Origin of the sequence: Paenibacillus sp. LC231 (genome assembly GCF_001860525.1) — a bacterium.
Taxonomy (GTDB): Bacteria; Bacillota; Bacilli; order Paenibacillales; family Paenibacillaceae; genus Paenibacillus_AQ.
In genome coordinates this window covers 1-46,077 of the sequence record NZ_JFOM01000030.1, presented here as the reverse complement: position 1 = coordinate 46,077, position 46,077 = coordinate 1, and the positions used below count along the sequence as shown (strand labels likewise).

33 protein-coding genes and 1 pseudogene are annotated in these 46,077 nt (G+C 49.9%); 26 read left to right on the top strand and 8 right to left on the bottom strand.

Features of this window, described 5'->3' with window-relative positions:
- The first annotated feature begins 236 nt into the window (after window positions 1-236).
- The 4 genes from AK95_RS20550 to AK95_RS20535 all read left to right on the top strand — a co-directional run bounded on the left by AK95_RS20550 (window position 237) and on the right by AK95_RS20535 (window position 7,207).
- Window positions 237-1,922 carry an extracellular solute-binding protein gene (locus AK95_RS20550; RefSeq protein WP_083397694.1) on the top strand — a complete coding sequence of 562 codons (1,686 nt, stop codon included), beginning with the start codon at window positions 237-239 and terminating at the stop codon, window positions 1,920-1,922.
- A gap of 85 nt (window positions 1,923-2,007) precedes the next feature.
- The gene (locus tag AK95_RS20545) at window positions 2,008-3,759 is read left to right on the top strand and encodes a sensor histidine kinase (protein WP_071221773.1); all 1,752 of its coding nucleotides are present in this window, start codon (window positions 2,008-2,010) and stop codon (window positions 3,757-3,759) included.
- Window positions 3,752-5,374 (top strand): response regulator transcription factor, encoded by a 1,623-nt coding sequence (locus tag AK95_RS20540; RefSeq protein WP_071221772.1) that lies wholly within the window; start codon window positions 3,752-3,754, stop codon window positions 5,372-5,374. Before AK95_RS20545 ends, AK95_RS20540 begins: the two co-directional genes overlap by 8 nt.
- A 171-nt stretch (window positions 5,375-5,545) precedes the next feature.
- Window positions 5,546-7,207, top strand: coding sequence for a glycoside hydrolase family 43 protein (locus AK95_RS20535; protein ID WP_071221771.1), 1,662 nt, complete (start codon window positions 5,546-5,548; stop codon window positions 7,205-7,207).
- A 111-nt stretch (window positions 7,208-7,318) separates the two neighbouring features.
- Here the strand turns inward: AK95_RS20535 and AK95_RS20530 are convergent, their stop codons facing one another.
- Window positions 7,319-8,092 carry a helix-turn-helix domain-containing protein gene (locus AK95_RS20530; protein WP_071221770.1) on the bottom strand — a complete coding sequence of 258 codons (774 nt, stop codon included), beginning with the start codon at window positions 8,090-8,092 and terminating at the stop codon, window positions 7,319-7,321.
- A gap of 305 nt (window positions 8,093-8,397) precedes the next feature.
- Here AK95_RS20530 and AK95_RS20525 point away from each other — a divergent pair, with 305 nt between their 5' ends.
- The 10 genes from AK95_RS20525 (at window position 8,398) to AK95_RS20480 (ending at window position 23,164) form a co-directional block, all read left to right on the top strand.
- A complete protein-coding gene (locus AK95_RS20525; protein WP_071221769.1) occupies window positions 8,398-9,705 on the top strand; it encodes an endo-1,4-beta-xylanase in 1,308 nt (435 codons plus the stop codon).
- A 94-nt stretch (window positions 9,706-9,799) separates the two neighbouring features.
- The gene (locus AK95_RS20520) at window positions 9,800-10,840 is read left to right on the top strand and encodes an endo-1,4-beta-xylanase (RefSeq protein WP_071221768.1); all 1,041 of its coding nucleotides are present in this window, start codon (window positions 9,800-9,802) and stop codon (window positions 10,838-10,840) included.
- Window positions 10,841-10,885: 45 nt separating this feature from the next.
- Complete coding sequence (locus AK95_RS20515; protein WP_071221767.1) at window positions 10,886-12,409, top strand: glycoside hydrolase family 43 protein; 1,524 nt, start codon at window positions 10,886-10,888, stop codon at window positions 12,407-12,409.
- A 36-nt stretch (window positions 12,410-12,445) separates the two neighbouring features.
- Window positions 12,446-14,149 (top strand): RICIN domain-containing protein, encoded by a 1,704-nt coding sequence (locus AK95_RS20510; protein WP_071221766.1) that lies wholly within the window; start codon window positions 12,446-12,448, stop codon window positions 14,147-14,149.
- A 47-nt stretch (window positions 14,150-14,196) separates the two neighbouring features.
- Window positions 14,197-15,939: an SGNH/GDSL hydrolase family protein gene (locus AK95_RS20505; protein ID WP_071221765.1), complete on the top strand. Its 1,743-nt coding sequence runs from the start codon at window positions 14,197-14,199 to the stop codon at window positions 15,937-15,939.
- Window positions 15,940-16,026: 87 nt separating this feature from the next.
- On the top strand, window positions 16,027-16,794 hold the full coding sequence (locus AK95_RS20500; RefSeq protein ID WP_071221764.1) for an alpha/beta hydrolase: 768 nt from the start codon (window positions 16,027-16,029) through the stop codon (window positions 16,792-16,794).
- 69 nt (window positions 16,795-16,863) lie between these two features.
- Window positions 16,864-17,604: a hypothetical protein gene (locus AK95_RS20495; protein WP_235613184.1), complete on the top strand. Its 741-nt coding sequence runs from the start codon at window positions 16,864-16,866 to the stop codon at window positions 17,602-17,604.
- The gene (locus AK95_RS20490; protein WP_071221762.1) at window positions 17,492-19,360 is read left to right on the top strand and encodes a beta-L-arabinofuranosidase domain-containing protein; all 1,869 of its coding nucleotides are present in this window, start codon (window positions 17,492-17,494) and stop codon (window positions 19,358-19,360) included. Before AK95_RS20495 ends, AK95_RS20490 begins: the two co-directional genes overlap by 113 nt.
- Before the next feature lie 169 nt (window positions 19,361-19,529).
- Window positions 19,530-21,416, top strand: coding sequence for a family 43 glycosylhydrolase (locus AK95_RS20485; protein ID WP_235613183.1), 1,887 nt, complete (start codon window positions 19,530-19,532; stop codon window positions 21,414-21,416).
- A gap of 353 nt (window positions 21,417-21,769) precedes the next feature.
- A complete protein-coding gene (locus AK95_RS20480) occupies window positions 21,770-23,164 on the top strand; it encodes an ABC transporter substrate-binding protein (protein WP_071221761.1) in 1,395 nt (464 codons plus the stop codon).
- Between the two features lie 89 nt (window positions 23,165-23,253).
- On the opposite strand, the gene AK95_RS20475 is transcribed toward AK95_RS20480, so the two are convergent.
- Window positions 23,254-24,036, bottom strand: coding sequence for a helix-turn-helix transcriptional regulator (locus AK95_RS20475; RefSeq protein ID WP_083397693.1), 783 nt, complete (start codon window positions 24,034-24,036; stop codon window positions 23,254-23,256).
- A gap of 132 nt (window positions 24,037-24,168) precedes the next feature.
- Between AK95_RS20475 and AK95_RS20470 the strand changes: the two genes are divergently transcribed.
- The 7 genes from AK95_RS20470 to AK95_RS20440 all read left to right on the top strand — a co-directional run bounded on the left by AK95_RS20470 (window position 24,169) and on the right by AK95_RS20440 (window position 34,058).
- A complete protein-coding gene (locus AK95_RS20470; RefSeq protein ID WP_071221760.1) occupies window positions 24,169-24,993 on the top strand; it encodes a sugar phosphate isomerase/epimerase family protein in 825 nt (274 codons plus the stop codon).
- A gap of 68 nt (window positions 24,994-25,061) precedes the next feature.
- Window positions 25,062-26,330 carry a glucuronoarabinoxylan endo-1,4-beta-xylanase XynC gene (gene xynC, locus AK95_RS20465; protein WP_071221759.1) on the top strand — a complete coding sequence of 423 codons (1,269 nt, stop codon included), beginning with the start codon at window positions 25,062-25,064 and terminating at the stop codon, window positions 26,328-26,330.
- A gap of 374 nt (window positions 26,331-26,704) precedes the next feature.
- Window positions 26,705-29,020: a helix-turn-helix domain-containing protein gene (locus AK95_RS20460; protein WP_071221758.1), complete on the top strand. Its 2,316-nt coding sequence runs from the start codon at window positions 26,705-26,707 to the stop codon at window positions 29,018-29,020.
- 275 nt (window positions 29,021-29,295) lie between these two features.
- Complete coding sequence (locus AK95_RS20455) at window positions 29,296-30,270, top strand: ABC transporter permease (RefSeq protein WP_201259415.1); 975 nt, start codon at window positions 29,296-29,298, stop codon at window positions 30,268-30,270.
- A 24-nt stretch (window positions 30,271-30,294) separates the two neighbouring features.
- Window positions 30,295-31,215 (top strand): carbohydrate ABC transporter permease, encoded by a 921-nt coding sequence (locus AK95_RS20450; RefSeq protein WP_071221757.1) that lies wholly within the window; start codon window positions 30,295-30,297, stop codon window positions 31,213-31,215.
- A 53-nt stretch (window positions 31,216-31,268) separates the two neighbouring features.
- Window positions 31,269-32,927, top strand: a complete 1,659-nt coding sequence (locus tag AK95_RS20445; protein WP_071221756.1) for an ABC transporter substrate-binding protein — start codon at window positions 31,269-31,271, stop codon at window positions 32,925-32,927.
- 243 nt (window positions 32,928-33,170) lie between these two features.
- The gene (locus AK95_RS20440; protein ID WP_071221755.1) at window positions 33,171-34,058 is read left to right on the top strand and encodes a sugar phosphate isomerase/epimerase family protein; all 888 of its coding nucleotides are present in this window, start codon (window positions 33,171-33,173) and stop codon (window positions 34,056-34,058) included.
- Between the two features lie 278 nt (window positions 34,059-34,336).
- Here the strand turns inward: AK95_RS20440 and AK95_RS20435 are convergent, their stop codons facing one another.
- From AK95_RS20435 to AK95_RS20420, 4 genes are all read right to left on the bottom strand, one after another.
- On the bottom strand, window positions 34,337-34,738 hold the full coding sequence (locus tag AK95_RS20435) for an ester cyclase (protein ID WP_071221754.1): 402 nt from the start codon (window positions 34,736-34,738) through the stop codon (window positions 34,337-34,339).
- A 70-nt stretch (window positions 34,739-34,808) separates the two neighbouring features.
- Window positions 34,809-35,156 (bottom strand): ester cyclase, encoded by a 348-nt coding sequence (locus AK95_RS20430; protein ID WP_071221753.1) that lies wholly within the window; start codon window positions 35,154-35,156, stop codon window positions 34,809-34,811.
- 47 nt (window positions 35,157-35,203) lie between these two features.
- Window positions 35,204-36,382, bottom strand: coding sequence for an SGNH/GDSL hydrolase family protein (locus tag AK95_RS20425; RefSeq protein ID WP_235613182.1), 1,179 nt, complete (start codon window positions 36,380-36,382; stop codon window positions 35,204-35,206).
- Window positions 36,383-36,563: 181 nt separating this feature from the next.
- Window positions 36,564-37,115, bottom strand: coding sequence for an NADPH-dependent FMN reductase (locus tag AK95_RS20420; RefSeq protein ID WP_071221752.1), 552 nt, complete (start codon window positions 37,113-37,115; stop codon window positions 36,564-36,566).
- 725 nt (window positions 37,116-37,840) lie between these two features.
- Here AK95_RS20420 and AK95_RS20415 point away from each other — a divergent pair.
- The 3 genes from AK95_RS20415 to AK95_RS20405 are packed head-to-tail and all read left to right on the top strand — an operon-like array spanning window position 37,841 to window position 40,012.
- The gene (locus tag AK95_RS20415; protein ID WP_343225169.1) at window positions 37,841-38,932 is read left to right on the top strand and encodes an alpha/beta fold hydrolase; all 1,092 of its coding nucleotides are present in this window, start codon (window positions 37,841-37,843) and stop codon (window positions 38,930-38,932) included.
- Complete coding sequence (locus AK95_RS20410) at window positions 38,929-39,360, top strand: hypothetical protein (protein ID WP_071221751.1); 432 nt, start codon at window positions 38,929-38,931, stop codon at window positions 39,358-39,360. The genes AK95_RS20415 and AK95_RS20410 overlap by 4 nt, the downstream gene beginning before the upstream one ends.
- Complete coding sequence (locus tag AK95_RS20405; RefSeq protein WP_071221750.1) at window positions 39,353-40,012, top strand: DUF998 domain-containing protein; 660 nt, start codon at window positions 39,353-39,355, stop codon at window positions 40,010-40,012. The genes AK95_RS20410 and AK95_RS20405 overlap by 8 nt, the downstream gene beginning before the upstream one ends.
- Before the next feature lie 332 nt (window positions 40,013-40,344).
- On the opposite strand, the gene AK95_RS20400 is transcribed toward AK95_RS20405, so the two are convergent.
- Window positions 40,345-42,321, bottom strand: a complete 1,977-nt coding sequence (locus tag AK95_RS20400) for an ATP-dependent DNA helicase (RefSeq protein WP_071221749.1) — start codon at window positions 42,319-42,321, stop codon at window positions 40,345-40,347.
- Between the two features lie 214 nt (window positions 42,322-42,535).
- On the opposite strand from AK95_RS20400, the gene AK95_RS20395 reads away from it, so the two are divergent.
- Together AK95_RS20395 and AK95_RS20385 are read left to right on the top strand one after the other, a co-directional pair.
- On the top strand, window positions 42,536-43,411 hold the full coding sequence (locus tag AK95_RS20395; RefSeq protein ID WP_235613181.1) for a S1C family serine protease: 876 nt from the start codon (window positions 42,536-42,538) through the stop codon (window positions 43,409-43,411).
- Between the two features lie 866 nt (window positions 43,412-44,277).
- A complete protein-coding gene (locus AK95_RS20385) occupies window positions 44,278-44,805 on the top strand; it encodes a hypothetical protein (protein WP_162487618.1) in 528 nt (175 codons plus the stop codon).
- 680 nt (window positions 44,806-45,485) lie between these two features.
- Here AK95_RS20385 and AK95_RS34930 read toward each other — a convergent pair.
- Window positions 45,486-45,774: pseudogene (locus AK95_RS34930) on the bottom strand (MFS transporter); the annotation flags it as partial.
- Window positions 45,775-46,077: the final 303 nt, after the last annotated feature.

Below are 46,077 nucleotides of genomic sequence, written 5' to 3'. Positions count from 1 at the left end.
AGGCCCCTTAAGGGGTAGCCGAAAAAGTAGTGCGGTTGGCGAACGATTCAATGCCCTTTAGGGCTGGCCAGTAACAAAGGCTTTCAGCCGCAGAGCAAACCACCCGTTCACACGGGTGGTTTTGATTTGCATACGAGCAACACGTAAATAACGGGATAGGAAGTAAAAAAATGTTTATTGTGGGCCGGGGCCTTTAAAGTATAATAATACAATTAATCGATAGGAGAGGGTGTTATCTGTTGCTGATTGTAAAGAACTTGTCCAAGGTCATGTTAAGCGCGTTACTGTTAAGCTCAACGCTGGCGTCCTGCCACCAAAACAGCGGTATCGACCCCAATCGGGATCGGAAAACACTGGGAGAGGGCATATACAGCGATAAGTCTTTAAGCGCCTATCATCCGCCGATCGATGTCACGCTGGTGAGGGAAATCGGCGACGGCCTGGAAGATATTCTGAAGGCATTGCCTGATGAAACGTTGGAGGACAATCGCTGGAGTCAGTTGTACGAACAAGTTCTGGGCATTCAAATCAAATACAAATGGGCTGTGAGAAGCGAACAATACCACAAAAAGCTGGATATTATGCTGGCTTCAGGGGACATTCCGGATATCGTCAAGGTCAATGCCCAGCAGCTCAGGCAGCTGAGCCACGCCGGTTTGATTCAAGATCTGACGCAGGTTTACAAGGAATATGCTTCACCGTTGACACAGCAAGTTCACCGCCAAGAAGGGAGCGGTACCTTGGAATCCGGCATGATCGACGGCAAGCTGATGGGCATCCCGGAGACCGATTCCTCCATTGAAAAGGCGATGTTTCTGTGGATTCGAACGGATTGGCTGGACCGATTGGAGCTGTTGCCACCGAAAACGATGGATGACGTCCTGGCAATTTCGAAAGCGTTTACAGAGGGGGATCCTGACGGAAATGGCCAACAAGACACCTATGGGATAGCGGCTACCCAATATTTGTGGGACCCCGTCATGGGCTTAACCGGATTCATGGCCGGTTATGGAGCTTACCCGAACATATGGCTTGAAGACGAGAGCGGCAAGCTCGTATACGGAGGCATTCAGCCTGAAGTGAAACAGGCGCTCAAGGCGCTTCAGGATATGTATCGCCATCATGAAATCGACAGTGAATTCATTTTTAAAAACGGAAGCAAAGCCAAACAGCTTGTTGCCGATGGGAAGATCGGCATGGTCTATGGCGAGCAATGGGGAGCATTCTTGCTTCAGTCCAGCCGCAGCGGCGATCCGGATGCGGAGTGGCAAGCTTTTCCCATTGTTACTGACTCGGGCATAGCGCCAAAGGTTCCGCTTAAATTTACCACAAGTTCTTTTTACGCCGTAAGAAAGGATTTTGCTTACCCGGAAGCAATTCTGAAGATGTTCAATCTGCATCTTGAAAAAAATTGGGGCGAAACGGCAGAGTACGAAACTTACTACAACAATGTCATGCCTGTGTGGGGACTGTCTCCCGTGACTCCTTTCCCGGCTGATAAGAACCTCAAGGCTTACCGGCAAATCACCGAAGCGCGTCGTCAGGGCACGACGTCTCAGTTACAGGGCGAGCCCGGATTCATACAAGGGCGAATCGATCGATATTTGGATAAGAAAGAAGACGGCGAATCCGGCTGGGGTTGGGAGAAGATCTACGGGCCTTCCGGTGCGATGAGTATTCTCGACCAATACGAGGATAACCATCAGTTGTTGTTCGATGCTTTTGCCGGCGCGCCGACTGAAACGATGATTGAAAAACAAACGATTCTGGACAATCTTCAGCATGATTATTTTGTCAATATCATCCTCGGCGAATCCGTAGAACAATTCGACCGGTTCGTGGAGGAATGGGATCGGCTTGGCGGTGCTGACATTACGGCTGAAGTGAATCAGTGGCATGAGGACAAAAAAAGCCGTCCATAAAAATGTGCCGCACCCGCACGGTTGGCTTTAAAGGCCGGCAGGCGGCCGATTAACACGCATATTCACACACATCGGAGGAGTTTAATTGCTTAAGTTACCCGTGAATTCCATTCGTAATACTATCTTTATTCGACTGGTCGCTACTTATCTCTTCGTCATTCTTCCGCTTATCATTCTCGGTGTTTATCTGTATAACTGGAGTTACCAATACGCTAGCCAGGAAGTATCCAAAAATACGCAAGCGCAGCTTTCGGCATACCTGGACGGGTTGAACCGGGAAATCGAATGGCTGGAAATTCAGCAATACGATATTTTGCAGGATGGGGAACTGAACAAAATGGTGCTGACATGGGATATGATGAGCACGGTCGAAAGAAAAGCAAGCCTGCATTATTTGCTGCCTCGGCTGGTCTCCATCAAAAACAGCAGTGTCTACATAAAAGACGTATTCATTCATATCCGCAGCATGGATAAAACGATTTCGGCCATGACCGCCATGAATGCATTCGACTCGAGACGGTATAACCATGTTTATGCAGGAGAGGCGAGCGGCAATCAAAGACTGTTGCAGATCGACGATACTTTCCATCTTGTGGCGGCCAAATACGGAGCTCGAAAAGGGGAAGAGCCGCTTCTGATCGTTCAGATCGAACTGGATGCGAGCAAACTCAGGGAATCCCTGATGCAAATCAGCGTATATCCGGAAAGCGGGGCTTTTATCGTCTCCGAGCCGTCCGGCTTTGCCCTGGCTAGCCATGAGGAGGCGGATCGTTTAATGAAAGAGGCCATGCAGGCCATCCAACATGCGAATCGTCAAATTCTGAATATCGGCACAGGCAGGTATTTGATCGACAAGGCGTATTCCGACAAGCTGGACCTATCCGTGTTTACGTACTTGCCAACTGAGGCGGTGAAACGGCCGTTAAGTAAATTTTATGTCTGGGCATGGCTGTTTGCAGGCACGACCCTCTTAGCGATTGCCATCTATGCGGTTTCGACGTACAAATTGGTTCATAAGCCGCTGCTTCTGCTTGTCCAAAGCTTCAGAAAAATGGAGGATGGCATGTTTAATATCCGGATCAGGCACGGACAGAGGGACGAGTTCGGCTATTTGTACGATCGATTCAATCAGATGCTCATCAAGCTGCAGCATCTGATTGACCAGGATTTCAGGCACAAGCTCATGATGCAAAGGGCGGAGCTGAAACAGCTCCAATCCCAGATCAATCCCCACTTTTTATATAACAGCTTCTTCATCCTGAGCTCCCTGGCCAAAACGGGGGATGTCACGCAAATCGAGTTGTTCACGAACATGCTGGGAGAATATTTTCGATTCATTACCCGCAATGATGCGGACAACGTTCCATTGCTGGAAGAAACGAGGCATTCCCGCATTTATACGGAGATTCAAAAGCTCAGATTTTCAAGGCGAATTCGCGTAGAATTCGGCGAGCTGCCGAAGGAAATGGAGGCCATCAAGGTGCCGCGATTGATCATTCAGCCCATTATCGAAAATGCCTATGAGCACAGCCTCGAAAAGATGCAGGATGAAGGCTTGCTGCGTGTGTCGTTTCGTCTGGATGACCAAGAAGCTTCCATCGTGATTGAAGAGAACGGGAACGGGCTGACGGATAACGATATCGAAATGCTGAATAAGCGGCTTGAACGCACTGCCGAATCCGCCGAATCCCCTGAAGTGACGGGACTTATCAACATCCATCGGCGAATTGCCCTGACGTACGGGGAAAGCAGCGGATTAGTCCTTTCAAGGAGTCCATTGAACGGACTGCGGGTCCAAATTCGAATCAGGCTGACGGAGGGGAATGAACATGTATAGACTGCTGGTCGTCGACGATGAAGAGATTATTACGAACAGTTTGTATGAAGTATTTCATCAGTGGATGCCCGAGAAGCTCGATGTCTGCCGGGCATACTCCGGTAAGGAAGCGCTGAACTGGATGTCGCGCACGAGAATCGACGTCGTCCTGACGGACATACGCATGCCGGGCATGAGCGGATTGGAATTGACGGAGAGCATCCGGGCTCTCTGGCCAAGGTGCAGAATAATCTTTCTGACCGGCTACAGCGATTTCGATTACGCCTATCAAGCGATTCAGATGCCCAATGTCCGCTATTTGTTGAAGACGGAAGGCTTCGATAAGGTCATGGAGGTCGTGAAAGAAGTCATTCATGAAATCGAGAGCGGCAACCGCATGAATGAATGGCTCAAGCAGTCCCGCGTGCAGATCGAAGCGCTGGAATGGATGGAGCAGGGAGAATACTTCCGGCAATTCGTCGCGGACAGCAGCCTGCTTGGACAGGACAAGGAAGCCATGCTGAGCGATTTCCGGACCTTGAACATCGGATTGGATCCGAAACTCCCTGTGCTGCTGGCTCTTGGCCGCGTAGCTTATTCAGCAGGCAAAGCGTATGCAGAAAAGAAAAACAGTCATCGCTCGGTGAGGCTGATTTGGAATTCTTTTATGGATGAGCATGTCCGAAGCATCGGAGTCCTTGACAAACACGGGGATTTATTATGGATGCTTCAGGCGCGGTCCGAGAATCCATCCGATGATCGCCTTGTTCTTTATTTGGAAGGGACGCTTGAACTTATCCAGGAAGCCTGCCTGGATTCTCTGGGACTTGCCGTATCGTTCACCATAAGCGGCTTCCCCTGCCGGTGGGAGGATGTAACCCCTCAATATGAACGGCTGCGAAGACTCCAGCAGTTAAAGATGGGCGACGGCATTCCGATGATCCTAAAGGATCAAGTCGACTCTTCCCAGGCGCCATCCTGCAAGGAAGGAGTGGAGACGAGCCATAAGGCGGGCATCTTGGAAGCCCACTTGGAGGCCGGAAGGGAGAACGAATTCATGAATGAATTGGAGCAATTGTCGGAATTCGTGCTGAACGGAGACGATCATCATCAGCATGCTGCACAAGCCTATTACTCTATCGCTCTTGTGCTGTATGCGAAGCTGACCCGGCTTGGGCTTCAGGACCCCACCGGTGAACGGGGGAAACTGCTGGACTTGGAAGGTCATGATTCCATGAAGGAAGCTTTTCGGTATTTGAGGCGAACGGTCGAAGATATATTCGACTTCAAGCGCATGGATGAACGAGGCAAAACGGCGCATGTCATTGATCGGGTATGCCAGTATATCGAAGAGCATCTGGATAAAGACATGACCCTTGTGCATCTAGCTGAACGCTATTTTTTTAATCCCTCCTATCTCTCGCGTTTGTTCAAGCAAGAGCGGGGAATCAATCTTTCGGAATATATCGAAAAGTGCCGAATACGGAGAGCAAAGGAGCTGCTTAAGGAAGGGGATTTGAAGGTAAGGGACGTGGCGCCTCTAGTCGGATACGATGCCGCCCATTCCTTCACCCGCTTCTTCAAAAAGGCGACGGGTTTAACGCCGCAGGAGTACCGGGACCATCTCGTAAAATAGGCAGGCAACCTATCATTTGCCCGGTGTTTTCAGATGGAATGTCCGGTTGTTGTCCTGCTTACCAAAAGGTACACTTTTTACGAACAATTCCGTTCATGTCGACCCGCGATGGGACTGACCAGATCGGAATGACAGGTCACCAAGTAACGATGGAGGAGGGCGTGTTCAGGGATGAAGCCCGGAAAGCCGTTACTGGTCATATCTACCGTATTTGCTTTCGTTTGCATAATCGTTGTTTTTGCAAACCTAGCGAGTCGTGGCCAAGACGATCCAAAAATGTTTAACCAGGAGCTGAGTGACAAGATGAGTGATGAAATCAAAGCCGGCAAAACAGGAACTGAAATGATGGACCAAGGAGGCAATGTTGCGAGCCGGGATGCGGACAGCACCCGCGGGGAGGCGTATGCTGCCGCAATCGGCAAGATTCCTCCGAACGGGAATCCGGTCGTCTCCCATAAATTCGGCGCGGATCCCTATGCGCTGGCAGTTGACGGACGTGTTTATTTATATAACACGTACGACGCATTGGAGTATGACGGTGGCGGGAATGTCAAGGACAACAGCTACAGCACGATCAACAAGCTGTCCGTCATCTCTTCATCGGACCTGGTCAACTGGACCGATCACGGAGCAATCCAGGTCGCGGGACCGACCGGCGCTGCCGCATGGGCAACGCAATCGTGGGCGCCAGCGGCCGCGCATAAGGTGATTGACGGCGAGGACCGCTTCTTTTTGTATTTTGCCAACAATGCCAGCGGCATCGGCGTGCTGATGAGCGACAGCCCTGTTGGCCCGTGGACGGATCCGATCGGAAAGCCGCTGATCACAAGAAACACGCCGGGCGTGGAAGGTGTCACGTGGCTGTTTGATCCCGCCGTGCTCGTTGACGACGACGGGAAAGCCTATATCTACTTTGGCGGCGGCATTCCGGAAGGCGAAGCCGAAATGCCGAATACGGCTCGCGTCATGCAGCTTGGCGACAATATGATCAGCGTGCTTGGCGAAGCCGTCACGATTCCGGCTCCTTATATGTTCGAGGATTCAGGGATTAACAAATTTGACGGAAAGTACTACTATACGTACTGCTCCAATTTCTCGGAAGGAACGCGGCCGGAGAACAGTCCCCCTCCCGGCGAAATCGCCTATATGGTCAGTGAGCATCCGATGGGCCCATGGACGTATCAAGGGACCATTTTGAAAAATCCCGGGCATTTCTTCGGGGTCGGAGGGAATAATCATCACGCCATCTTTCAGTTCCAACAGAACTGGTATATTGCCTATCACGCCCAAACGTTGTCAAAGTCCATGGGAGTTCCGAAAGGCTATCGCTCAACCCATCTGAACCGCGTTTATTTCGAGACGGACGGTACCATCCGGGAGATAGACGCTGACATGGAAGGCGTGAAGGGGATCCAGCCGCACAATCCCTTCCAGCGAACGGAGGCAGTAACGATGGCATGGAATGCCGGAATTCAAGTCAATCCGTCTACTGCTGCTGAAGACTCGCAGGACAGCACGATATTGGCGGTCACGGACATCCACGACCGGGATTGGATCGCAGTGGCCAATGTTGATTTCGGAAAAGGAGCATCTGCGTTTACGGCTTGGGTCTCGGGAGTGGAAGGAGGAGGAAGCCTGGAGCTTCGGCTGGACCATCCGGAAGGAGAACGGATCGGCACAGTGAACGTACCGCCAGAATCCGGTGCCGAACCACGTAAGGAAATATCCATTGAAGTTTCAGGCGCATCCGGCATCCATCATCTTTACTTCGTATTTACCGGAAAGCAGGATCAGAAGTTATTTGATTTCGAAGCATGGCAATTTGAGCTGTGATTGCATATATACAGCCCGTCCATTCATAACGTGATGATGGCAAGCTAAAAAGGCGCTCGCGAGTCAAGCAGCGCCTTATTTAGGTGCTTCAGGTGAAAATGTACGTACAAGTTAGTGCTGGCCAGAGGCAACGGGAACCGTACGGGAGCCATGCAATTTTCTATACATGTTAGCGCTTACTCCTGCATAAGACTTGAATTTTTTATAGAACCAGTCCATATCGTTGTATCCCACCGCATCAGCAATTTCGTTTATCTTCATGCCGGTATGCGTCAGCAAGAATTTCGCTTTCTCCATTCGCTGCTGCAGCAGATATTCGTTAAACGTCATCTTCTCGTGAAACTTGAATTTCTGCACCAAGTAGGAATAGTTGAAATGCATCCGCTCGGCAATTTCTTTTAAGGTGATGTTTTGGTACATCGAATCCTTCAAATATTCCTTGACCTCTTGAATGACCTGATCCTCCTTTTCCGCATGGACATGGGACAATCTATTATCCGGATGCCCGTCACCGGAATGGGTTGCCGGCGAGATCGTCCGCAAGCAAGTGTTGAGCTCTTCGACCGTGAACGGTGCAGGCAGATAATCATTAACTTGCAGCTGCAAGGCTTTCCGGGTCCAATAAAAATCCGTGCTGCCTCCGGTAACAATGATGGGAACCTGGCTTACGCACCGGATGTTTGCGCATAACTCCATACCTTCGGAATCTGAACCGAGTGCATGGATAATCACCAAGGTGTAAGGCTCCAAAGCAATGAATTGCATGGCGGACGAGGAGGACCTGACGCAGCGGCGCCGCGAGCATCTCAACTCATTCCAATCCGGCCGGATTTCCGGTGTTGCTTCATCATGGGATTGCAGATCAACAAACAGAACATCGTGCACAAAGCTTCCCCCCAACTTCGTTGTAATAACGCTTTCATACGGTTTGTTAACATTATGGGGAATGGAAACCCGAATCACAATGTGCCGATTTTTATATTTCTAACCGATATTTACTTCTTACTGAAATATAGGGGGCCTGGTAAGCGTAAGGAACATTGGCAACCGGAGAATGGACGGGTGAACGATCCCAAATTTGGCAGGTTGTTTCAATAATATGTAAGCGCTAATATGAGGTTATGATATATTCGGGCCGGGTCCGATACCGGATCCCTATCGCTTGCTCGAAGTGGAAAGGAGGTCATGCTTTGCATCGTATGCCTAAACGCGGCCGATGGGCGGCCACGGCGGTGGCTGCTGCGGTGGCAGCGTCCGTCGTTGTCCTGTTAATCCTGCCCCAAATGGGCAGCCGTGACAAGCCGCCCGCCGAAAGTCAGGCTCCAGGAAAACCGGGGGAAGAAGCAGCGGAGCTAAGAGGGGATTCCGGAGCGTCGAACGGGAAACCGAATGCCGAATCCCCTGCGGGCACTAACCAAACGGCGTCAACCGAGCCGCAGGCACAACAGTCCTTAGCGCAAGATATTCCCTCGCTGCATGAACTCTTTGAGGAGGATTTTCCGATCGGCGCCGCGATCGAACCGAATCAGACCAACGGTCCATCATCGGAATTGCTGAAGAAGCATGTCCGCTGGCTGGTGGCGGAGAATGTCATGAAGCCGGATGCGATCCAGCCATCGGAAGGCCAATTTATATGGACAAATGCCGACCGGATCGTGGAATTTGCCAAGGAGAACAACATGCAGGTCCGTTTCCATACGCTGGTCTGGCATACCCAAGTGGGGGCATGGTTTTTCCAAGATGCGGAAGGCAAGCCGATGGTGGATGAGACAGACCCCAAGCGCCAGGAAGCAAACAAAAAATTGCTGCTTGAACGCCTGGATACCCACGTAAGGACGATCGTCGGCCGATATAAGGACGAGATTACGTCTTGGGACGTAGTGAATGAAGTCATTGAACCGGGGGTTCCGGACGGAATGCGCGCGAGCGAATGGTATAAAATAGCCGGTACCGATTACATCGAAACGGCATTTCGAGCGGCTCGGGAAGCCGGAGGACCCGAAGCGAAGCTATATATTAACGATTACGGCACGGATAACCCTGTGAAAAGGGACCTTTTGTTTCAGCTGGTGAAAGATTTGCTGGAGCAAGGTGTTCCGATCGACGGGGTCGGACATCAGACGCATATTGACATCTATGGCCCATCGGTGGATTCCATCATCGCCTCGATACGAAAATTCGCGGAGCTGGGCCTCGACAATCTTGTCACCGAGCTCGATATGAGCATTTATGCGTGGAATGACCGCAGTGATTACGGCCAAGATCTCCCGCAAGATATCCTGAACCTGCAAGCCGATCGGTATGGCGAGTTGTTCAAGGCATTCCGTCAAAACAAGGACATACTCAGCGGCGTCGTTTTTTGGGGCATCGCCGACGACCATACCTGGCTTCATGGTTTTCCGGTCGCACGTACCAATGCGCCTTTGCTGTTCGACCGACAGCATCAGCCCAAACCGGCGTTTTGGGCCGTTGTTAAGGCGGCAAGATCTGAGTTATAGACCGAAGTTTTCGGATTGCCGGGCTAACGAGGATGAATGCGCATACCTTACTGCCGCTCACTAAAAAAAACGTTGATAAGGAGAAAGCCGAGTGATGAGAAAAAGCATGGAAAGGTTGCCCAGCCTTCATGAAGCCTATGGAAATAGCTTCAAGATCGGAGCTGCCGTGAATCCGATCACGATGGTGACCCAAAAGGATTTATTGGCACACCATTTCAACAGCGTTACGGCGGAAAATGAAATGAAGTTCGAGCGATTGCACCCATCGGAAGAGGTGTACACATTCGAGCAAGCCGACCAGATCGTATCGTTTGCCAAATCAAACGGAATGTCGGTGAGAGGACATACCCTCGTATGGCATAATCAGACGCCGGAATGGGTATTTCAAGACAGCTCCGGCGGCAAGGCCGGCCGCGAGCTGCTGCTGGCGCGGATGAAAACGCATATCCATGAGGTGGTTGGCCGTTACCGTGGAGACATCCATGCCTGGGATGTCGTGAACGAAGCCGTTGCCGACGGCGGAAGCGAACTTCTTCGTTCTTCCCCGTGGCTTGCTTCAATCGGGGAGGATTTTATCGCCAAGGCATTCGAATACGCGCACGAAGCGGATCCGCAAGCGCTGCTGTTTTATAACGATTACAACGAATCCGTGCCCGAGAAGCGAGAGAAGATTTACGCACTTCTCAAGTCGTTGAAGGAGCAGGATGTGCCGATTCACGGCGTCGGACTTCAAGCTCATTGGAATCTGGAGTTTCCATCGCTTGACGATATCCGCAGGGCCATCGAAAGATATGCCAGCCTTGGCCTGATGTTGCATATAACGGAGCTTGACATATCCGTTTTCGCGCATGAGGATAAGCGGACCGATCTGGCGGCGCCGACGGAAGAAATGCTTGAACGCCAGGCGGAGCGTTACGGACAATTGTTCCGGCTGCTTAAAGAGTACAGCGGCAGCATAACTTCCGTAACCTTCTGGGGCGCGGCGGACGATTATACCTGGCTGGATCATTTTCCGGTAAGGGGCCGTAAAAATTGGCCGTTCGTGTTCGACGAGAACCATCTTCCGAAGGAATCCTATTGGAACCTGTTGAAGGAAGCCAATCCCGAAACAACATTCCAAGATGTACGATCGTAAGTCGTATTTCGGCAGTCGCCATGGGTTGAAAGGAGAAATCATCAGATGAACAAGACGCACATCACGAATCCGGTCATTTGGGCGGACGTGCCGGATGTGGATGCCATCCGGGTAGGGGACGTCTATTATATGGTCAGCACCAGCATGCATTCCATGCCGGGCTGCCCGATCATGAGGTCCGAGGATCTGATGCATTGGGAAATCGTTAGTTACGTATACGATACGCTCGAGGACAACGAGGCCCATCGTCTGGAAGGCGGCAGCAATATCTACGGCCAAGGCTCTTGGGCGGCCAGCCTCCGCCATCATCGGGAGAAATTCTATGTCTGCTTCTCCAGCAACGATACCGGGCGGTTTTATGTGTACCGCACGGACGATGTCATCCAGGGGCCGTGGCAGCGATCAGTCATCGATGGACTGCGGCATGATCCGGGCCTGCTTTTTGATGATGACCGGGTATTCGTGATCTACGGCAACGGGGATATTAACATCACCGAGCTGACCGCCGATGCAGACGCCCTAATGCCGAACGGAATTCACCAGCGGCTCTTTGAAACGGAAACGGAGGGCATCGGCTTGCGCTGCGAAGGTTGTCATGCCTATCGAATCAACGGTTACTATTATTTACTGTTCATTGAATGGCCGAAGGCAGGGTTCGGCAGCGGCCGGCGCAGACAAATCTGTTACCGGTCACGGGAATTGCTCGGCCCTTATGAACGAAAAATCGTATTGGATGACGATCTCGGCTACCGTAACAAGGGAATCGCCCAAGGCGGGATGTTCGATACGCCGGATGGCAAGTGGTACGCGATGCTGTTCCAGGATCATGATGCCGTCGGGAGAATCCCTTGCCTGGTCCCGGTAGCCTGGGAGGAGGATTGGCCTGTGTTCGGCATCGAAGGCAAGGTGCCGGAACGGTTTGAGGTCGACTTGCCGCAAGCCGTTGCGAAGCCGCTCGTGATCAGCGATGAGTTCGAATACGAATCGAATAAGCTGGCTCTGAATTGGCAATGGAACCACAACCCGGATCATCGGCTATGGTCCGTGACCGAACGTCCGGGTTTCCTAAGACTGACAACAGGAAGCCTGGCACCGGCGGGCGTGCTGCAGGCCCGGAATACGCTGACGCAGCGCACGGAAGGGCCGGCATGCACGGGGACTGTCTTATTGGACACGGGGCGTATGAAGCCCGGCGATCATGCAGGGCTTGTTGCCCTGCAAAGCCATTTCGGCACCGTCGGCGTCAAGGTCGCGGAGAACGGCGACAAGTTCATCGCGATGAGCGTGAACGATGGGAGCGGCAGGGAGAAGGAGCTGGAAACGGTTCGGTATCGCGGCAGGGAAGTGCATTTGAGAATTGATTTTGATTTTGAGAACAGCAAAGATGTGGCCTCCTTTCATTATTCTGTCGACGGGGCCGAATGGATGCCGATCGGCGGGCAGCTGAACATGCGGTATACCTTGGATCACTTTATGGGTTATCGCATCGGGCTTTATTATTATGCGACCAGGCAAACCGGCGGCCATGCCGACTTCGATTATTTTCGTTACGAAAAAGCCGAGCGTTAGAGCGCGTAACCGAAGTGAAGAGGAGTTGATCGATGTATGAAAAGAACAGGATGGACGCTCAAGCTGTTACTGGCCGCGCTGCTCCTGCTGCCCGCAACGCTGGGCCTCCATAATGGTGCAGCCGACGCATGGTCGGGCATGCCGATGTCCAAGCTTCGCGTCAGCGGCAATCAGCTGGTAAACAGCGAGGGGCAGCCCGTTGTCCTCAGCGGGTGGCACCAGCCCGGGGGCTCGTACTGGACGTATCAGGGAAGCGATTACTACCTGGACCGGAGCGGAGGGAATCGCCATGCTGCCATTTTGGCGTATTTAAAGGATATTACCGACACATTTTCCGATACCTCTCCGAAATACGGCAACAGTCACGGCTGGTATATGAACCAGGTCAGGCTCTTTATCGACCGTGAAGACATGGGCGACGTGGCGGCCGGAACGTATAATTTTGCCGGTCTCCAGTCCTTTACGCAGAACGTCGTGGTGCCTTATATCCAGTATGCAAAGACCAAGGGAATCTACGTTACGCTAGGCCTCGACTTCACGCTCCAGGATAATCAGGCAACGACGCAAGCCAATCTCGAGAAATTCAATCAAATCTGGGGATATCTTGCGGAACAGCCTGCGATCAAAAGCGCGGACAACGTCATGTTCGAGATCATCAATGAACCGGTGCTGTCTTATGCGAACGGTCGCTGGGGAGGACATCCGTCCGACCCCGAATTTCCGGCGTTTTGGGACTCGCTGCGCAATTTTCAAAATTCCATCATTTCCACGATCCGCAGTCAAGGGGCAGATAACGTGATATGGGCCGCCGGCCTTGGATGGGATCAATATTATCAGTTATGCGCCACGCGTCCGCTAACCGATCCGCTGAACAACATCGGATATGCCGTGCATTGGTACCCGGGCTACGGAGCAAAGGATAACGGCTCGATACTCCAGCAGCAATGGGATACCAACATTAAGCCCTGCGCGGACAACTATCCGATCAATATTACGGAAACGACCTGGTTCAAACGGCTGCCGGGAGACTCGGAGTACTGGGAGCTGTTCAACGGCTCGAATGAAGGCTTCGGCAAAAACACTAAGGCCATATTTACGGCAGCCGGGAACGTCAGCATCGCGGTCCACATGAACGGTTTTCTTCTGCAGCCGGGGGCAAGAAGCACGTTTGCCGATCCGACGGCAGGGCTGCTCTTCGACGGCGATCCGGCACGGGACGGCATGGCCCGCTTCATCTTCGAATGGTATTACGAACGTGCGCAGCTTCATCCATGGAACGGCATATGGAACGGTATTTTATCGGGAGAAACCTATAAAATCGTGAACCGTGCCTCAGGGAAGGTGATCGACGTCCCGGGCGGACAAAACAGCAATTCGCTGCAGCTGCAGCAATGGCCGGACAATAACGCCACGGCCCAGCGATGGGTTGCGGACGATATGGGAGCATACAACAATGTATACCGGCTTCGCAGCGTCAGTTCGAGCGACGGCAAGGTGATGGATGTTAGAAACGGTTCCACAAACAACGGGGAAGCAATACAGCTCATGCAGGATTATGGGAATCAAGCACAGCGATTCCGCCTGATCAAGCTAAGCAACGGATACTGGAGCATCCTTAACGCGAACAGCAATAAAGCCGTCGAAGTGGCGGATGGTTCGTCCGCGGACGGAGCGAAGCTCCAGCAGAATCCTTATCGAGGGGATTTGCATCAGCAATGGCAGTTGATCAGCGTAAATTGACGCTGCCGTACAGGTGGAGAGCGGCAAGGTGAGGAGGATGAAGAACGATGGCAGGCCATTTCACGCCAGCGGGAAATGAAACGGAAGGTCCAGTGGCGCCGCAGGATCCTGCAGCCAAACGCCGCGGACTGCACATCCTGTATGAGACGATCATCGAAGCGACGAATCGTCCCGCTGGGAAGTACACGCAAGAGATATACCTGGACGGGAGTCAGCTCGTCGATAAAGCCCGATTTACCGGGGGTGTGACGGATGAGCCCATTCTTGAGCTGCTAAAGAGCAGCAGGGGTCTTCGCCGGCTGGTGGAGTGTATCGGAATCACCGTTCATGCGCATGAACGGGACGTATCGAGCGTTCTGTTCACATTTTGGAATTGGGGAAAAGAGAATCCATACGAAACGGGATCCCGGCAGAGTATAACCTGTCCAGCGAACGGCACGGAAACGCTCTTGGTTCTGGATAACGACGAAGATCGATATCCGGATGACGATGTTCCAGGCAAATTCATCTTCGAGTTTGAACGAGAGGGCGTGTTGGCAACGGTCAGCATCGTATTCTATCTGCGTGACGGTTACCAAATCCCCGAGGCTGCAGTCGACCCCCCGGTCGATGTGGAATCACAAGCATATCAAGACATGATTAAGAAATCGCTCGTAAACCTGGGTCATAATAAACGATTAAAGGCGGCAATCGAAAAAGCGAAGCGGGGCGAGCCCGTAACCATCGCCTACATCGGCGGTTCCATTACCCAAGGGGCCGGCGCTGTCCCGCTCCATTCCCAATGCTACGCATACCAATCCTATGAACTGTTCAAGCGAAGGTTTGCGCCAGCCGGCGACAGCCCGATTCGTCTTGTCAAAGCTGGCGTAGGCGGCACGCCGTCGGAGCTCGGCATCGTCCGCTATGAGCGGGATGTGCTTCGAGAAGGGGAGGTACGGCCGGATATTGTGATTATCGAGTTTGCCGTCAACGACGCCGGCGACGAAACGAAAGGAAATTGTTACGAGAGCCTGGTGCTTAAGGCTCTTTGCGCCGATCACAAACCCGCGGTGATTTTGCTGTTCAGCGTATTCGTGAACGACTGGAATCTTCAAGACCGTCTGGCCCCGGTCGGTTGGCATTACAATCTTCCGATGGTCAGCGTGAAGGATGCGGTCACGGAGCAGTTCCGCTGGACCAAGGAGCAAGGGAACGTGATAACGAAAAGACAGTTTTTCTACGACATTTATCATCCAACCAATGCGGGCCATCGGGTGATGGCCGATTGTTTGGACTGGTTATTCGAAGTAACCGATCGTTCCTCCCTCCACGAGGAGGACCTAACGGATGAACAGCCTCCGCTGATCGGAAATGACTTCTTCGGTACGCAGCTGCTCGATCGCAGGAATGGCGATCGCATCGCCCGCATTGATCCCGGCGGTTTTTCGGGCACTGACACGGATCTGCAAATGGCGGAGCTGGACGATCATGCATACGGGACGCCGCAATTTCCGCACAACTGGATGCACACGGCCGATTCCGGCGAGCACAGCTTTAAGATGACCATCCGGAGCAAGCGTCTTATCCTTGTTTATAAAGATTCAGGAAGCCGGGCATTCGGGACCGCGAAGATATGGGTAGACGGGAAGCTGAAGAAGACCGCCGATCCGCATGACGTCAATTGGACGCACTGCAGCGCCGTGATTTTGTACAACGAGTCTAAGTCAGGAGAACATGAAGTAGAGATCCAGATGGCGGAAGGCCACGAGGATAAGCGATTTACGATTCTGGGCTTCGGTTACGTCCCATAGGCTTGCATTAAATCGCTTCACGTTCCGAGGGTAAGCTTGATTGGACATCAAGCGGCGCTCAATCAATAGGATGAAGGGGAGAGGAATATGAAGGAGATGGCACCGGCTGGAGACGTTCCGCGGGAGATCGCCAGGGGGAAAATCGAAACGGTAGAATATGCATCCGAAACGGTAGGCAATGATCGACAGGCGATGATCTACACGCCTCCGGGGTACGCGGAAGACAACGTGTACAACGTTCTTTATTTGCTGCATGGCATCGGAGGTGATGAATCGGAATGGCACCGTCATGGCGATCCGCAGACGATCCTAGATAATCTATATGCAGACGGGAAACTCGCGCCCATGGTCGTCGTGTTTCCGAATGGCCGTGCGATGCCGAATGATCGGGCGGAAGGGGACCTGTTTGCTCCGGACAAAATAAAAGCGTTCGAGACGTTCGAAATCGATCTGCTAAGTGATCTGATTCCCTTTATCGAGTCACGATATTCGGTATCGACAGGCCGGGAAAACCGTGCGATTGCGGGGCTGTCCATGGGCGGGGGGCAATCCTTGAATATCGGCTTGAAGCATCTTGACCGTTTCGCATGGATTGGCGCTTTTTCCCCGGCTCCGAATACGAAATCACCGGAGCAGCTCGTCCTGAATCCGGAAGAAACGTCGGCACGGCTCAAATTGCTGTGGCTGTCATGCGGCGACGAGGACAATTTGAAGCAGATAAGCGACCGGACGCACGCGTATTTGTCGGAGCATCGGGTTCCTCACGTATGGTATGAGGAAAGCGGAGGACACGATTGGCCCGTATGGAAGAACGATTTGTATCATTTTTCCCAGCTCCTTTTTAAAGATAACTGATGTTGAAGGAAGCCTTGCGCCATGTTGGCCGGGCTTTTTACTTTCAGCCAAAAACGAAAGGGTAAAATCATGATGTTATTGCCGAAGGACATTGTGTCCATATTGGACCAAAACGGTATAAAAGCTGCTGATCTCCTGCACGGGATGGAGTGTGACCGGTTGCCGGACGGCGGTTTTTCAGAAAGCTATCTCGTCTTGTCCCGAAAACACCTCCACATCTTTCGCGGCAGCGGCGTTACGAAGGAGAAGACGTTTTCGGGTTATGCAGCCGGCCGGCGCAAAGCTGCCGGCAAGCCGGAGCAAGAGGGTTCCGGCGATTGGGCTTGGGAACGCATTCCCCTCGAACGGCTCGAAGCCGTGACCATCGTTAATCTGGTCGCTTCCGGCATGGTCGTTGCCAAGGAGAAGGAGGAGCGAGTGATCGGTGCATTCACAAGCGGCCATATGAATCAGGCCGTCCGGTTTGCGCAAGCCTTCGATAAATTGAAGAACAACGAGCCGTTTGAAGCCTTCGAAATTGACGGAAAATCGGACGGGGCCTCATGCCCGACATGCGGATTGATGTACCCCGAAGAAGGCAGGCCATTCTGTCCGAAATGCATGAAGAGGCATGCGGTATTCGCACGTTTGCTGTCATTTGCGGGCAAGTTTAGGCTGTCCATCTTTTTTATCGTTTTGTATCGAAAGGAGGAACTCAATGAAAGCATTGAGAGGCAAGCAGGTCATTTTGAAAGAGCAAGAACTGATTCGCAGGGAACGAGCGAACAGAAGCTATCTGATGAAGCTGGACAGCGGTCATCTGTTGTTTAATTATCATTTGGAGGCCGGAAGATTTCATGGAAGAACGATTCCCGAAGGTGCGCACGGCGGTTGGGAAACGCCGGTCTGCCAATTGCGCGGCCATTTTCTTGGTCATTGGTTGTCTGGTGCGGCGTTGCATTATGAAGAAAGCGGCGACATCGAATTAAAGGCCAAACTGGATTCTATTGTCCATGAATTGCATGAATGCCAACGCGATAACGGCGGTCAGTGGGTCGGTCCGATTCCCGAAAAATATCTGCACTGGATTGCAAGCGGAAAAAGCATCTGGGCGCCCCAATACAATTTGCACAAAATATTAATGGGGTTGGTCGATGCCTGGCAATATGCCGGTAATCGGCAGGCCCTGGATATCGTGGATCGGTTCGCGGACTGGTTTGTCGAATGGAGCGGCACATTCACAAGAGAGCAATTCGACGATATTCTCGATGTGGAGACAGGCGGAATGCTTGAGGTTTGGGCCGATCTGTTGCACATAACCGGAGCGGACAAATATCGTGTGCTGTTAGACCGGTATTATCGCAGTCGGCTGTTTCAACCCTTGCTGGAGGGCAAGGATCCGCTTACGAATATGCATGCTAACACTACGATACCGGAAGTGCTCGGCTGTGCGAGAGCTTATGAGGTTACCGGAGACGACAGGTGGCTGTCCATCGTCCAAGCGTATTGGAATTGCGCTGTAACGGAAAGGGGAAGCCTTGCGACAGGCGGTCAAACCGCTGGAGAGGTCTGGATGCCGAAGATGAAGATGAAGGCCCGCCTAGGTGACAAAAATCAGGAGCATTGTACTGTCTATAACATGATCCGACTAGCAGATTTCTTATTTCGTCAATCTGGCGACCCTACCTACGCGCAATATATCGAGTACAATCTGTACAATGGCATTATGGCGCAAGCCTATTATCAGGAATATGGTTTGACTGGTAGTCAGCATAACTATCCCAGAACCGGCCTGCTGACTTACTTCCTTCCCATGAAGGCCGGTCTGCGCAAGGAGTGGAGCACGGAAACCGACAGCTTCTTCTGCTGCCACGGCACGATGGTTCAGGCGAATGCGGCCTGGAACATGGGAATTTATTATCAGGACGGGGATATCGTCTATATCAGTCAATATTTCGATTCCGAGTTGTACACAAGTATCGCTGGAACCCTCATACGGATCGTACAGACGCAGGACAAAATGAGCGGCAGCCTCCTATCCTCGTCTAACACGGCCGGGTACCAAGCTATTAATGATACAGCGTCGACAAATGAAAATATACCTACTTTTCGCAAATACGATTTCGTTGTATCTGCTGCCGCACCGACAACGTTCACGCTCCGCTTCCGCATACCTGAGTGGATCATGGCGGGAGCATCCGTGTACGTCAATGACGTTCTGCAGGGGACGACTCTGGACAGCGAGAACTTCTATGACATTCACAGAGCATGGAAGGAAGGCGATACCGTCTCGATTATGCTGCCAATCGGCATTCGGTTTGTTCCGCTACCGGACGACGAACGAACAGGCGCCTTCCGATACGGGCCAGAAGTGCTGGCAGGCTTGTGCGAATCAGAACAGCAGCTCTATATGAGGGATGAGGATATTGCGTCCGCTATCGAGAACGAAAATGAACGTGAATGGGGGAGTTGGCGGTATTTCTTCAAGACAGTCAACCAGGAACCTGCCATCACGTTCAAACGAATTCGGGATATCGGGCACGAACCTTATCAAATTTACTTCAAAGTAACGCGTACAGAATTATAGTGAAGAGAGAAAAATAAAATATTCTTTGTGTCCAGCCGATCAACATCCATTCGTGCGATAGATCTAGGCTGATGACTAGTACGATCAAACAGGCGGATACTGAGGAGATTTGAGAGATGTAAGCTGTCGGAGGTCTCATATAACGTTCCTGTTCGGCGGGACGATCGGAGTGAATATTCATTACTCGAAGCCGAGTGCAAAGCTGGAAGAGATTATTCTTGAAAAGCCTTATCCGTTAGGAGGGAAGAAGCAGCATATGGAAAATGAAATTCACAGCGTTCTCTGCTATACGAGAGAACCGCTTGAACCGGAAATCTATTCCCCGAAGCTTGCATATAGCATGCATCTCGCTTACACCGATGACGGGATGAGTTATCGGGAGCTTAATCACAACTCGGGGGTGCTGTTCGCTAAAGCGGCAGAGCTCGCGAATGGCACCCTGTCCGCCAAGAGTTTAAAAAATCCGTACCTGTTCCATATGGCTGACGGAAACTTTGGCGTACTAGCCATCCGGACGGAAGCGGACGGTTCTCCCGATCAGCAAAGCAAGGGTTCGGTGCTTTTGTTCACTTCCCCGGACTTGCTGCAGTATCGGGAGCTCGGTCTGTTGAACCTAACGAACGGGTTTTATGTACAAGATATCATGTGCGAATATGAACATGCTTCCCGAAGGTATATCCTTCGTTGGCGTGAAGAAGACGGCAGGTATTATGAAAGGGAAATGGCGGACGTGACATGCCCGGACGACGCTGCCAAGCCGAAGCCGTGCGAAGCTTTTACGCTAAGTCCGAGACGCGTCGCCATTGAAGGAGCAGTGGCCCGCAATGCGATACGTGTATCGCGAGACGTGGCTCAGAGGCTGATTCATAAGCTAACGGTACCGGTTCATGTGCGTAATGAACTGCCGGAGCGTGTTGCCGTTACGTCCAAAGAACAGTTACAAGCCGTTAAAGTGACGGCGATATACAGTGACGGCACCACCGCGATCAAGTCGATTGAGTGGGATGCGTCCGAAATCGATTGGAGCCGTCCCGGAACTTATTGCATTTCAGGAAGCATTCGGCAGGAGCGCTATACGTTTCCGATGGCGACGAACCGTGCCGACCCTTGCATTGCGCAGTGGGACGGAAGGTATTTTTTTGTCGCGACCAATGATGCCGACGGCAACCATACGATATCGATCCGAGAGGCGGATTCCATATTCGGTCTGGTCTCGGCAGAAGAATCCAAAATTCTGGATACAGGCATACATGATCATCTTAAGCGATTTCTGTGGGCGCCTGAACTTCATGGTATCGGCGGCGATCTGTATATTTTTCTTGCCGGCAGCAGCGGCGAATTCAAAGACATTCAATCGCATGTTATGCGGTTAAAGAAGGGCGGCAATCCGAGCATGGCTACGGATTGGGGGACCCCGATCCGGGTCGCCAGGCATGACGGAAGCCCGCTGTTTCAAGCCGGCATAACGCTGGACATGACCGTATTAGAGCGGAAAGGCCGTCTATATGTGCTTTGGGCGCAAAGGGAATTGGTACCGCTTGACCTGGGCTCGTGGATCTATATCGCTGAGGCGGATCCGAGGGAACCGTGGAGACTGATATCGGAGCCTGTCCTGCTGTCCAAGCCCGATTACGGCTGGGCTAACAATCAAACGTTCGTGGAGGAGGGGCCCTTTGCACTCATGACAGACCGGAAGATCTTCGTGACGATATCCGGTGCTCTGGTCGATGCCACGTATTGCGTCGGCATGCTCAGCGTCAATTCTGATGCTGATTTCCTTGACCCGAACCAATGGACAAAGGGCAATTACCCGCTGCTAACTTCCAGAAGCGTGCCGGGCGAATACGGGCCAGGACACAATTCATATGTGAAGGACGAGGACGGAACGATCTGGAGCGTATATCACGCTCGTCCAGGCATTGGCCAACCCCGCTGCTCGGGTCTCCGTCGCGTGCATTTCGACGTTGATGGTGAACCGATGCTGGGCTTGACGGAAGAGAAAGACCTGAATCCAGCGCTTGGGTCCGTATACCTGGATGTGCTGGTGGAAGGCTGACGGAACAACAACTTTTCTGGGTTTGCACAAATTGACAAGAACATGAAGAACAAAAGAAGCGCCGTGTCCCCGTGTGCGGGTACGCAGCGTTTCTTTTGCATTTTGACGACGTGAACCCGAGGTTAATCCTTTGCCAATGATGGATTCAGATTGGGCACACCGTCTAGCCGACGCTCATGCGCTTTCCACTTTCCGGCTCTTTGCGTTGCCCAGAGCATCAACACTTTTAGTAATTACAATCGTGTTTAGTTTCTCTATGGTTCGTTTTCGCAAGCAGTTATATGATCTTGGTGAGCATCAAAATGAAAGCGCTGCATATTCATGCAGCCAAAAATTAAGGGGGGAATTAACGCATGTTGATGCGTAAGATCAGTCTGCTGTTCTGCAGCCTGATTCTGGTGATCATGACGGCATGCAGCAGCGGCTCGGGCAGCAACGCGAAGACAGTCGAACTCGGCAAAACGGAAGAGGCCGTCAACGCGCCTGCGGAAGCGACAAACGAGCAGCCGACAAACGAATCAAGGAGCCAGGAAGAATTAACCGGCACGCCTGAAATGGATTTTGATATGGGCGGCCGCACCATCAAATGGGTGTCCTGGTATGATGAATCGATTCAGGAGGACAATCCTGACAACATTAAACGGAAGCATAACTTGGAAGAGCTGATGAAAAAACATAATTTTAAAATGGAATACGTGATCGTGGATTTCGGCGAGTACCAGGATAAGGTGACAGCCTCGCTGGTGGCGGGCGAACCGATCGGCGACATTATCCGGGTAGCGAGGCCATGGATGATTCCGACGCTGGTCAATCAAGGTTTGTTCGCGCCGGTGGATGAATACACGAAGAACGAGAAGGTATTCATCCAGCAGTACACGAACGAGTACTCCCAATACGAAGGAAGGGGCTACGGGTTCAGGACGGGCATCAACGGCGCGTCATCCGGCATTTTCTATAACCGCACGTTAATGAATCAATTGGGGATGAAGCCATTGCAGGAATACGTCAACGACGACAACTGGAATTGGGATACGTTCATTCAGGTCGCGAAAGAAGCGAACAAAGATTCCAATAACGACGGCAAATTGGATATTTGGGGTCTTGCCTCCGCTTCCTTGCTGGTTCCCGCAATGGCCTCGAACGAAGTGAATCTGGTCATTCTCGATAAGCAAGGTCTTGAGGATCCCAAAACCTTGGAAGTGCTGAACTTCTTGTCGCGCCTCGCAACCGAGTCGGTTGGGAGACCAACGGAAGGGGGAGACTGGACCGAGCCGGGCCAATTTTTCCGCCAAGGCAACACATTGATGGTTGCTGGCAGCGATTATGAAATGGAAAACTTCAAGCAGGACATGCCGGATTACGATATCGGATTTCTCCCATTTCCGAAAGGGCCAAGCGCATCAAGTTATCATTCGCATAATACGATCCCAAATTACCTGACGATTCCAAGCGCCGTGGAGCATCCCGAACGTCTGGTTTATATTTACGAGAAAATCAACGATATCGACTCGATCTACGACTATCCGAAACAATCTACGCTGGAGACTTTATTCAGCAACGAGAACGATATTCAGAATGCCAAGATGGCCGGTGAGAGCATTAAAGTGATCGATACCGACAGCGGATATCCATCGATGCCTTATTACGAGTTTATAGGGGAAATCATGGAAGGCATCCCGGTATCGACGGTCGTCGAGAAATACAAAGGGCCGTTCCAGGCAGAGATTGATGCGGTTTGGAAAAAGTAATCGTGGCCTCAAATGGAATCACAGCCAGTCCTCCCGTCATTTTGAAGGGATGAGTCAGGTACAGCGTTACAGATGGAAGCGATTTCAAGTCAATGCTTCTTAACGGCAGACGGTGGATAGCCTTTCGCTTCCTTGAACACTTTGCTGAAATAGGAAAGATCTTGAAAGCCGCAGGATTCGGCGGCTTCCGTCACGGTAACGCCGCCGGCCATCAGCATGATTTCAGCGTTATTCACGCGTATCCGCTGCAGGTATTCCTTGTAGGTCGAACCGGTATTCTTTTTGAATAGTTTCCCTAAATAAACGGGATGGAGGTTGAACTGCTCGGCGAAGTCGTTAAACGACAAGTCTTCCGCATAGTGTTCTTCGATGATGGAAGTCAGCTTCTTGATCCGCGGATCCATGTGCATGATCGTTTGGCGATGCATACCGTGAAGCAGCCGGTGGAGAATGAGTTCGAACAATGCACGGGCATGGATCATATAAAACGGTTGTTTATTCATCCACACGTGGTTGAACTCCCGGATGTAGGCAAGGATCTCCTTGGTGATCAATTTCTTCGTTACGACGCCAAACGGAAGCCGCATATGATTGTGCGGTTCGGCCCAGAAAAAATTGAAAGGATACGCATGCATGGGAGATTCCTTGCATGTATGGGCTTCCCGTACGCTTCCCCCCGGAACGTACACCAGGTCGCCCGCCTCAACTGCAAATTTTTTGCCGTCAATGTAGTAGTTTGCCCGGCCATCAACGACGAACGTCAAATCGTGAAACCCGATCCGGGCCTTCTGTATTCTCCAATCCGGATAACATCTGCGGTCCACGAACAGAAAAATATTCGGTACGAGATGTGGGTGATATTCGAGCTCCATGCGGATATCGCCTCCTTTTTAAACAAATTGTAATGTCCTCATGAACATTTACAACCTGTGGTTGGATGGTCATTTCCCGATGTATCGCCACTTGATCATGTGAAATCATCAGTTAAGAAAGGGAAGGGTCCAATGATTACGTTAACCGGATTTGCAGACGAGATATCCCCGGATTTGGATGTACAGCTGGATGTCCTAGAATCCGAAAGCATCCGTTATCTTGAGCTTCGAGGCGTTTGGGGCAAAAATGTGCTGCAGCTGACGGAAGAGGAAGCGTTGACCGTGAAAGAACGATTAGCGGAGCGGAGGGTCGGAGTCTCATCGATCGGCTCGCCGATCGGGAAAATCCAAATCACCGACGACTTTGAAACCCATCTCGAAGACGCTCGGCGCGCCGTTCGTCTAGCCAATTTTTTCCAGGCGCCTTTTGTACGCGTGTTCTCCTTTTACATTCCGGACGGGGACTACGAGAAGCATCGGCCTGAGGTGTTACGGCGCATGCAACGACTCGCTCAATTGGCTGAACGCGAAGGCGTGGTTCTGCTTCATGAGAATGAAAGCCATATTTATGGAGACACCGGCGAGCGATGTTTGGATCTGCTTCAAACGGTTTCATCCTTCCATTTGCGGGCAGCCTTTGATCCGGCGAATTTCGTGCAGTGCGGCGTGAAGCCCGTCAATGAGGCCTATCCACTGGTAGGCGACTATACGTCGTATGTTCATGTGAAAGACGCCATCATGGGGAAGGGGACCGTCGTACCTGCAGGCGATGGCGACGGCGAGCTCCGCGAGCTCATTCATGAGCTCAGCCGCAGGCGATTTTCAGGGTTTATGTCGTTGGAGCCGCATCTGCGCGCCGCCGGAAAATTCGAGGGGTTCACGAATCCGGGGCTTTTCGTTGTGGCATCCAAAGCGATAAAGCGATTGTTAGCGGAGCAAGCAATGGAATGGAATTGACCGGCTGAATATTGATTCAACGCGTGACCTTGGTTTGAGGAGCCAAAAAATTCGAGAGGAGCAGTCTCATGAGTTTACGGTTTAAGAAATACTTATGCGTATGTTTGTCTCTTGCCATCGCTTTGTCCATTCTGGTTGCACCTGGCAATATTGCCGCAGCCAGCGATGCCGTCATCAATGTCTCCTCGGAGAAGCAAGTAATTCGCGGCTTCGGAGGCATCAACCACCCGGCATGGATCGGCGATTTGACGGCAGCACAGAGAGATACCGCATTCGGAAACGGGGCTAATCAGTTAGGTTTCTCAATATTAAGAATCTACGTGCATGAAGACCGAAATCAGTGGCATCGTGAGCTGGAGACGGCTAAACGGGCCATTGCCCTTGGAGCCATCGTATTTGCTTCCCCATGGAATCCGCCGGCCGATATGGTTGAGACCTTCAACCACAACGGCGATACGACGGCAAAGCGGCTTCGTTACGACAAATATGCCGCGTATGCCCAGCATCTTAACGATTTCGTGACGTACATGAGAAACAATGGCGTCGATCTGTATGCGATATCCGTCCAAAACGAACCCGATTATGCACATGACTGGACGTGGTGGACACCGCAGGAAATGCTTCGGTTTATGAAAGAAAATGCCGGATCGATCAACACCAGAGTGATTGCTCCGGAATCGTTCCAGTATCTGAAAAATATGTCGGATCCGATTTTGAACGATCCCCAGGCGCTTGCCAATATGGATATTCTCGGAGCCCATCTGTACGGCACGCAGATTAGCAATTTCGCTTATCCGCTATTCAAACAAAAAGGAGCGGGAAAAGATCTCTGGATGACGGAGGTTTACTACCCGAACAGCGACAACAACTCGGCGGATCGCTGGCCCGAAGCCCTGGATGTGTCTTATCATATCCACAATGCGATGGTAGAGGGAGATTTTCAAGCTTACGTATGGTGGTATGTCCGCAGATCTTACGGTCCGATGAAGGAGGACGGCACGATCAGCAAACGCGGCTACAATATGGCTCATTTCTCCAAATTTGTCCGCCCCGGCTATGTCAGGGTCGATGCCACGAAAAATCCTGAATCCAACGTTTACGTATCCGCCTATAAAGGTGACAACAAAATCGTTATCGTTGCGATTAACCGGAGCAGCGCCGGGGTCAATCAGAACTTTGTTCTGCAGAACGGATCGGTTTCGCAGGTATCAAGGTGGATCACGAGCGGCAGCAGCAATCTTCAACCCGGATCGACACTCAATGTAACGGGGAGCAACTTCTGGGCCCATCTTCCCGCACAGAGCGTTACGACCTTTGTAGGCGAACTCGGGCGGTAACTCACCGTCCACGGTACTGGTAGGTATCACAAAGGTAAAGCATTTTAACAAAGAGCTGTCTCCAGGTCATACAGGCGACTTGGAAGGGCAGCTCTTTGTTTTGGGCTGGAATTGATCCGAAATTTCAGCTGATATAGTTGGATGCATGAAAGGGAGCAAAGCACAGTCCTGGATTCCCCTTATGCCCTAGGCGATTACTCCGGTTTATCCTATTGCATTGTAAAGGAGTTTGCGGCCATTCTTCTCCTAGCCGGTAGCCATATCGTAAGCAAATTGTACCCCGAGGAAGGAATTGTACCTTTTTCTTGCGAACAGTCAAGTGTATCATCGTATTGCCTTGTTTTTGAAAACGCTTTCTATTGAGGAGGGTACGTATGCAGCGTTTATGGTCCAAGTTCTCCCCGGTGTTCCGCAGATTTCTGATTTCCTACTTGATTGTGCTCTTAATCCCTCAAATTGCGGGTTATGCATCGTACAGGGCTTCAATTGAAGTAGCAAAATCAAGTTCGATTGAAAACAGTTTGAGTTCCTTGAATCTGGGAAAAGAGATCATCGAGCGTCATCTGGTGGAGGTGGAAGCCTTCACGAAGCAGCTTGCGATCAATCAGGATCTTTATCGTCTCATCGCTGATCCCAAGCCGCTCGACAGCAACAACGTTTACGGCTTGGGACGCATGCAGCGCAGCCTGTCCATGTACAGCAGCACGAATGATTACCTTTCCAATTTTTTCATCTACATACGTAATTATAACGCCATTATTACGCCGAATACCGTCTATTACCGGCCCGAGCATTATTACGAGGCGAATCGGCTTGATGGGTTGACGTTCGAGGAGTGGGAGGAGGCCGTATTGAAGAAACCGCATCTAAACGAGATGATTCCGCTTAAGAAATATAGGCGGGAAATCCGCGACACGGTGTTTGTCGAGACGCCGGCCGTCACGTTTCTGCAATCGATCCCGCTTAACAGCTTCAACAATCCGCAGGCGATGATCGGCGTACTGATCGATGAAGATCATATGGGCAGCCTGCTGCAAAATATCGTGGATCAATACGGCGGCTGGGCGGTAGTTGCGGACCGGGAAGGCAGATTGATCCTGTCCCGCGGCATCGACGAAGAGGAAGCCAAGCGCTTCACCGAAGCTTCTTCCGATGAGAACGGCGAGGTCAGCCCCACGGGAGACGGACGGCTGTTGATCTCCATCCGGTCCGACCTGAACGGCTGGACCTATATAGCCGGAATACCCGAGCAGGCGCTCATGACGAAGGCCGATAGAATTCAGCGGGTCACGATGACGTTTACGCTGACTGCGCTGATCATTGGCTTGCTGATTGGACTTATCCTCGCTTACCGGCACAGTGCAAAGGTCCAGTCGCTCCTGTCCGTGTTTCGCGAGCAAAACCACAATTCCCGGGAGAAGATCGGCAACGAGTATGATTTTCTGGCCGGCAATATCGCGGCTCTGATCGCTAATAACAAATTGTTGGAGTCCTCACTGAACGATCAGCTCCCGCTGCTTAGGGATGCGTTTATCAAACGGCTGCTGACTGGCGACTTCTATACGCTGCGCGAGTTAGAGGCAGTTTCCGGTCAGACGGGAGTCCCGCTCCGCGGCGAGCAAGGACGCGCAGGCATTCTGAAAGTCGCCGGATATGGCAGTGCCGACAGCAAAGAAATCATCCAGGAACTCAGCGTTGCCCGGTTGATCGTCCGGCAGTCTTTGAGCCGGCTGGAACCCGATGTGCTGGTTACGGACTGGGGTTCGGACCAGATCGCTTTCGTGCATCCGCTTGCCGGAGAGCCACTTGACGACTTAAATCGTCGCCTGGAAGCCGGTCTGCTTCAACTGGTCGATACGGTATACCGGCATCATCGATTGTCGATTACGATCGGGCTGGGTTCGGTGTTCGACGCTTGGAACGGTGTGGGCGACTCGTTCAACGAAGCGCAGCAAGCGCTGGAGTATGCCGTTCATACCGGGGCGGTCGGCATCACCCGGTTCGACGATGCGATGAAGGCTACGGAGCTGTACTATTATCCGATTGAATCCGAACAACGTATGCTCAATACACTTAAGGCGGGTGAGCTCGAGGAAACAAGCCGCCTGCTTGACCAGCTGTTCAGCCGGAACTTTGAAGAGAGGGAGCTGTCGTACGATATGACGCAGCAGTTCGTGATGGAGCTCAAGGGAACCTTTCTGAAGCTGGCCGAACAAAGAATATTCCACGACGAGTCGCTCACCGACCATATCAAAGAGCAGATCGCTGCAGTTGCGACGACGGATGGGGTAGATCAGCTCAGGGAGCGATTCGGGCAGCTCATTCATGAGATCTGCATGGATGTCCGGAAGAAAAAATGCGACATGCACGCCGAGACCGTGGGTGAGATTATCCGCTACATCCACGAGCGTTATTCCGACGCCGAGCTGACGCTTTATCGTATCGCGGAGCATATCGGCAAGCCCGAGAAATATATCTCCCAAATGTTCAAGGAACATACGGGAACGAATCCTTCGGACTACATTGAACTGGTGAGGATCGGCAAGGCGGCCGAGCTGCTGCAGCAGAACCTTTTGACGATTGACGAGATCGCCGCGCAGGTGGGGTATAACAGCGCGCATTCGTTTCGGAGGGCCTTCAAGCGGGTTCGCGGTGTGTCACCGAGCACATTTCGGCAAATGGCCGATTAAGGAGACGGCGGGCTCGCCAATCTTTTCGCGGAAAGAGGAAGGTCAGCCGCCTGCTTAAACGAATGGATCGAACGTCTTGGCGGACGTTTTTTAATCGAACCCGCCCAATGAAAAACCGAGTGAAATCAAGGCTTGGAGAGCATCTGTTTCCGAAAATGTACGGTACGGGAGAAAGTGTGCCTTTACGAAGCCGAGCTTGCAATTTTATGATTACGCACAAGAAAGCGCTGCCAAATAAGTTCTGGCTTCATTGGCAGCTACTCATCGAAGGAGGGATGGAACTGAGTACTCTATTTTCCAAGTCCAAAACGGTCAGAGCCCCGAGCGGCAAGCGCTCGGAAATCGGAAGAGCCGCCAAACGAAGCTTCAGAAGACATTGGCAGCTGTATCTGCTGGTCATTCCGCCGGTCTTGTACTTCATCATCTTCAAGTACTTGCCCATGGCAAACGCCGTGCTAGCTTTCAAGAATTATAACGTGTTGAAAGGGATTTGGGGGAGTCCATGGGTCGGTACACAGTATTTCGAGATGTTTTTTCGCAACCCGGCGTTCGTAACACTGATCAAAAATACGCTGTACATTTCGTTCTATCAATTGATCGTCGGGTTTCCGATCCCGATTCTGCTGGCGCTGGCCTTGAACGAGGTGAAGAGCGCAAGGTTCAAAAAAACCGTGCAGATGGTCACCTATGCGCCATATTTCATCTCCACGGTGGTCATGGTGTCCATCATCATGCTGTTCTTGTCCCCGCGTCTTGGGATCGTGAATACGATTACTGGCGCGCTTGGCTTTGAAGCGATCAATTATCTTGGAGAGCCTGGCATGTTCCGCACGGTCTACGTGCTGTCCGACGTATGGCAAACCATGGGTTATTCCGCCGTGATTTATCTTGCTGCTCTGGCGGGCGTGGACCCGTCATTATATGAAGCTGCCAAGGTGGACGGCGCCAATCGGTTCCAGAAGATCCTGAACGTCGACCTCCCCGGCATTCTGCCGGCCGCGGTCATTATTCTAATTCTCAGTGTAGGCAGCATCATGGCGCTCGGCTTCGAGAAAATGTACTTATTGCAGAACCCGCTGAACCTGTCCACGTCCGAGATCATTTCTACGTATGTGTACAAAATCGGATTGTTGAATGCGAACTACAGTTTCGCCACGGCAGTCGGATTGTTCAATTCCTTGATCAATCTGGTGCTGCTCTTGGTTGTCAACGCCATTGCCAAGCGGGCTTCTAATACCAGCCTCTGGTAAACTTCGAGAAAGGGAGTGAGTGACATGAACGCATTGCGGGCCCATTCCGGTAGCCGGCGGAGCGTGAGGATCAAGGAGTCGCTGGGGGACCGCATCTTTCTGACCGTTACCTACATCTTGCTGACCTTGGTTTTAATTGCCGTGCTGTATCCGCTTATTTACATCGTAAGCTCATCCCTGAGCAGTCCTAGCGCTGTCTCTGCAGGCAAGGTGTGGCTGTGGCCGGTCGACGTATCGCTGGCAGGGTATGAGGCGGTGTTCCGAAACGGTCAGGTGCTGACGGGTTATGCCAATTCGCTGTTTTATACCGTTGCCGGTACGTTTATCAGTGTATCCCTGACCATCATGGTCGCTTACCCGCTGTCGAAAAAGTCGTTTTTCGGCCGCACGCCGCTTATGGTTTTCATTACATTCACCATGCTGTTCTCCGGCGGTTTGATCCCGACCTATCTGGTCGTCAAATCGATGGGCATGATCGACACGCGCTGGGCGCTGCTCATTCCGAACGCCGTGTGGGTATGGCAGGTCATTATCGCCAGAACCTTCTTTCAGACCTCGATCCCGGATGAGCTTTCCGAGGCTGCGGATATCGATGGATGCAGCGACATCCGCTACATTTTCAGCGTCGTTCTCCCGCTTGCCAAACCGATCATTGCGGTGCTCTCACTTATGTATGCGGTGGGACAGTGGAACGCTTATTTCGATGCCCTGATTTACTTGAAATCGCAATCGCTCTATCCGCTTCAGCTCATTCTCCGCAGCATTCTCATCCTGGGCAGCGGAACGGGCAATATGGACGCCGGGGAGATGGTGAAGCAGCAGCAAATGGCCGAGTTGATGAAATACTCGCTCATTGTGGTGGCAAGCCTCCCGGTGCTGGTGATCTATCCGTTCGTACAGCGTTATTTTGTGCAGGGCATGCTGATTGGCTCCGTGAAGGGCTGATCCCGGGCTGCTCTCATTGTGTTGCTTGACCAATTCGTGAGGAGGAGATTGATTTGAGAAAAACAGGACCCCGTCTGCTTGTACTCATACTGATGCTTGGTTTGGTACTTGCCGGATGCTCCGGCGGAAACGACAACGAAGGAAGCGAAGGGACAGAAGGCGGCTTACAGGATTCCGGTGAGAAGGTTACGATCAACGTATTTGCCCATCAAAGCTCGGATGTGGATCTGAAAACGAACAAGTTTACGAAAAAAATGGAAGAGCAATTCGGCATCAAGTTCAACTGGATAACCGTTCCGTTTGACGGCGCGGCCGAAAAGCGGCAAATTTCACTTGCGTCCGGCGACTATCCGGATTTGTATATGCTTATTCCTTGGGTGGACCGTTTCTCGCAGACGGATTTGCTGAAGTTCGGTCAGCAGGGGGTGATCATCTCGCTTAACGACCTGATCGAAGAGCATGCTCCCCACATTAAGGAAGTACTGGAGAACAACGAATATTATAAGGCTATGAACACCGCTCCTGACGGCAAGATTTACGGATTGACCGGCTTAAACGAATGCTTCCACTGCTCGTACCCGAATAAAATGTGGATCAATACGAAGTGGCTTGATCAGCTCGGGCTTGCGCAGCCGACGACGCCGGAAGAATTCAAAGCGGTCCTTGAAGCCTTCAAGACGCAGGACCCGAACGGAAACGGCAAGGCGGACGAAGTGCCGCTCAGCGGATCCGTCGAAAATTTCGGCGTTCACGTGATTCCGTACCTCATGAATGGCTTTATTTACAACGACGACAGAACGTACCTCATCATGAAGGAGGGGAAGGTAGACACCGCTGCGAACAAACCAGAGTGGCGTGAAGCTCTGGCCTACATCAAATCGCTGTATGACGGCGGACTCATTGACCCAGGGGCGTTTACGCAAAATGCAGGCGCGTACAAAAAAATCGGGGATAACGCGGACGCACAGCTATTGGGTGCCGGAGCAGGCATGCATCCCGCCCTGTTTTTAACAACAGGAGAAGATGCACCCTACAGCAAGGACTACAACCCGCTTCCGCCTCTGCAAGGACCGCATGCCAATTATGCAACGTTCAACTATCCGATCGATCCGGGCGCATCCTTCGTTCTGACGAATAAAGCGAGCAAAGAGACGCAAATCTCCGCCATTAAAATGCTGGATTATTTCTATACGCAAGAAGGGGCGATGCTTTCCTATCTTGGTGAAGAAGGCAATAGTTGGCGCAAGCCGCAGGATGGAGAAATCGCGCTGAACGACAAAGTGGAACCGCTCTATAAATCGATCCCGCTTGAATCCGGGGAGCAGCCCCGCAATGACAGCTGGGGGGCACTAACCCAATATAACCATCACCGGGCATACCGCGATGCCGAGGTTCAGGGCACGGATATTTACGCGAACGATGGTTACGAACGCCGCCTTTACGAGGCGACATTATTGATGGAAGGCAAGGAGCCGAAAGAAATACTCCCGCACTGGGCGCTATGGGTAGACCCGTTGGTCGCCGATGAAGCCAGCATGATGCAGACCAACATCAAAGACTATGTCGATCAGAACGCCTTGCTGTTCATTACCGGCGCTAAGAGTCTGGATAAAGATTGGGATGATTACGTGAAAGGGCTGGAGGGCTTGAACATGCAGCGTTATCTTGAAATCATGCAGGCTGCCTACGACTCATCGACAATTTCGAAGTAAACCGTGGCGCGATAAGCTCTGCTTCTTGGGGGCAGGAGTCTACGCCCCGGACGCGGCGGGGGCAGCTGGCTCCTGCCGGAATTGAAGGTGATCAAGGCTTTGGTGGAGCTGGAGGAGTCAAGTCTAGAAACTCCCGCAATATTAAACTAGTAAAGCACAAGATAGGACGAGAAAAAGCAGGGAAATCTAGTTATACTGAACTTGCATACGCATACTAACGTTAAATTGGGAGTGGTAAACTACATGGCGAATTTATTGCGCATCGGAACGCTGGTTGGCGGCGGGGACGCTGTACGCGTAATTCCTCAGATTGCGCCCCACGGCTTTGAATCGTTCAGCCTCACCTTCTGGCAGACGACCGGTGCTACCGATCTTGCGGAGACGGCCAAGCGAGTTCGCGAGCTGCAAGCTGAACACGGTTTTATCGTGTCAACGCTTGGGATCTTCGGCAATCCGCTGACCGGAGAAGGCGGTAATACTGATACTTTGGCGAGCTGGGAGCGTCTGATCGATCATGCCCATCTCTTCGGCACCGATATCATTTCCGGTTTTACCGGACGATTGGCAGGCGAATCCATCGACGCCTCGATTCCGCAATATGCGAAGGTGTTCGGCGAGCTGTCCAAAAGAGCGGCAGATCAAGGCGTCCGCATTGCGTTCGAGAACTGCGATATGGGCGGGACATGGGAGACGGGGGATTGGAACATTGCCCATAATCCGACGGCATGGGAGATGATGTTCAACGCCATCCCATCGGACCATATCGGTCTGCAGTGGGAGCCCTGCCATCAGATGGTCTCTTTGATCGATCCGATACCGCAGCTGCGGAAATGGGTGGATAAAGTATTCCACGTCCATGGCAAGGATGCGACGATTGCTTGGGACATCGTGAGGGAATATGGCATTCACGGGCCGAAGCCTTATGTATGGCACCGTACGCCCGGATTCGGTGACATCGACTGGACCGACATCATCACGATTTTGCGGCAGGGCAACTATGAGGGAACGATCGATATTGAAGGCTGGCATGATCCCGTATATAACGGGGAGCTTGAGATGACGGGACAGGTTCATGCGCTTCATTATTTGAAGCGATGCCGAGGTGGAGATTTCATACCGAATCCGGTGTGATTTCTACTACAAATCACCTGTGGTTGGTGTTTTTTTAATGTCGGCTATATTCAATTGAAACTGGCGTAAACGATTTTCTACGATGCAACAATTTCACTGCATACTAATGTAACCCACATTATATCGCAGACAGAAGGTTTCTGGCTGTAATGAAAGATACCGCCCGGCCGGAAATCTGCTTTTGCAACATGGACCTATTGCCGATTCGATAAGTTTCTTACAAACGTACTACCGACCCAAGTTTTGGATCGGTAGTACGTGATGATATTTATGGGAAGTTAGCTGCCTCGAATTTGGCTCCACATGGTCACCATGTCGATCCAGCCTCGATGCTCTGCGATCTTGCCGTCCTCTACACGATATTGACGGTACAGCGTGACATCAATCGTATTGCCCGTGGGGGCGGTTCCAAAGAACATGCCTTCATGTGTGCCTCTCACAGTCATTCTCACGAGCACCTTATTCCCTTGACCGATGATCTCTTCCACGGTGTATTGTTTATCAGGAAATGCCTCCAGGATCGTTGCTGCGAATTTTTTCAGACCTTCCTTAGATTGGTAAGAAAGCTCTTGATAATCGTTGGACAGAAATCGATCCACGGAGTCCAATTCACTCTGATTCCAAAATGCCTCGATAAATTGGTTTACTGTTTCCACATTTTTTTGTTCCATCGTTTTCATTCTCAAACATCTCCTTATGAATGGGTTATTGGGAATTAGTTAACGGCGAACTGTCTTACTTTATCAGCAGTTATTGAGTCTGGATTTGAGGCAAAAGCGTAGCCGTATCGAACCAGCCGCGGTGATCAGCGATGTCTCCGTCGATGACCCGGAATTCGCGGAACTGTGTTACCTTCACGGTTTTTCCAGTAGGCGTATTTCCGGCAAAATGGCCAGCATGCACAGCCGTCATGAAAATTCTAGCGATGACCTTCTCGCCTTGGGCCAGGATTTCTTCCACGGTAAACCGCCGATCCGTAAAAGCCTCCACGATTTGCGGGGCAAAGAATTGATCGGTCTTTTCCAACATGCCCTGATTCGCAATGTCCTCGATAAACGCGGTCACCACTTCTGTATTTTCTTGTTCCATCGTTTTCATATAAAACATCTCCTTTTTTAATGTTTATTGAAACCAGTTGTACTGGGTCAAGCCAAGTCAGATTTTATAAACAGGGACAATGGAATACAATCGGCTAATGCTTTGAATCCGGCATCGCAAGGATGAAGATGATCGCCGAAATCATAGACGGGAAGCAGTTGTTCGGGATGCTCCGGATCAGCCAGCGCAGTGTTAAAGTCGATAATACCGTCAAATACTTCGTTGGTCAGGATCCAGCGGTTCACTTCTTGCCGGATGAGCTCCTTCTCATTGGAGTAGTACGGAGCGCCGCCAAACGGTGGGAGGGTAGCAGCAAAAATGCGCAGTCCGTTCTCATGTACTTGGGCTGCCAATTCCCTCATTCCATCAATAATCTGATTTGCGGTCGCATTTCCGAGTCCAATATCATTGATTCCTTCGAGAAAGATCACATCGGTAACTCCAGAATGTGAAAACAGGTCACGATCCAGGCGGGAAAGCACGCTTTCTCCACCTATAGGCAGACCAACCTCTGGCCCCTTTTTCAATATTTGATTGCCAACGATTCCCGCATTGAGAACGGAGATCGGATGGGAGGGATGTTCTCGACGAAGTCGTTCACAGAAAATATCCGGCCAACGATGGTTAGCATCTGGAGTCGATGTACTCCCCTCTGTAATGGAATCACCAAGTGCGACAATGACATGAAAAGGCTCACCTTGTGTTAAAACCTCCATACCGGATAGCCAGTAATAAGAATGAATTTTTTTTCGAAAAAAATCCGCGCTACTATCGTCGGCATGATTCCCCTCGGCGACATAAGTGGACCTAGGAGGCGAAAAATGCCATGTTGAGGCTCGGGTCGACTCAGGAACATAAACGCTGACAGCTACGTCAACATGTTCGTTTACTTGGAGATCGACAGAGTCTGAATAAACTTCTTCCCCTGCAGGAATGACGATGGAGAATTGACCATTCAAGGCAACTTGCCGACTAGTTCCGGGAACGGTTTCCCCGTCTTTTGCGGCTAATGCTGCTGTTACTGTGCCGAAGACCGCAGGCTCGGAACCGTAAAGATTGGAAAACTTCAGGCGGACCTTTGAACCGAAGGCATGCGGATGTATAATCATTCGGATGGTCTGATCCTCGAATCGCGCTTCGGCAAAGTTCCCATCAAAGTACGTTTGACTTGCAAACCAAGATCCCATCCAATGGCCGTCAGAATACTTAAGTTGATTTATTATCAAGAAGAAACATCTCCTTTGGTATCATGTTACCATTTGGTAACCTAATGGTAATAATAAAAACGTCTATCGACGTACTTTCAAAGAAGACAGACCATGTTAAGCTGTAGCTTTTCTTGTGAGATTAGGGTGTTAAACTACGGAAGTTTATACTTTCTGATCTCTTAAAAAAGGGATTGTGCTGTTAGTTTGCTGCCGCTGCTATCGGTGTTAGCTTACGGGTCAGATCCACGAAACTGCCGACCGCATCTCGAATTCGGTCTTTCATACCCTCATCTATCGGAGCGCCATCGGGGCCGAACGTGTTCGATCCATATCCGATCGAAATCCACTGCGAACAGTTAATTCCGTGCAAATTACGTACAATAGTCTGCAAATGCGACAGAGAGCTAACTCCGAGCGGACCGCCGGCGGAACTTACGGAAAGCACTGCCTTGCCCGCAACCTGGTTTCCGGTTATGTAGTCTAGGGCGTTTTTAAGTGCTCCTGATACGGAGCCATGGTATTCCGGCGTTGCAAGAATCAAACCGTCTGCCTCTGCAATTGCTTCCAATACATGCTTAACGTTAGGATGGAAATCCCAGTTGTCGGGTGAAAAAAGCGGCAGTCGTAGCTCCGATAAATCAATGAATTGGACAGATATGTTCTGGGCTTCTAAAAGGCTGTCAATATACCGAAGTAGGTTCGTGCTGCTTGCGTTTGTGCGGTTACTGCCTGCAATCAAGGTTACTTTCATTTACAACATCACCTTTCATTTTCAATGGTTGTCGGAATGGATATGCAAGTCACCGGCTGACAAACAGATCCGTTTGCGATATCATGTGACCATTAGGTCACTTGTTATGTTTGTATAATACGTTACCATACGGTAACGTGTCAAGTGGTACAAATGAATTTTTTTTTCAAATCGGGAATCCGCCAAAGCACTTGCAACACTCATTGACGGTGGTTGCGATGACGAGCGTTGTGACCACCTGACATCCACTTTGCAGTACGGGTAATTCCTATGATGATGAAATACAATCAGTGAATTCCTGCGCCCTATTGGTAGAACGCTAACGAAATGCAACGGTACTTTTCTTCCGGCCTTCGTTACGTGCAATGTAATGCAAGCTAAGAATGATGCTGATTGGGCACATTTAGCAGAAAAGTACTCGCAAAATATAAGGGCATAGGGTAGTACTCATCCATTGACGCCAATACAAAAGAGGCAGCCTCGTAAAGCTTTAATCTATGTGGGGCTGTCTCTTCGTGTTTACGGGTTTTGATTTGAGTTATTTTTTTATATATATTGACACGTATATACATTAATGTGTATATTAAGATTATGAGATCAGCAACAATTCAGTTAAGTGTACTTACCTTGCCGTACTCAATTGATTCAACATCGTTGAGTTGCTAAGGAATAGGCCCAAATCGGTAGGGGAAATCGTCCAAGAGCGCTAGGCATCAGCCGCACGTATCCCGTCATTTGCGGATCTTGAGCGAGGCCGGGATGGTACGCTTGCGCAGCACACTTTTGCTGACAGCGATTGGAATATCGTTTCGGATAGCGAAATGTACACAACCGTGTTGTTCGAGGAGAAAAGCGGAGGAACGCGGATTAGTATCGTGACGCGATTCGCTACCAACGAACAATTGGACCGCGCTGAAGCGATGGGCATGATTGAAGGATTCACCGATTCTTATGATCGACTGGAAGAATACTTAGAAAATTTAATAGGAGGCAAAAACTCAATGGAAACCGTTATTTCAAAAGATGGGACACAAATCGCTTATACCAAACAAGGAACTGGCCCTGCAATCATCCTCATATCATCGGCAGCGGCTGATTATAAGGATGCTTCTCCGTTAGCCGAGCACTTGTCGGTCAACTTCACCGTATACAATTACGATCGTCGCGGACGAGGCCGCAGTACGGATACTTCACCTTACGAAATCACACGTGAAGTGGAAGATATCGAGGCTTTAATTACAGTCGCCGGAGGGCAAGCTTACTTGTTCGGAAGCTCATCCGGGGCCGTGTTGGCGCTTGAGGCCGCGAGCTTGTTAGGAGATTCAGTCGCAAAACTCTTCTTGTATGAACCGCCATTCATTATTAACGACAGCCGTAAGCCTGTACCTAGTGATTACGTCGAACATTTGAATGGACTAATCAAAGCCGAGAAAAGGTCTGAAGCAGTCGAATATTTCGCATCCGAGGCTCTAGGCATTCTCGGGGAATATATCGGCTATATGAAAGCCGATCCTTCTTGGAACAAGATGGAGTCCCTGGCGCATACTCTTGCTTATGATGGCATCATTATGGGAGCGACGCAATCCGGGAACCCGCTGCCAACCGGCAGATGGAACGTTACGATTCCTACTTTGGTTATGACTGGGGAAAACAGCGAACCGCTTTTCCATGGCGCGGCACGTGCGCTTGTCGAACTTCTTCCAAAGGCTGCTGCACATTCGCTTGCCGGTCAAGATCATTCCGCGGTTGTCATGGCTCCTGATGTTGTAGCAAAAGCCATATCGGATTCCGAACAATTAAGGAGAGTGGGAGCATGACGAATATTCAAACGTTGGACCGACTAGTCGGTACTTGGCAAATCAGCGGCGGAGCAGAAGGAACGATAACCTACGAGTGGATGGAAGGCGGGCACTTTTTGATACAACACGTCCATCTTTCCCAGAACGGACAAGAAGTGAAAGGGATCGAGATGATTGGGCATTTAAAGCCCTTCGGCGAAAGCAAGAGTCCGGATATTCGGTCCCGTTATTATGATACGTTAGGCAATACCTTCGATTATGTGTATGAATTGGAAGGAGACTCACTCGTCATTTGGGCTGGAGACAAAGGATCGCCTTCCTATTATAAAGGGGCATTCCGCTCTGACGGAGATACCCATTCGGGGGCATGGCATTACCCCGGCGGGGGAGGTTATGAAACGACGATGACGAGAGTCTCGCCAGCAGGAGGGATGGTCATTGGTTAAGCAGTTGGTAGCAAAACCTTTAACGGTGACGGCTTCCAGATTCGCGCTAGCGTCAATTTTCTCAGGAGCATTGTTCGTGCTTCTCCTATGCAGCCTGCATCTGCTGCAGCCCGAATTTGATCCGACATGGCGTTTTATCAGCAAATATGCTCTTGGCGACTTTGGTTGGATGATGCACCTGGCTTTTGGATTGCTGGCATTTGCTCAAATCAGCGTAGCAATTACGATATTCCCGCATATACGTACGGTTACGGGTTTCATCGGACTTGTTATTCTTGGAATCAGTGCAATAGGCGTAATAATCGCAGGCATCTTCGTGACCGATCCCATCTCCGTTAGTCCGGATGATGCAACGTTTAGCGGCAGCATGCACTCAATCGGAGCGATGCTGGACTACACGCCGGTAGCCGCATTACTGATTAGTCTTTCGTTATGTCGACTTGATGTTTGGCGTCCTGTGAAGAGAGTGCTGCTCACAATCGCGAGTATTGCAATCGTCGCGATGCTGGTATTTGTGTTTCAAATTCCGCAAGACGGGCAATTCGGACCGGAGGTTTTAGCCGGTATGTTCGGACGGTTCTTAATCTTGGCGGAGATTACGTGGCTGATTATTGTAGGGATTCATGGAGCCAAGCTCGGAGCTTCTAAATAAATGTAATCGAGTTAAACACAGAAGAAAAAATACATGTATAGTTACTTCGATATCCTTTCTATGGGAAATACCATGATTGGAGAGAATAGAGTCCGATCTTATGATTATTGGAGTGGCTGTTCGAGAACTCCAGACATCCAGAAAATTACTCAGTTATTACGTTCCAATTATATTGATTACATCTCAAAATAGTGTCTATGAGTAACATTCCCACACATAATACAGTATAAAAACACCTGTTCTGACACGCTCCAGGTCTGCTTTATGACTTGAATTGCGTTACAGAACAGGTGTTTTTCCGAGCTTACGTTAATACGATTTCGAAGGATTAACTACAACGATTCTACTTCAAGTATAGCTCCAGGCGGCAATACTGCTTCAACTCTATCTCTGACATGCTGATTGAGCAAAATTTCCGCATCCAAGATGGCTGCAATCCCTTGATCCGTCGATGAGCGAATGAGTCTACCTAATCCTTGCCGTAAGCGAAGCAGCATATATGGCAGGTCTACTTCTTCATATGCTGAATCAGCGGCTTCCCGTTTAGCCATAAATACAGGATCTTCCGGGGGATAAGGCAATGACCAAATCATAACATTGGATAATGAAGGTCCCGGTACGTCCAACCCCTCCCATAGGCTTGCCGCACAGAGCACGCTTTCCTCTGTGTTTTGGAATTCAGCTATGAGGCTGCTAATTTCACGGTCACCTTCATACAGCATGGTATAGGATGCGAAATCTGGATGGTGCGAAGCGGCTTGCTTAAACTCGCGAAGCTCATTCATTGTTCTAAATAACAATAGAGCTCGTCCTTCGGTACGTTTGATCAGCTTGGCCGCCAGGGCCAGCTTCTTCGCAGCAACAACCTCACTCCGAATCTCTCCATCTTGCAAAAGTTCACGCGGTGCCAAGAGCTTCATCTGCTTCTCGTAATCGTACGGAGAGTTCACGGAAAAAGATAAAAATTCGCTAATTCCGAGACTTCCTGCTACGTAATCAAAAGATCCATCTACCGACAAGGTTGCAGATGAGAATACAATTGGCATCTGAAGCCCGAATACCCGGTCCTCCAGCACTTCCTTGACCGTTTGCGGCATAATGGCAAGGGTTGCAGCCCCATCCACATTTTCTTCCGCCCAGCAAATGAAAGTATCAGGATCACGGAACAGATGAAGAGCCGTTTGGATCATCTCCAGATGCTCCTCAACGATACGCAGCTTATATTCATCAAGCGTATGCAAGCCACTTTCAAAGACCAGCTCTTCATCAATAGCTTCGATCGTACCTTTCCAGCGATTCAGTTCTTGAAGAAGCTTCTCATCCATTCGGATTTGTTTTCGATCAGAACCGGGTATCGCTGTACTTTGCTCCGCTACCAGAGAAAACACAAGCTGACTCTGATCAATGGAATCTTCAATTCGTTCGGCTAGCGTTTCCCTGATCTCTCCATCTAGAAGACGAGTAATAATCTCTTCATATGCACTATGCTTCAGCTTATAACTGAGGGCATGCTGTGCTGCCGTTTCGAGTAAATGTCCTTCGTCAAAGACGACTGAACTATGTTCCGGGAGCAGTGGAAGCTGACCTTCTCTTTTTCTTCCCTCATAGGTCCACACATGTTCCATGTAGTAATCATGGGAGCAGATAATAAGGTCTGTAGATTTACGATAATGGTCCCGAGATAAGGTCATGCCGCAGCGATGTCTTTGATCACATACAAAACAATCCTGAAATGAATCCCAGTTGATCTTATTCCACTGTTCATCATTCAGATGAGGGTATTCCTTACGATCGCCGTAAGGGTAAAAAGATTGCATCGTTCCTGGGGAATGAACAAAATCAGGAAGATTTTCATACACGTCTTCAATAACCGCCGCATCTTCATCCTGAAGACGAACGCCGTCAATTTTTTTAAGACATAGATATTGATCAGGGGATTTACCAAGCCGCGCATCAATTTGTAAGTCCAAATAACGGGCAAGCTTAGCTATGTCTCCTTCCTGTTTTACAAGTTGCTCAATGAGCGACTCATCTGCACAGGCAATCACTGCAGGCTTGCGTGTATATCTTGCATAGTTAACTGCATAAAGCAGATACACGAGTGTTTTTCCCGTACCTACCCCAGCTTCAGCGAAAATTGTTTTCTTACTGGCATAGGCTCTTTCCAATTGGTAAGCCATAAAAATTTGTTCATCCCGGACATCAAATCCATGTTCAGGTAACACATCATAAAAAACATCCGCAACCCAATCGCCGACCTGCTTGACGAACGGCTCTGACGGATCATAGGAGAAAGGATATCGCTCCACGCTTACGCCTCCGAGACTATCATATTCTTATTAGGAAAACTAAAATTATCTCATGAATGAAGAGGTTTGGCAACCCACTTTTCTCAACGATTCAAAGAGAGAGGAAGTGAACACTATGTCCAAAACGATAATAATAAAAAAACAAGCTGCATTCCAATGAGATTGTAGCTTCCGATCACGGTCTGCCAAGGTTTGGTATAATTATCTTGAATCCGTGTTTTTTATTCTATTTCTCTTGAGCAGGGAGGTATTTTCCATCCGTAACGATGAGCCGAATGATCCCAAAACATCCGCCGATCCGGTAAATGATACTGATATCCCACTTGAATGGGAAGAAGAATTTTGGAACCTGGAAGATGACAATGAAGAAGATGAGTTGAATCCACCACCCAAAAGAACATGGATCAAAAAAACAATTATTATGATGTTGGCCATTCTTCTACTCGGTAATCTAATTGCTTTTATACCACAGATTTATAATCTACCGACACTACGGTTTTTGAAAAAGGATTCACAGTTATCACAAAATGAACAGATCCAGCAATATAAGCAAGCCGTTGTCAACGTTAGTATTGGTGGTCGGAAAGGTACAGGGTTTAATATCGCTCCAAACGGACTCATTATAACGAATCAACATGTTATGGATAATGACGAGGCTTGCATCATCCAATTCTTTAATGGAAAAACATATTTGGCAGATGTTATCGTAAGTGACAGCGAGATCGATATCTCCATACTAAAAATTAGAGACAATGCGAACAACCTACCTACACTCCAATTGGAAACAGAGATAGCCTATCAAGAGGGCGACCCTATTCATGTCATCGGAAATCCGCTAGCATTCTCTCGAATCGCCACTGAAGGCACAGTGCTAGGATTTACCCCATTAGAGGATCCCCAGCTCCCCATGCTTATGATACAGGCTCCAATTCATAACGGAAACAGCGGCAGCCCTGTTATTAACAATAAGGGAAATGTTATTGCAGTTGTGTATGCCACAACAACTACATCACAGGGAGGCCACTCTATCCCCGTAGGTCTTGCTATTCCAATCGATTATTTGGAGAAATATGAGAAGATTATGTTTTAATAGTAGTAGGCAGCTGATCCATATGGATCGGCTGTTTTAAAGGATAGAGAATGATCTTGCTGCGATAACAAAAGGATAACGATTTACAAAATGTAACCATTAGGTCAGTCCAGTCGCTGTTATAGCGGTTTTTTTATTTTATCGGTACAATTTCGTAACCCGAGCCAAAGACAGGAAATTATACCGATTGCCGTATAGGACAAGAAGATGGTCCGATTACCGATTAGATAGTTGTCTATGACTCCACTAACACTTGGAGATAATAGTGGCCATGGGCATGTTACAAATATACCCAAAAGTACTATTTCATCTGATTCAATTTTTTTTATGTAACTTTGTTTCCTTTATTGGTGTTTACTAAGTTGAAGGAAACGAGAAAGTGGATCATAAATCATATGGAGAAATGAACGTACACATGGTTATATTACAAAAATAAAAAAAACGAAGGAGAAGTGGAGATGTCTAAACTATACCGTTTACGATTATACATTCCAGTGCATACCTGAAACATCTTTGAAGGGGGGAGTGATCATGAATAAGAAGTATTTAAGAAGAGCTGCAATATTGCAGCAAGTTGTCTTGTATTAATGAGCGCATTATTTATAGTCAGAGAACTTATAGTTAATAAACAAGTTGTAGACTCGACTATTAATGACACCACTCCACCAAAAAAAGCAGTATCAGATTGGCAAAATGAATACAACAGAAAAGCACTAACGGAACCGGCGGAAAGGGTAGTAACTGAATATGGAGATTTTTATTATGCTCCTTTCCAAAACAATTTCCAAGAGATGAAGTCGCTAACCTAGATATTGAAGAGGAAGTGACCAAAGATACAAACCAGGTAATAGTGAGGGGTTATTTTTATGAAAAAAATAAAAATAATTTCATCGTATACGCTTTTATCCGGTCTAACATTCAAAGATGAGGGACTAGAAGGTGAAAAGAACGGGACGGAACGATTACAGAGTAAGTGTGAGAAAGGAGTGAAAAATGTGAGGGTGTATTCTAAAGGCATCAGAAAATTGATTGGTCTGGTTATTATCGTTTGTGTAGTAGGAGGTGTACTGGGGTACCAAAGCTCATTTGCTAAAAGCACGAATAATCAAAGCTCCGAACATTCTCCTAACTATCCTGAAAATGAAAATGGGCAGACATACGGTTCATCCTCAGATGCTGCTTCTCCAGAAACAGAACCCGAATTAATTAGCGCAATAGGCATAGATGGCACTGCAGGATATGTGCTGAAAAAAGATTTAGACGGTGAACAACCAAAGTCACCCCAGGATGCCATCGCGTTACAGAACAATAGATCACCAGATGGTCGTGATATCCCTCTTTATGATGTTGAAGGTACAACCGTAATTGGTGTGTTTCATGTTGGAGGAAAATAATAATAAAGTATGCTCAGTGTTAAACTAAAGGGCAGGGGAGTTCTATAATTTACGACTACTCTACATTATCTAAAGGATTGTTTGGTTGGAGATTCAATTCCTTTAGTGCTGGTGGTGGATTAAATATAAACTAAAAAATTTCAGAACCAATCAATGGATATACTAGAGTTGGTGATCTCGTATTTGGATTAGCAACTGAACAAGTTGATAGGATTGAAGTGAATAACATTAAGGCAATATTAATACCTTTAGATTTTTATATCGAAGGTAAAGAAATCAAGGGTAAGAAATTTTGGTATATTCATATTAAGACTAATACCGGTGAGGTTTTTGGGATTCGTGCTTACGACAAATCGAATACAATACTATATGATAATCCTTAGAAGCAATAACAGTAGTAGGAATTGTCGGGACAAGATTATAGTCCCATTGAAAGTCGCTAATTTAGCGGCTTTTTTTGTTTTAGCGGTTCAAGTTCTTGTCTCGAGTCGAGGACAAGAACATAGTCCGATTACCGATTAGATGAGTGTCTAATGTTATGGGCAGAGGTTGCAGTGCGTGTTCACAGACCCGGGAAAAGGAGCCGGCAACATAGCGAACCAGTCTCTGAGCTCGCTATGCTGCCATGAATAGACTTGTCCCGTAAGACCTATATCAACTATTTTATGTTTTGCATACCCTTAATCTGCTGACTGCACCACTGAATGCCGTGATGCCATGCTGGACAATACAAACACGGAAATGGCAATGAGTACGCCGAGTACCCCGAACCAGGTAATGGATGCCAAAGAAACACGGTTAACGATCAGCCCGCCGATTCCTGCGCCGACAGCCGACTAAGGATAGCAAAATCAACGAAATGACGTGAAGCACCATCCCTGAAACGAGCGTGTATTTGATGCCCCGACTATCAGCGCTGTAGCCGCCGACTTTCGAGCCAATCAAACTGGCAATAACGAACACGAACACACGCTCGTCTATACAAATCCTAAGCTTTGAGGAGCTGGTAGAGCAGCTGATGGAGCGACGCAGGCCCACTTTTGAGCATACGTTTGAGGTCTTACTTAAAGGCATTGCCGCATCTAATATTATGACCCTTTCCTGCACCTCCAGTTGCTGCTTATTTAAGTATGCCAACTGTTAAGCTCCCTCGAAGTGATTCAATTTCCTCACTCAAACTCATGAATTCGCAGGATTTCACCCTGAGCTAAACATGAAAGAAGAGAATCCAGGGGAGTCGGTGGCTGGGGACAGTAGAAAGGGCATGCGGGA

What these genes read in the sequence shown, in the direction of transcription:
- AK95_RS20540 (WP_071221772.1), top strand. Translation starts at nt 3,752, where the DNA reads ATGTATAGACTGCTGGTCGTCGACGATGAAGAGATTATTACGAACAGT.
- AK95_RS20410 (WP_071221751.1), top strand. Translation starts at nt 38,929, where the DNA reads ATGACGAATATTCAAACGTTGGACCGACTAGTCGGTACTTGGCAAATC.
- AK95_RS20435 (WP_071221754.1), bottom strand. Translation starts at nt 34,738, where the DNA reads ATGAAAACGATGGAACAAAAAAATGTGGAAACAGTAAACCAATTTATC.
- AK95_RS20460 (WP_071221758.1), top strand. Translation starts at nt 26,705, where the DNA reads ATGCAGCGTTTATGGTCCAAGTTCTCCCCGGTGTTCCGCAGATTTCTG.
- AK95_RS20520 (WP_071221768.1), top strand. Translation starts at nt 9,800, where the DNA reads ATGAGAAAAAGCATGGAAAGGTTGCCCAGCCTTCATGAAGCCTATGGA.
- AK95_RS20450 (WP_071221757.1), top strand. Translation starts at nt 30,295, where the DNA reads ATGAACGCATTGCGGGCCCATTCCGGTAGCCGGCGGAGCGTGAGGATC.
- AK95_RS20475 (WP_083397693.1), bottom strand. Translation starts at nt 24,036, where the DNA reads ATGGAGCTCGAATATCACCCACATCTCGTACCGAATATTTTTCTGTTC.
- AK95_RS20535 (WP_071221771.1), top strand. Translation starts at nt 5,546, where the DNA reads ATGAAGCCCGGAAAGCCGTTACTGGTCATATCTACCGTATTTGCTTTC.
- AK95_RS20490 (WP_071221762.1), top strand. Translation starts at nt 17,492, where the DNA reads ATGAAAGCATTGAGAGGCAAGCAGGTCATTTTGAAAGAGCAAGAACTG.
- xynC (WP_071221759.1), top strand. Translation starts at nt 25,062, where the DNA reads ATGAGTTTACGGTTTAAGAAATACTTATGCGTATGTTTGTCTCTTGCC.
- AK95_RS20510 (WP_071221766.1), top strand. Translation starts at nt 12,446, where the DNA reads ATGAAAAGAACAGGATGGACGCTCAAGCTGTTACTGGCCGCGCTGCTC.
- AK95_RS20495 (WP_235613184.1), top strand. Translation starts at nt 16,864, where the DNA reads ATGATGTTATTGCCGAAGGACATTGTGTCCATATTGGACCAAAACGGT.
- AK95_RS20440 (WP_071221755.1), top strand. Translation starts at nt 33,171, where the DNA reads ATGGCGAATTTATTGCGCATCGGAACGCTGGTTGGCGGCGGGGACGCT.
- AK95_RS20515 (WP_071221767.1), top strand. Translation starts at nt 10,886, where the DNA reads ATGAACAAGACGCACATCACGAATCCGGTCATTTGGGCGGACGTGCCG.
- AK95_RS20420 (WP_071221752.1), bottom strand. Translation starts at nt 37,115, where the DNA reads ATGAAAGTAACCTTGATTGCAGGCAGTAACCGCACAAACGCAAGCAGC.
- AK95_RS20505 (WP_071221765.1), top strand. Translation starts at nt 14,197, where the DNA reads ATGGCAGGCCATTTCACGCCAGCGGGAAATGAAACGGAAGGTCCAGTG.
- AK95_RS20500 (WP_071221764.1), top strand. Translation starts at nt 16,027, where the DNA reads ATGAAGGAGATGGCACCGGCTGGAGACGTTCCGCGGGAGATCGCCAGG.
- AK95_RS20430 (WP_071221753.1), bottom strand. Translation starts at nt 35,156, where the DNA reads ATGAAAACGATGGAACAAGAAAATACAGAAGTGGTGACCGCGTTTATC.
- AK95_RS20455 (WP_201259415.1), top strand. Translation starts at nt 29,296, where the DNA reads ATGGAACTGAGTACTCTATTTTCCAAGTCCAAAACGGTCAGAGCCCCG.
- AK95_RS20470 (WP_071221760.1), top strand. Translation starts at nt 24,169, where the DNA reads ATGATTACGTTAACCGGATTTGCAGACGAGATATCCCCGGATTTGGAT.
- AK95_RS20385 (WP_162487618.1), top strand. Translation starts at nt 44,278, where the DNA reads ATGAAAAAAATAAAAATAATTTCATCGTATACGCTTTTATCCGGTCTA.
- AK95_RS20480 (WP_071221761.1), top strand. Translation starts at nt 21,770, where the DNA reads ATGTTGATGCGTAAGATCAGTCTGCTGTTCTGCAGCCTGATTCTGGTG.